This window comes from Sporosarcina sp. SAFN-010 (assembly GCF_059415065.1).
In genome coordinates this window covers 173,014-230,684 of the sequence record NZ_JBPFDS010000001.1, presented here as the reverse complement: position 1 = coordinate 230,684, position 57,671 = coordinate 173,014, and the positions used below count along the sequence as shown (strand labels likewise).

Annotated in this window: 62 protein-coding genes and 1 pseudogene (1 of these 63 running past the window's edge); 42 read left to right on the top strand and 21 right to left on the bottom strand. The window is 42.0% G+C overall.

Annotation, left to right across the window (positions count from 1 at the left end; translation table 11 throughout):
- Together ACR65F_RS01170 and ACR65F_RS01165 are read left to right on the top strand one after the other, a co-directional pair.
- Positions 1–1,133, top strand: partial view of a VWA domain-containing protein gene (locus tag ACR65F_RS01170; RefSeq protein ID WP_440502838.1) — the end only. The gene continues 1,453 nt to the left of window position 1, outside the view; 1,133 of the gene's 2,586 nt are visible here — the last part of the coding sequence; its start codon lies off the left edge, out of view; the stop codon is at positions 1,131–1,133.
- Positions 1,134–1,397: 264 nt separating this feature from the next.
- Positions 1,398–1,589: pseudogene (locus ACR65F_RS01165) on the top strand (transposase); the annotation flags it as partial.
- A gap of 539 nt (positions 1,590–2,128) precedes the next feature.
- Here ACR65F_RS01165 and ACR65F_RS01160 read toward each other — a convergent pair.
- From ACR65F_RS01160 to ACR65F_RS01135, 6 genes are all read right to left on the bottom strand, one after another.
- Entirely contained in the window at positions 2,129–3,325 is a 1,197-nt protein-coding gene (locus ACR65F_RS01160) for an MFS transporter (RefSeq protein WP_440502837.1), read from the bottom strand.
- Positions 3,326–3,780: 455 nt separating this feature from the next.
- Positions 3,781–4,854 (bottom strand): ABC transporter substrate-binding protein, encoded by a 1,074-nt coding sequence (locus tag ACR65F_RS01155; RefSeq protein WP_039044084.1) that lies wholly within the window; start codon positions 4,852–4,854, stop codon positions 3,781–3,783.
- Positions 4,851–5,651 (bottom strand): ABC transporter permease, encoded by an 801-nt coding sequence (locus ACR65F_RS01150; RefSeq protein ID WP_039044085.1) that lies wholly within the window; start codon positions 5,649–5,651, stop codon positions 4,851–4,853. The genes ACR65F_RS01155 and ACR65F_RS01150 overlap by 4 nt, the downstream gene beginning before the upstream one ends.
- A complete protein-coding gene (locus tag ACR65F_RS01145) occupies positions 5,635–6,462 on the bottom strand; it encodes an ABC transporter permease (protein WP_082003433.1) in 828 nt (275 codons plus the stop codon). The genes ACR65F_RS01150 and ACR65F_RS01145 overlap by 17 nt, the downstream gene beginning before the upstream one ends.
- A complete protein-coding gene (locus ACR65F_RS01140; RefSeq protein WP_039044086.1) occupies positions 6,452–7,555 on the bottom strand; it encodes an ABC transporter ATP-binding protein in 1,104 nt (367 codons plus the stop codon). The genes ACR65F_RS01145 and ACR65F_RS01140 overlap by 11 nt, the downstream gene beginning before the upstream one ends.
- Before the next feature lie 15 nt (positions 7,556–7,570).
- Positions 7,571–8,113 (bottom strand): helix-turn-helix domain-containing protein, encoded by a 543-nt coding sequence (locus ACR65F_RS01135; RefSeq protein WP_039044087.1) that lies wholly within the window; start codon positions 8,111–8,113, stop codon positions 7,571–7,573.
- A 238-nt stretch (positions 8,114–8,351) separates the two neighbouring features.
- Here ACR65F_RS01135 and ACR65F_RS01130 point away from each other — a divergent pair, with 238 nt between their 5' ends.
- The 4 genes from ACR65F_RS01130 (at position 8,352) to ACR65F_RS01115 (ending at position 10,674) form a co-directional block, all read left to right on the top strand.
- The gene (locus ACR65F_RS01130; protein ID WP_052245990.1) at positions 8,352–8,681 is read left to right on the top strand and encodes a hypothetical protein; all 330 of its coding nucleotides are present in this window, start codon (positions 8,352–8,354) and stop codon (positions 8,679–8,681) included.
- A 148-nt stretch (positions 8,682–8,829) separates the two neighbouring features.
- Positions 8,830–9,372 (top strand): peroxiredoxin, encoded by a 543-nt coding sequence (locus ACR65F_RS01125; protein WP_440502835.1) that lies wholly within the window; start codon positions 8,830–8,832, stop codon positions 9,370–9,372.
- Positions 9,373–9,451: 79 nt separating this feature from the next.
- Positions 9,452–9,901, top strand: coding sequence for a TlpA family protein disulfide reductase (locus tag ACR65F_RS01120; RefSeq protein WP_039044089.1), 450 nt, complete (start codon positions 9,452–9,454; stop codon positions 9,899–9,901).
- Between the two features lie 113 nt (positions 9,902–10,014).
- A complete protein-coding gene (locus ACR65F_RS01115) occupies positions 10,015–10,674 on the top strand; it encodes a potassium channel family protein (protein ID WP_039044090.1) in 660 nt (219 codons plus the stop codon).
- Positions 10,675–10,722: 48 nt separating this feature from the next.
- Here the strand turns inward: ACR65F_RS01115 and rnjA are convergent, their stop codons facing one another.
- The 3 genes from rnjA to def form a co-directional block, all read right to left on the bottom strand.
- Entirely contained in the window at positions 10,723–12,390 is a 1,668-nt protein-coding gene (rnjA, locus tag ACR65F_RS01110) for a ribonuclease J1 (RefSeq protein ID WP_025785218.1), read from the bottom strand.
- 5 nt (positions 12,391–12,395) lie between these two features.
- A complete protein-coding gene (locus ACR65F_RS01105) occupies positions 12,396–12,605 on the bottom strand; it encodes a DNA-dependent RNA polymerase subunit epsilon (protein ID WP_039044092.1) in 210 nt (69 codons plus the stop codon).
- 247 nt (positions 12,606–12,852) lie between these two features.
- Positions 12,853–13,410 (bottom strand): peptide deformylase, encoded by a 558-nt coding sequence (gene def, locus ACR65F_RS01100; RefSeq protein ID WP_039044093.1) that lies wholly within the window; start codon positions 13,408–13,410, stop codon positions 12,853–12,855.
- 102 nt (positions 13,411–13,512) lie between these two features.
- Here def and ACR65F_RS01095 point away from each other — a divergent pair, with 102 nt between their 5' ends.
- The 6 genes from ACR65F_RS01095 to ACR65F_RS01070 all read left to right on the top strand — a co-directional run bounded on the left by ACR65F_RS01095 (position 13,513) and on the right by ACR65F_RS01070 (position 19,657).
- Positions 13,513–14,151: a YkyA family protein gene (locus ACR65F_RS01095; RefSeq protein ID WP_039044094.1), complete on the top strand. Its 639-nt coding sequence runs from the start codon at positions 13,513–13,515 to the stop codon at positions 14,149–14,151.
- Between the two features lie 213 nt (positions 14,152–14,364).
- Positions 14,365–15,480, top strand: coding sequence for a pyruvate dehydrogenase (acetyl-transferring) E1 component subunit alpha (gene pdhA, locus ACR65F_RS01090; protein ID WP_039044095.1), 1,116 nt, complete (start codon positions 14,365–14,367; stop codon positions 15,478–15,480).
- Positions 15,481–15,483: 3 nt separating this feature from the next.
- Positions 15,484–16,461 carry an alpha-ketoacid dehydrogenase subunit beta gene (locus ACR65F_RS01085; RefSeq protein WP_039044096.1) on the top strand — a complete coding sequence of 326 codons (978 nt, stop codon included), beginning with the start codon at positions 15,484–15,486 and terminating at the stop codon, positions 16,459–16,461.
- 36 nt (positions 16,462–16,497) lie between these two features.
- Positions 16,498–17,889, top strand: a complete 1,392-nt coding sequence (locus tag ACR65F_RS01080; protein ID WP_440502833.1) for a dihydrolipoamide acetyltransferase family protein — start codon at positions 16,498–16,500, stop codon at positions 17,887–17,889.
- Positions 17,890–17,892: 3 nt separating this feature from the next.
- A complete protein-coding gene (lpdA, locus tag ACR65F_RS01075) occupies positions 17,893–19,305 on the top strand; it encodes a dihydrolipoyl dehydrogenase (protein ID WP_440502832.1) in 1,413 nt (470 codons plus the stop codon).
- An 82-nt stretch (positions 19,306–19,387) separates the two neighbouring features.
- Entirely contained in the window at positions 19,388–19,657 is a 270-nt protein-coding gene (locus ACR65F_RS01070) for a UPF0223 family protein (RefSeq protein WP_125101982.1), read from the top strand.
- A gap of 183 nt (positions 19,658–19,840) precedes the next feature.
- Here ACR65F_RS01070 and ACR65F_RS01065 read toward each other — a convergent pair whose 3' ends face one another.
- Entirely contained in the window at positions 19,841–20,464 is a 624-nt protein-coding gene (locus ACR65F_RS01065) for a YktB family protein (protein ID WP_440502831.1), read from the bottom strand.
- Positions 20,465–20,616: 152 nt separating this feature from the next.
- Between ACR65F_RS01065 and ACR65F_RS01060 the strand changes: the two genes are divergently transcribed.
- On the top strand, positions 20,617–20,811 hold the full coding sequence (locus tag ACR65F_RS01060) for a YkzI domain-containing protein (RefSeq protein WP_039044101.1): 195 nt from the start codon (positions 20,617–20,619) through the stop codon (positions 20,809–20,811).
- Positions 20,812–20,949: 138 nt separating this feature from the next.
- Positions 20,950–21,744: an inositol monophosphatase family protein gene (locus ACR65F_RS01055; protein ID WP_440503205.1), complete on the top strand. Its 795-nt coding sequence runs from the start codon at positions 20,950–20,952 to the stop codon at positions 21,742–21,744.
- 38 nt (positions 21,745–21,782) lie between these two features.
- On the opposite strand, the gene ACR65F_RS01050 is transcribed toward ACR65F_RS01055, so the two are convergent.
- Positions 21,783–21,968, bottom strand: coding sequence for a YlaF family protein (locus ACR65F_RS01050; protein ID WP_039044102.1), 186 nt, complete (start codon positions 21,966–21,968; stop codon positions 21,783–21,785).
- Between the two features lie 100 nt (positions 21,969–22,068).
- On the opposite strand from ACR65F_RS01050, the gene typA reads away from it, so the two are divergent.
- Together typA and ACR65F_RS01040 are read left to right on the top strand one after the other, a co-directional pair.
- Positions 22,069–23,901, top strand: coding sequence for a translational GTPase TypA (gene typA / locus ACR65F_RS01045; RefSeq protein ID WP_039044103.1), 1,833 nt, complete (start codon positions 22,069–22,071; stop codon positions 23,899–23,901).
- Between the two features lie 24 nt (positions 23,902–23,925).
- On the top strand, positions 23,926–24,258 hold the full coding sequence (locus ACR65F_RS01040; RefSeq protein ID WP_231567284.1) for a YlaH-like family protein: 333 nt from the start codon (positions 23,926–23,928) through the stop codon (positions 24,256–24,258).
- 17 nt (positions 24,259–24,275) lie between these two features.
- Here ACR65F_RS01040 and ACR65F_RS01035 read toward each other — a convergent pair whose 3' ends face one another.
- Both ACR65F_RS01035 and ACR65F_RS01030 read right to left on the bottom strand, forming a co-directional pair.
- Positions 24,276–24,479 carry a YlaI family protein gene (locus ACR65F_RS01035; protein WP_039044104.1) on the bottom strand — a complete coding sequence of 68 codons (204 nt, stop codon included), beginning with the start codon at positions 24,477–24,479 and terminating at the stop codon, positions 24,276–24,278.
- Between the two features lie 14 nt (positions 24,480–24,493).
- Entirely contained in the window at positions 24,494–24,991 is a 498-nt protein-coding gene (locus ACR65F_RS01030) for a hypothetical protein (protein ID WP_039044105.1), read from the bottom strand.
- Positions 24,992–25,170: 179 nt separating this feature from the next.
- Between ACR65F_RS01030 and ACR65F_RS01025 the strand changes: the two genes are divergently transcribed.
- Genes ACR65F_RS01025 through pyc form a run of 3 tightly spaced genes read left to right on the top strand, consistent with a single transcriptional unit; the run spans position 25,171 to position 30,137 of the window.
- A complete protein-coding gene (locus ACR65F_RS01025; protein ID WP_039044106.1) occupies positions 25,171–25,452 on the top strand; it encodes an Fpa/YlaN family protein in 282 nt (93 codons plus the stop codon).
- Between the two features lie 60 nt (positions 25,453–25,512).
- Positions 25,513–26,676 (top strand): FtsW/RodA/SpoVE family cell cycle protein, encoded by a 1,164-nt coding sequence (locus ACR65F_RS01020; protein WP_039044107.1) that lies wholly within the window; start codon positions 25,513–25,515, stop codon positions 26,674–26,676.
- A 23-nt stretch (positions 26,677–26,699) separates the two neighbouring features.
- Positions 26,700–30,137, top strand: a complete 3,438-nt coding sequence (gene pyc, locus ACR65F_RS01015; RefSeq protein WP_440503204.1) for a pyruvate carboxylase — start codon at positions 26,700–26,702, stop codon at positions 30,135–30,137.
- Positions 30,138–30,734: 597 nt separating this feature from the next.
- Here pyc and ACR65F_RS01010 read toward each other — a convergent pair.
- On the bottom strand, positions 30,735–31,646 hold the full coding sequence (locus ACR65F_RS01010) for a COX15/CtaA family protein (protein WP_039044108.1): 912 nt from the start codon (positions 31,644–31,646) through the stop codon (positions 30,735–30,737).
- 321 nt (positions 31,647–31,967) lie between these two features.
- Here ACR65F_RS01010 and cyoE point away from each other — a divergent pair, with 321 nt between their 5' ends.
- The 7 genes from cyoE to ACR65F_RS00975 all read left to right on the top strand — a co-directional run bounded on the left by cyoE (position 31,968) and on the right by ACR65F_RS00975 (position 38,495).
- On the top strand, positions 31,968–32,888 hold the full coding sequence (gene cyoE, locus ACR65F_RS01005; protein ID WP_125101985.1) for a heme o synthase: 921 nt from the start codon (positions 31,968–31,970) through the stop codon (positions 32,886–32,888).
- A gap of 97 nt (positions 32,889–32,985) precedes the next feature.
- Positions 32,986–34,056 carry a cytochrome c oxidase subunit II gene (coxB, locus tag ACR65F_RS01000; protein WP_440502827.1) on the top strand — a complete coding sequence of 357 codons (1,071 nt, stop codon included), beginning with the start codon at positions 32,986–32,988 and terminating at the stop codon, positions 34,054–34,056.
- Positions 34,057–34,091: 35 nt separating this feature from the next.
- Positions 34,092–35,972: a cytochrome c oxidase subunit I gene (locus tag ACR65F_RS00995; RefSeq protein ID WP_039044111.1), complete on the top strand. Its 1,881-nt coding sequence runs from the start codon at positions 34,092–34,094 to the stop codon at positions 35,970–35,972.
- Complete coding sequence (locus tag ACR65F_RS00990; protein ID WP_039044112.1) at positions 35,972–36,598, top strand: cytochrome c oxidase subunit 3; 627 nt, start codon at positions 35,972–35,974, stop codon at positions 36,596–36,598. The genes ACR65F_RS00995 and ACR65F_RS00990 overlap by 1 nt, the downstream gene beginning before the upstream one ends.
- A 1-nt stretch (position 36,599) precedes the next feature.
- Positions 36,600–36,947, top strand: coding sequence for a cytochrome C oxidase subunit IV family protein (locus ACR65F_RS00985; protein WP_039044113.1), 348 nt, complete (start codon positions 36,600–36,602; stop codon positions 36,945–36,947).
- Positions 36,948–37,086: 139 nt separating this feature from the next.
- Positions 37,087–38,001, top strand: a complete 915-nt coding sequence (gene ctaG, locus ACR65F_RS00980) for a cytochrome c oxidase assembly factor CtaG (RefSeq protein ID WP_125101986.1) — start codon at positions 37,087–37,089, stop codon at positions 37,999–38,001.
- A 32-nt stretch (positions 38,002–38,033) separates the two neighbouring features.
- Entirely contained in the window at positions 38,034–38,495 is a 462-nt protein-coding gene (locus tag ACR65F_RS00975) for a DUF420 domain-containing protein (protein ID WP_025785192.1), read from the top strand.
- Positions 38,496–38,557: 62 nt separating this feature from the next.
- Here the strand turns inward: ACR65F_RS00975 and ytvI are convergent, their stop codons facing one another.
- Positions 38,558–39,616, bottom strand: coding sequence for a sporulation integral membrane protein YtvI (gene ytvI, locus ACR65F_RS00970; RefSeq protein ID WP_039044115.1), 1,059 nt, complete (start codon positions 39,614–39,616; stop codon positions 38,558–38,560).
- Between the two features lie 97 nt (positions 39,617–39,713).
- Positions 39,714–40,079, bottom strand: coding sequence for a YugN family protein (locus ACR65F_RS00965; RefSeq protein WP_039044116.1), 366 nt, complete (start codon positions 40,077–40,079; stop codon positions 39,714–39,716).
- Positions 40,080–40,283: 204 nt separating this feature from the next.
- Here ACR65F_RS00965 and ACR65F_RS00960 point away from each other — a divergent pair, with 204 nt between their 5' ends.
- Positions 40,284–41,351 carry a CAP domain-containing protein gene (locus tag ACR65F_RS00960; RefSeq protein ID WP_440502824.1) on the top strand — a complete coding sequence of 356 codons (1,068 nt, stop codon included), beginning with the start codon at positions 40,284–40,286 and terminating at the stop codon, positions 41,349–41,351.
- 5 nt (positions 41,352–41,356) lie between these two features.
- Here ACR65F_RS00960 and ACR65F_RS00955 read toward each other — a convergent pair whose 3' ends face one another.
- Positions 41,357–42,097, bottom strand: coding sequence for an amino acid kinase family protein (locus ACR65F_RS00955; protein ID WP_039044118.1), 741 nt, complete (start codon positions 42,095–42,097; stop codon positions 41,357–41,359).
- Positions 42,098–42,209: 112 nt separating this feature from the next.
- On the opposite strand from ACR65F_RS00955, the gene ACR65F_RS00950 reads away from it, so the two are divergent.
- Positions 42,210–43,634, top strand: a complete 1,425-nt coding sequence (locus ACR65F_RS00950) for a Mur ligase family protein (protein WP_440502822.1) — start codon at positions 42,210–42,212, stop codon at positions 43,632–43,634.
- 67 nt (positions 43,635–43,701) lie between these two features.
- The gene (locus ACR65F_RS00945; RefSeq protein WP_125101994.1) at positions 43,702–44,145 is read left to right on the top strand and encodes a YlbF/YmcA family competence regulator; all 444 of its coding nucleotides are present in this window, start codon (positions 43,702–43,704) and stop codon (positions 44,143–44,145) included.
- A gap of 44 nt (positions 44,146–44,189) precedes the next feature.
- On the opposite strand, the gene ACR65F_RS00940 is transcribed toward ACR65F_RS00945, so the two are convergent.
- Entirely contained in the window at positions 44,190–44,969 is a 780-nt protein-coding gene (locus tag ACR65F_RS00940) for a PI-PLC domain-containing protein (protein WP_440502820.1), read from the bottom strand.
- Between the two features lie 128 nt (positions 44,970–45,097).
- On the opposite strand from ACR65F_RS00940, the gene ACR65F_RS00935 reads away from it, so the two are divergent.
- Positions 45,098–45,370 carry a YlbG family protein gene (locus ACR65F_RS00935; protein WP_025785176.1) on the top strand — a complete coding sequence of 91 codons (273 nt, stop codon included), beginning with the start codon at positions 45,098–45,100 and terminating at the stop codon, positions 45,368–45,370.
- A 2-nt stretch (positions 45,371–45,372) separates the two neighbouring features.
- Here ACR65F_RS00935 and ACR65F_RS00930 read toward each other — a convergent pair whose 3' ends face one another.
- On the bottom strand, positions 45,373–45,768 hold the full coding sequence (locus tag ACR65F_RS00930) for a DUF7147 family protein (RefSeq protein ID WP_039041840.1): 396 nt from the start codon (positions 45,766–45,768) through the stop codon (positions 45,373–45,375).
- Positions 45,769–45,868: 100 nt separating this feature from the next.
- Between ACR65F_RS00930 and rsmD the strand changes: the two genes are divergently transcribed.
- Positions 45,869–46,417, top strand: a complete 549-nt coding sequence (gene rsmD, locus ACR65F_RS00925; protein ID WP_440502819.1) for a 16S rRNA (guanine(966)-N(2))-methyltransferase RsmD — start codon at positions 45,869–45,871, stop codon at positions 46,415–46,417.
- A gap of 9 nt (positions 46,418–46,426) precedes the next feature.
- Positions 46,427–46,906 (top strand): pantetheine-phosphate adenylyltransferase, encoded by a 480-nt coding sequence (gene coaD, locus ACR65F_RS00920; RefSeq protein ID WP_039041842.1) that lies wholly within the window; start codon positions 46,427–46,429, stop codon positions 46,904–46,906.
- A gap of 138 nt (positions 46,907–47,044) precedes the next feature.
- Here coaD and ACR65F_RS00915 read toward each other — a convergent pair whose 3' ends face one another.
- Positions 47,045–47,935 carry a hypothetical protein gene (locus ACR65F_RS00915; RefSeq protein ID WP_052245735.1) on the bottom strand — a complete coding sequence of 297 codons (891 nt, stop codon included), beginning with the start codon at positions 47,933–47,935 and terminating at the stop codon, positions 47,045–47,047.
- Positions 47,936–48,094: 159 nt separating this feature from the next.
- On the opposite strand from ACR65F_RS00915, the gene ACR65F_RS00910 reads away from it, so the two are divergent.
- Complete coding sequence (locus ACR65F_RS00910) at positions 48,095–49,144, top strand: SepM family pheromone-processing serine protease (RefSeq protein ID WP_440503203.1); 1,050 nt, start codon at positions 48,095–48,097, stop codon at positions 49,142–49,144.
- A gap of 1 nt (position 49,145) precedes the next feature.
- Here ACR65F_RS00910 and ACR65F_RS00905 read toward each other — a convergent pair whose 3' ends face one another.
- The gene (locus tag ACR65F_RS00905) at positions 49,146–50,360 is read right to left on the bottom strand and encodes a nucleotidyltransferase (protein WP_440502816.1); all 1,215 of its coding nucleotides are present in this window, start codon (positions 50,358–50,360) and stop codon (positions 49,146–49,148) included.
- Positions 50,361–50,491: 131 nt separating this feature from the next.
- On the opposite strand from ACR65F_RS00905, the gene ACR65F_RS00900 reads away from it, so the two are divergent.
- The 9 genes from ACR65F_RS00900 (at position 50,492) to mraZ (ending at position 57,662) form a co-directional block, all read left to right on the top strand.
- Positions 50,492–51,028 carry a YceD family protein gene (locus ACR65F_RS00900; protein WP_039041845.1) on the top strand — a complete coding sequence of 179 codons (537 nt, stop codon included), beginning with the start codon at positions 50,492–50,494 and terminating at the stop codon, positions 51,026–51,028.
- 24 nt (positions 51,029–51,052) lie between these two features.
- A complete protein-coding gene (rpmF, locus tag ACR65F_RS00895) occupies positions 51,053–51,226 on the top strand; it encodes a 50S ribosomal protein L32 (protein ID WP_025785164.1) in 174 nt (57 codons plus the stop codon).
- A 105-nt stretch (positions 51,227–51,331) separates the two neighbouring features.
- Positions 51,332–52,087, top strand: a complete 756-nt coding sequence (locus ACR65F_RS00890) for an enoyl-CoA hydratase/isomerase family protein (RefSeq protein WP_440502814.1) — start codon at positions 51,332–51,334, stop codon at positions 52,085–52,087.
- 133 nt (positions 52,088–52,220) lie between these two features.
- Entirely contained in the window at positions 52,221–52,436 is a 216-nt protein-coding gene (locus ACR65F_RS00885; RefSeq protein WP_039041847.1) for a biotin/lipoyl-binding carrier protein, read from the top strand.
- 25 nt (positions 52,437–52,461) lie between these two features.
- A complete protein-coding gene (locus tag ACR65F_RS00880; protein ID WP_039041848.1) occupies positions 52,462–54,015 on the top strand; it encodes an acyl-CoA carboxylase subunit beta in 1,554 nt (517 codons plus the stop codon).
- Between the two features lie 58 nt (positions 54,016–54,073).
- Positions 54,074–54,964 carry a 2-dehydropantoate 2-reductase gene (locus ACR65F_RS00875; protein ID WP_440502811.1) on the top strand — a complete coding sequence of 297 codons (891 nt, stop codon included), beginning with the start codon at positions 54,074–54,076 and terminating at the stop codon, positions 54,962–54,964.
- A complete protein-coding gene (locus ACR65F_RS00870) occupies positions 54,961–55,353 on the top strand; it encodes a DUF3397 family protein (RefSeq protein WP_440502810.1) in 393 nt (130 codons plus the stop codon). The genes ACR65F_RS00875 and ACR65F_RS00870 overlap by 4 nt, the downstream gene beginning before the upstream one ends.
- Positions 55,354–55,440: 87 nt before the next feature.
- Positions 55,441–57,048 carry a bacillithiol biosynthesis cysteine-adding enzyme BshC gene (gene bshC, locus ACR65F_RS00865; RefSeq protein ID WP_440502809.1) on the top strand — a complete coding sequence of 536 codons (1,608 nt, stop codon included), beginning with the start codon at positions 55,441–55,443 and terminating at the stop codon, positions 57,046–57,048.
- A gap of 182 nt (positions 57,049–57,230) precedes the next feature.
- Complete coding sequence (gene mraZ, locus ACR65F_RS00860) at positions 57,231–57,662, top strand: division/cell wall cluster transcriptional repressor MraZ (RefSeq protein WP_125102006.1); 432 nt, start codon at positions 57,231–57,233, stop codon at positions 57,660–57,662.
- The last annotated feature ends 9 nt before the right edge of the window (positions 57,663–57,671 follow it).

Genomic DNA, 57,671 nt, shown 5'->3' with positions numbered 1-57,671 from the left:
CGGTAGCAAAAGCATATGAGGATCTAGCAGACCTGTCACTCCAACGGAAACATGTCATTCTCTTAACAGATGGACAATCTTCGATGCCTGCTGGATATCTCGACATTATTGAAGAAGCTAAAAATAACAATACGACGTTATCCACAGTGGGAATCGGTACTGATGCGGACGAATCCTTATTAGAGGAGATGGCAGAAGCAGGTGGTGGACGTTATTATGGTGTTTCTGATGAATCCACCGTTCCTGCAATTTTGTCTCGCGAAACCATAACGATGACCCGGACTTATATCGAAGATGATCCCTTCTATATGAAGCTTGGAAACGTGCCGGAGTGGAATGAGTTATTTGCTGTCGGAGTTCCTCAGATGAATGCCTACATCGCAACGACTGCTAAACCAACAGCTGACGTTGCTGCGATTAGTCCTAAAGAGGATCCAATCATTGCTGAATGGAAATACGGGCTTGGTCGAACTGTTGCATTCACTTCGGATTCATCAGGTAAATGGTCTGGGGAATTAGCTGCGTGGGAAGAATATCCCGAGTTTTGGAATACGGCAATGAGAAGAATTTTACCTTCTTATAGTTCAGCACCTTACGTACTGACACAAGGCGCTGGTGGGGAATTCACCATTACAGATACGAGTGGAGAAGCGGCATTTCTTGAAGTGACTGCGGTGACAGAGGCAGGCGAGGAAATAGAAGTAATTGAAGATCAGACGGCACCTGGTAAAGTAAGTATCTCACTCAATTCGACACCTGGTCTTGTTTATCTCAGTGTAACAGACGATCAAAATCGATTATTTGAGACAGGTGTGACGATTCCTTACAGTGAAGAGTATAGACCGAAAGCACCGAACGAAGACTTGTTAGCGGCAATCACTAAAGAAACAGGTGGACGTGTTTTGGAAAATCCTAGTGAGGCATTTCGGTCACTTCCTTATCGTGGTGAAGAGCGCAAATCCATTACAACTTGGCTCTTATTAGGATCTTTACTCCTATTCTTTGCAGATATCACATTGCGCCGTTTCAGTAGATTTGTGCCCGTGTTGAGAAAGAAATCTCCCATTGAAGAAATAGACTCAACAGGTCAGACGAGTGTTACTGAACTGCTTAAACAAAAGCGGAAGCGATAGATTCATACAAAAAACCCAAAGCCCTTTAGACTGCAGACAAACTCCAGTAATCACAGGGTTTGCCTACAGTCTTTTTCTTTTACAATAGTATTAACTAGAAAAAGTTGATTTCCGCTGCGAGCGGACGCTTTCCGAGGGGCTTGCTCTCAGCCGCTTCCCTCGCATTGCTCAGTCCAGGGTCTTCGAGCTTCGCTGATCCCTCCGGAGTCGCCGCTCTCCGCTACAATCAACAGGATCTACCAACTATCAAATGAGGTAAAGGAAATGATGATGAAGAATCAAATCAAAGAACGAGAACAGATGAAGATGCTTACAATCTAACAGTTAGTTCCGCAAGACCATCGGGTCCGTAAATAAGAGGCAGCAATTGATTTTTCCTTCATTAATCACTTAGTTGCAGATTTATATTCACTACTCGGGAGACCATGCATAGATTCTACTGTATTCCACAATATGTAATTTATTCAATACCCTAAATCCTTTTATGGTTGTCTATCGCATACCATGCTTCTCCTTGGCATCGGCAAAAACGCGTTCAACGGTCTCTTTACATTTCCATAGACTTCTTTGTTTTCATATCGGTGTCTCAAGTCTTCTGCTGCATCTGGTTATTATTACCAGATAGACAAGAAGCACTTCGATTGCATTCTTGGATTGAATGATGTGAATGTCTAATGAGAAATTCAGTTGATTGAAGTGCAGGGCGGCGACTCCTGGGGGATCAGCGCAGCGCGAAGACCCCGCAAGAAAAGCCGTAACGAAGAACGGGTTTTGCGAGCATAAGCACAGCGTTGGGAGCACATCTTTGCTTTCAGAGCGACGAGGAGGGTGAGGGCAAGCCCCCTGGAAAGCGTCCGACCGGAACGGAGATCAGCGGCTCTTGACCAGTTGCAGATTTATACGAACAAAAATCAAAAGGGTTGGAAATCACTTCGATTTCCAACCCTTTTGTCTACAGTCTGGCCCTTTTTAAGTGGCTTTGGTTTTTTTAAAGTTCAAGAACGTGTTGCAGCTAATGTATCTGTGTTTCTCTTTGCCCATGTAGCGGCTAGTAGGAAGCATGAGAGGAGTATTGCAGTCCCGAGAAAGTACGGCGCTGTCATTTTCCAGTCGAAAACGAAGCCAGCTAATGCGGGTCCAACCATGTTACCTAAGCTCATGTAGGCATTCATCATTCCAGCTGCATAGCCTTGTTCGTTGCCTGCAAGTTTTGAGACTAACGTGTTTACTGCAGGTCTCAATAATGCAGTTGCGGTTGAGAAAATCGTTGCAACTAGCAAGATGGACCAGAACATATTCACAAATGTAATGCTGAGCATCGCCACTGCTGCAATGACTAAGTTGATGAGGATGACACGCATTTCACCGAACCGCTTGAACAAGCGATTGATGACAAATGTTTGGATGATGACGCCAACGAATCCACCCACTGTAATGATGACTGCAATCATAAGAGGCGTGTAATTGTATTTAATGCCAACGTATAGAGAGATGGTCGATTGGAAGTTTGCTAGTCCAAAAGAGAAGACGAACATGACAAGTAAGACGACGAAGTAGGGAGTCTTAGTTGAGCGCGCAATTTGTTGAAACAAATTTTCCGTTCGTCGAGGTCCATTTTCAGCTGAGGGGCTCGGAGCGGGATTTGGTAAAATATAAAACGACATGACTGCAGCGAATAATGCAGCTCCTGCAGCAAAGTAGAAGGGGAACTGTAACCCGAATTTAGATAGAAAACCTCCAACCCCAGGTCCGATCATGAATCCTAGAGACATGGAGGCGCCAAGTAAACCCATACCGCGACCACGTTCTTCAAATGTTGTAATATCCGCAACGAAAGCCATCATCGGAGGAATTAAGAATGCCGAGCCGAAACCAGAGAAGAATCGTGCTACAAAGAGCATCCAAAGTTCTGTGGAGAGGCCAAAAGCAAGCTGGGAAACCCCATAAAGAATGAGTCCGAAAATGATGATGTTTTTTCTTCCATGCTTATCCGAAAGGGATCCGGAAACGGGGGAAAATATGAATTGGGCGAATGAGAACACGGCAATGAGCGAGCCAAGGGCAGCACCAGCCACGCCGAACGTTCCTAAGTATTCAGGCATGATTGGAATGATAAGTCCAATTCCTGACATAGTGATGAACATATTAAACATTAGTATATAAATAGCGAATGTTGTAGATTTAGCGGCCACGTGTGTTCCTCCTTCATATTCAGTTGTATCCTCGCTTTAGTTTAGCATACAGCTAGTCTATACTGTGTCGGGACAGCTCGGACAATTCTAATAATACACACTTCCCTATATTTTCAACTAAGATTGGTAGATAAAGTTTTAATCTTGTCCCAAGGATTGTCAAGGTGCTCATAAAACGGGCATTGTGCTCATAAATCGCAAAAGGTGATCATAAACTCCTGAAAGTGATCATAAATCGTAGAAAGCGCTCTTAAACTCGAAAAAGTGCTCATATCTCAAGAATAGTGATCATAAATTCAAAAAAATGATCATAAGCCAATGAAACCTCTAGTCCTCCATTCTCAAACTCCCGCGGTACATAACTTTCGCACCATCTATCTCCACCTCGCGACAAATCAATCTCTTCAAATAAAAAAAGCAGAAGCGACAATCCGCTTCTGCTGTAACATCTCGAATTACTTCATATTCATCTTGAATTCCAAGAAAAACTCATTATACGTACCTAGCATTTCCAACCCTAAATCTTTATACACTTCCAAGTGATCACGAGCTTCTTCGTCCGGATAATACCGTTCATCAGAAACGACCTCTGGATCTAGGAGGGACAATGCTTCTTTATTAGGTGTGGAATAGCCTACGTAATCCGCATTTTGAGCAGCGACTTCAGGACGTAACATGAAGTTGATGAACTCGTAAGCCCCATCGATGTTTTTCACAGTCTTTGGGATTACGATGTTGTCGAACCATAAGTTCGAACCTTCTTCCGGGACCACATATGTGATATCTTCGTTCTCAGACATCATATCCGCTGCTTGCCCAGACCAGATGAGTGAAACGGCTGCTTCGTTATTCATCATCATCTGGGTCACTTCATCCCCGATGACTGCTTTAATATTCGGGCTTAGCGTTTTCAGCTTATCCGTCGCTTCACGAAGTTCGTCAACGTTTGTTGAGTTCAAGGAATAGCCAAGGGAATTCAAGCTCATTCCAATGACTTCGCGTGCACTGTCTACAAGGACAGCTTCTTGTTTGAGGGAAGGATCCCACAAATTATCCCAACTCTCAAACGTTTGGCCATCTAACAAAGATGGATTATAAGCAATCCCAAGAGTCCCCCAGAAATAGGGGATGGAGTACGTACTATTAGGGTCAAACGGAAGATCCCTGAAATAGGGATCGATATTTTTGATGTTCGGAATCTTGTCGTAATCGAGTGGAATGAGCAAGTCTTTTTCACGCATCATCTCCACCATATACTCAGATGGGACTGTAATGTCATAAGACGTTCCGCCTTGCTCGATTTTTCCCATCATTCCTTCATTGGAATCGAAGGTTTCATAGATGACATTGATGCCTGTTTCTTTTTCAAACTGCTTTATGAGGTCAGGGTCAATATATTCACCCCAGTTATAAACGGTCAGCGTATTTCCACCGGATTGTGCACCGCTTTTAGCAAGTTGTGCATTGATGATCATCAGAATGGCTGCTGTTGCCGCAATAAGAATGGCTCCACGTACTAACGCTTTCATCGTTTGACCCCCCTAGCAGGTGTTTTAGGTCGATTTGTTATGAAATAATAGCCTAAAATCAGACCAGCTGTTATCACAAAGATGAGACCCGAGAGTGCATTGATCGTTAACGTGACTCCTGTTCTAGCCATAGAGTATATTTCAACGGAAAGTGTCGAGAATCCATTTCCGGTTACAAAGAACGTTACCGCAAAGTCATCCAAAGAATATGTCAGTGCCAAGAAGAAGCCCGCGAATATCCCGGGTTTAATAAATGGCAAAATGACACGCGACATGATTTCTTTTCGAGTAGCTCCAAGGTCGAGTGCAGCATCTATCAGTGTCGGACTCATTTCCTGCAATTTCGGTAACACCATAATGACGACAATCGGAATACTGAACGCAATATGGGAAAGCAGTACAGAGGCAAATCCGAGTTTGATGCCGACTAGTGTAAACAAAATAAGGAACGAAGCACCGATGATGACGTCAGGACTTACCATAAGAATACTATTCATGGAAAGCATTGCGTTTCGCATCGCTTTGTTCTTCATGTAATGGATTGTGATCGCTCCCATCACTCCGATTGCCGTTGAAATCAAAGCAGAGAGTAAGGCAACGACTACTGTATTGAGCAAGATGATGATGAGCCGTTTATCTTCAAATACAGCAGCGTAATGTTCCCATGTGAAGGACTCGAAATGGGACATCGTGCCACCAGAGTTAAATGAGTAAAAAATCAAATAGAAAATTGGTGCATATAAAACAAGAAAGACAGCTGTCAAATAGATTTTTGGGAGTTTACCGTTTCTTTCCACTTCCAGCCATCCCCCTTTCGTTCGCAGTCGTTAGAAGCAAGATGACTACCATGAATAGAATTAAGAACACTGCAATCGTTGAGCCCATTCCCCAGTTTTGAGTAACGAGGAATTGCTGCTCAATTGCTGTACCGAGCGTGATGACTTTGTTTCCTGCAATAAGTCGGGTGATCATGAATAACGAAAGTGCAGGAATGAATACAACTTGAACACCAGACTTCACACCGTTTAGTGTAAGAGGCCAGATGACACGTCTGAAAGTTGTCCAAGCATTCGCACCTAGATCTCGAGAGGCGTCTATCAGTGCAGGATTCAATTTATCCAGAGCATTGAAAATCGGTAATATCATAAATGGAATGAAGATATAAACAGAAACGAAAACAAAACTGAAGTCTGTGAACAATATCTGTTGTTTCCCAATACCAACAGTTTCAAGTAACGCATTTACCGGTCCATATAACCCCATTAAGCCGATGAACGCATATGTCTTCAACAGTAGATTAATCCACGAAGGGATAATGATCAGTAACAGCCACAGCTGTTTATGCTTCAATTTCGTTAAAAAATAAGCTGTTGGGTATGAGATTAGCAACGAGAAGAACGTAATGAGAAAAGCATACCAAAATGAGCTCACTGTCAGTTTGAGATAGACAGAAGTGAAAAAGTTCTTATAGTTATCAAATGTGAAATTGCCACTTAAATCGAAAAATGAGTAATACACGATCAGTCCGATCGGTGCAATGACAAAAAGTATAATCCAAAGAGAGTATGGAACCATGGACAAACGAAGGCTAGCGCGATTAGTTTTCATCCGCCGCACCATACGCTTCAAGTCGCGCATCATAGTCTTCTTCGGACTCGTTAAGACGCATGACGTGAATGTTTTCTGGGATGAAGTCTAGACCGATTTGCATGCCAACTTCAGCTTTTTTCGTTGAATGGACGAGCCATTCATTGCCATCTTGATCGTAAGTTGAAATTTCATAGTGCACACCACGGAAAAGGGAAGTGTCTACTGTCACTGTCAGTTTGCCTGCATCTACTGGCGTAATTTCAATATCTTCGGGTCGAAGCACGATGTCTACTTTCTCATTGGGCTGGAGTCCAGCATCAGCGCATTCAAATCGTTTCCCGTTAAATTCAACAAGATAGTCTTCGATCATGACGCCAGATACAATATTCGATTCACCGATGAAATCAGCAACGAAACGGTTGATAGGCTCATCGTAAATATCGATTGGTGTCCCTGATTGCTGAATTTGCCCCGAGTTCATGACGAAGATTTCGTCGGACATGGCAAGTGCTTCCTCTTGGTCATGAGTGACAAAAATGAAAGTTTTCCCAAGGCGTTGCTGTAGCTCTCGCAGCTCATACTGCATTGCTGAACGTAGTTTCAAATCCAGTGCAGAAAGGGGTTCATCCAACAATATGACCTCTGGATCGTTGATGATCGCACGTGCAATTGCAACACGTTGTCGTTGACCACCCGACATCTCAGTAATCTCCCGGTTTTCATAGCCCGCAAGGTTGACGAACTTGAGTGCTTCTTTCACACGTCGATCTACTTCGGATTTTTTTACTTTTTTGATGCGTAACCCGAACGCGACGTTTTCATAGACATTCAAATGAGGGAACAGGGCGTAATCTTGGAAAACGGTGTTCACTTGTCGTTCGTTGGCAGGTGTTTGGTTGACAGATTTCCCGTTAAAGTAAATCGTCCCTTCAGAAGGCTCTGAAAATCCAGCAATAAGTCGTAGGATTGTCGTTTTCCCGCAGCCGGAAGGGCCGAGAAGTGTGTAGAACTTTCCGCGTTCCATTTCAAATGAAACACCATCTAATACAGTTGTGTCTTCGCCGAAGCGTTTGCTGACATTCTCAAAGCGAATGATTGGTTGTGTGGACAATGAGGGTCCCCCTTTTTATAAGTAAGATTCTGTAGCGACGAGTAAGAGCTCGCTGATTCCGTCGTGTGCATTTGAAATGCGGTGCTGGTCTTCTGCAGAATAGTACACTGCATCGCCCTCACTTGCTGAATATATACGAGTTCCAATCTCTATTTCAACGTTCCCTACAAGTACATAGATAAACGTTTCAGAAAGGGAAGGGGCAAACTGTTTCAGCTCTCCTTTATGTGAGAACGTAATATGTACGGGTTCCATTTCGTTTTCATTGGATCTAGGAATGAGCCAGCGTATTTTGTAATGCAACTCATCGTTTATATACGTTGTCTGATGTTCAGGTGAGTATACGACGGGATCACTCTTCTTTGTTTCGTCAAAAAAGTCTTTTGGAGTTGTACCGAGAACTTCGAGCAAGGAGAAAAGCGTTTCAATAGAAGGGGAATTCAAATCCCGTTCTAATTGAGAAATGTAGCCTTTCGTCAAATCAGTGCGTTCACCAAGCTCTTCTTGTGTGAGCCCGCTTTGTAATCGCAACCGTTTGATTTTGCTGCCGATCTGCATGTGTCATCCTACTTTCATGAAAGTTTAGTATAACTGAACTTCAAGTTTACTTTTAGCATCTTTCATTATACAAAATCATGACAGGAAATCAAGAGTAGTTTTAAGCAATAATAGTAGTCATTGCTCAATGCAACGATATCTAGTCCGCTGGCGTCATTAACAGAGTGTGATAACGGGCTTTCGTTGTGTTATTACTAGAGGCGTAGTAGAATAATACCAAAGAAATGGGGGACTCCGATTGGGCGAGAAAATGCTGTTTTATTTTGACCCGGAAGACCGGCACTGGAATAATCTGATGAAGACTGCACTTAATAGTGACATGCAAGCGGTACCGGATGGTAGTTCCCGAGTGTTTTTATATAATAATGAAACGATGATCGAATGGTCGGAAATGGCGGATCACTGTGTTCGTTGTATGCATTCACTCGTTTATAATGAAGAATTCGATTCTGTGTACTGTGCGTCGTGTGACGAATGGCGGGAAGCATCATGTGAAGATCCATCTTGCGACTTTTGTGGAGACAGACCCGCAAAGCCTTCGATGTGTACGGATAGTGAAGAGTCATAACTGATCTTCTTCTCAATTACATGACATTATTCGATAATGATTCTTATGTATGATTCATTCTAATTGATATTCTGACAAGCATTTGATAAGCTATAGAAGAATTGAGCGGATGAGAATTCTGCCCAGAAGATAATTGGAGGGATTTTGAATGGTAGAACGCATGGTTGGTAAGCAAGCGCCAAGATTCGAAATGGAAGCTGTAATGGCGGACAAGTCATTCGGTAAAGTAAGCCTTGAAGAAAACATGAAAAATGATAAGTGGACTGTATTGTTCTTCTATCCAATGGACTTTACATTTGTCTGCCCGACAGAGATTACTGCAATGTCTGATCGTTATGACGAGTTTGAAGACCTTGATGCAGAAGTTATCGGTGTTTCTACAGACACTATTCACACACATAAAGCTTGGATCAACACAGACCGTAAAGACAATGGTCTTGGGGATTTGAATTACCCACTTGCTGCGGATACAAACCACGAAGTAGCTCGTAACTATGGTGTTTTGATTGAAGAAGAAGGAATTGCTTTGCGTGGTCTTTTCATCGTCAACCCAGAAGGTGAAATGCAATACCAAACAGTATTCCACAATAACATTGGTCGCGATGTAGACGAAACACTTCGTGTACTTCAAGCACTTCAAACTGGCGGTCTTTGCCCAGCAAACTGGCGTCCTGGTCAAGAAACTCTATAATCTCATACACTAAAATTTGATTGAAGTTCCCCGCTTACTTTTGTAGCGGGGATTTTTATCCAAGAGGAGGAACTAACGCATGAAATTACGTGAACAATTGCCAGAACTAGCTGGCGCAACAGCATGGTTGAACGGTGAAGTTACTAAATCTGAACTTGTAGGCGAAAAACCGACACTCATTCACTTTTGGTCAGTGAGCTGTCATATGTGTAAAGAAGCGATGCCAGACGTTAATGCATTTCGTGATAAGTACAAAGACGAATTGAATGTTGTCGCTGTCCACATGCCGCGTTCTGAGGACGATGTGGACTTGGAGAACATTAAAGCAGTTGCTGCTGAACACGACATTACACAATCGATTTATGTAGACAGCGAACTTAAATTGAACGATGCATTCGAAAATCAGTATGTTCCCGCGTATTACGTATTTGACAAAGATGGTCAACTTCGTCACTTCCAAGCTGGCGGTAGTGGCATGAAAATGCTAGAAAAGCGCGTAAATCGTGTACTTGATGAAATGAAGAAGTAAGTTTACAAACCCGACAGTCCATTAAACGGACTGTCGGGTTTTCTGGATATTTGAGAGAGTAGCGTAGCTATGGTAAACTTAACGCATTCTTACGTGAATCGGAGAGATGAGATATGAAAAAGGAATTTGTCGTCATCGGCCTTGGCCGCTTTGGTGGGAGTATCGTCAACGAATTGATCGAACTGGATGCTTCAGTTATGGCGATTGACAAATCTCAAGAGCGAGTGGATGAATTTGCTCAAATTGCGACACAAGCAGTCGCAGCGGATACTACCGATGAATCGTCTTTACGATCACTTGGAATTCGTAATTTTGAACATGTTGTCGTTGCAATTGGGGAGAATATTCAAGCCAGTATTTTAACAACGCTGATTCTAAAAGAACTTGGTGTGCAAATGATTACGGTGAAAGCACAAAATGATTATCATGAAAAAGTATTACGTAAAATTGGGGCAGACCACGTCATTCATCCTGAGCGTGATATGGGACGACGCATTGCTAATCGAATGGTATCAAACGATATTCTCGATTACTTAGAACTATCCGATGAGTATTCAATTGTGGAAATCCGTGCAAATGAAAAACTATCAGGTGCAACATTAATAGACTTGGATATCCGTGCAAAATACGGTGTCAATATTGTCGCGATTAAACGGGAAGATCACATTTTAGTTTCACCTCAAGCGATAGAAGAGATTCGATTGAACGATGTTTTAATTGTAATTGGATCAGATGTGGACATACATCGATTTGAGAAAAAAGTACTGCACTAAAAAACCGCCTTACCTGATTGGTTCATCAATCGGGTAAGGCGGTTTTTATTATACTTCTAGAATCACAGGTAGAATCATAGGTCTGCGTTTTGTCTTGTCATATAGGTAAGAGCTGAGTGAATCGATGATATCACTTTTCAGTACTCCGATATCAGCTGGTCCAGTTGACAATTTGCGGTGCATTTGACGCGTTAGCATATATTGGGCTTCATTGATCATCGCGCCAGATTCACGCATGTAAACGAATCCACGTGAAATTAGGTCTGGACCTGAAACAACGCGGTTTCGTTTCTTATCAATCGTTGCGACGACAATAACAAGACCGTCTTCGGAAAGGTTTTTACGATCGCGAAGAACGACATTTCCGATATCTCCAATCCCACTACCGTCAATGTAGATGTCACCTGATGGTACGCGCCCAGCAGGTCGTGCAGTATCCTCTGTAAGTGCGAGGACATCTCCATTAGACATGATGAAGATATTATCTGGTTCCACATCACATGCAATTGCAAGTTCTTCATGCATTTTCAGCATTCGGTATTCACCATGGATTGGCATGAAGAATTTAGGCTGAATAAGACGTAGCATCAGTTTTTGTTCTTCTTGGGAACCGTGACCCGATGTATGGATATTGTTCAGTGCACCATGAATGACTTCAGCACCAGCGCGGAACAAAGCGTTGATCGTCTTATTAACACTTAATGTATTACCTGGAATAGGTGAAGACGAGAAGATGACCGTATCACCGGGTTGAATCTGAACTTGACGGTGTGTACCGTTAGCAATTCGAGACAATGCAGCCATCGGTTCGCCTTGACTGCCTGTACATAAAATCATCACTTCGTTTGCAGGTAAGCGATTAATGCTTTGCGCATCTACAAAGAGATCTTTTGGTGCATCGATGTAGCCAAGTTCCCGGCCGATTGTTATCGCGTTATCCATGCTGCGTCCGAAGACAGCAACTTTCCGTCCGTGAATTTGTGCAGCTTCAATTACTTGTTGCAAACGGTGGATATTCGACGCAAACGTTGCGAAAATAACACGTCCGTCTACTTTTCTAAAGATATCATTCAAGCTATCCCCAACTTTACGTTCCGACATTGTAAAGTTTGGAACTTCAGCATTGGTACTATCAGAGAGAAGGCAAAGAACACCCTCGCTACCGATTTTAGCCATTTTTGCGAGGTTAGCAGGTTCTCCGACAGGGGTGAAGTCGAATTTAAAATCACCTGTGTGCACGATATTGCCTGAAGGAGTTTTTACAACGACACCATACGCATCCGGAATACTGTGTGTCGTGCGGAAGAATGATACAGCAGTTTTTCGGAATTTGAAAACATCTTCTTCACCAAACTCGATGAGCTTCGTTGAACGAACGAGACCATGTTCTTCAAGCTTGTTGCGTAATAAGCCAAGCGCCAATTTACCACCGTAAACAGGCATATTCACTTGTTTCAATAAGTATGGGATTCCTCCGATATGGTCCTCGTGACCATGGGTGATGAAGAGTCCTTTGATTTTATCGGCATTGCGTTTTAAATACGTGTAATCAGGAATGACGTAGTCAATTCCGAGTAGATCGTCTTCTGGGAATTTAATACCCGCATCAATCAAGATGATTTCATCTTGAAATTGCACGGCATATGTGTTCTTACCGATTTCACCTAGTCCGCCTAAGGCAAAAACGGCAGTTTCATTGTTTTTAATAGACTTCATGTGCATTACACCTGCTCAAGCTCGAAGTGTTCAGAAGCTTGCTCATATGCGAGGTGCTCCCCTTCAAGATGTTGAATAATTTCAATGTTATAATTACGACTTTGTAACTTTTTGCGTACATCGCGTGCGGATTCAGCTTCCACATACAATGATTGTGTGTTTTCGCGGACTGGTACTTGTACCTTGGTTTCTTGGTAGTAAACTTTAAAGATCATGTTGTGCTCTCCTTTTTCTTAACGTTCGATTTTTGGACTGATACTTTTAATAGTACCACGTCATTCATGGAAAATAAAGAAAAGCCCACCTTTATGAAGGGTGGGCATATCAACGTTATGCGATTGACTTTTTACCGAGGATGCCATTCAGCCGTTTCAACAGTTTGCGTTTCAGGCGCCTATACATGGCAATATCACTCCTTGTTAAAGAAGTATATCATATTTTGAACTTTCTGTCAAGTTTAAATTACTCTCCTTCGTAAGGGAGTGCATCTGAAATCTCTTTATAAGGAGCCTTTGGATCGATATGATCGTAAAACATTATTCCGTTCAAGTGATCAAGCTCGTGCTGGAATGCAATTGCGGGTAGACCTTTCAAGCGTTTTTTGAATTCATTTCCTTCCGCATCGAAAGCTTTTATCGTAATCCGTGAGTATCTTGGCACGTAACCTTCTACTTCGCGATCGACAGATAGACAACCTTCTCCTGTGGATAAATACGTTTTTTCTACAGAATGACTGACTATTCTTGGGTTGATCGCCACTAGACTGATATCTTTGTCTTTCTCTTGTTCAATATGCAAAGCGAACATTCTTTTGGGGTGATTCACTTGAGGTGCTGCTAGTCCGATTCCGGCACGTAGCTCATATTTTTCAGCGATGTCATCGTCTTGACTATTCATAACATATTCTAGTAAATCGGATGCTAGCTGTTTGTCTTCAGCGGTTAGAGGGAATGTTACCTCTTCAGAGCGCATCCGTAGTGTCGGATGCCCTTCTCGTATAATATCTTCCATTAAAATCATGTTGGTGTCTCCTTTTCGATATAGTGCCTCTTCTTAGTATAATGGAATTAGGAAACGTGGGAAAGGATTTACTGTTGAACTTTAAAAAGTAGGGGGATTACAGTGAGAAAATTATTAATGATCATCCCGATGAGTTTGATGCTTTTTGTTGGTGGATGCACAGAAGAGCAAGATCAAACACAAAAAGAGTTAGCGGGGATTTTAAAAGATATTCAGGAGTATGAGACTAAAGTTGTGGAGTATGAAAATCAGTTGGCAATGCTAGAGAAAAAAGAACAGATTTTGTTTAATAAAACAGTGGAATTCACTATGGAAGAAAGAGAACTCATTGAGAGTGGAGTTTCTAGAATGGAAACCTCCCTAAAAGAGAGAAAAAAACTTATAACGGAAGAACTGGGCGTAATTAATGATGCAGAGGAAGCAGCTAAACGTCTTGAATCGCTCCCAACGGAAACTAGTGACGAAGCAACAGGGGCGATTGCTAAGTTAAAAACCGCCTTATCGAAGAGGTTTGAACTTCACTATGAAATCGTGAATTTGTACAGTGAACTAACGGAAAGACAAAGCTCTCTGTATGAATTATTGATTGAGGAAAATGTAAAACGGGTAGAATTAGAAGGGGCAACAGTTGCGGTCAATAAACAACGAGAAAAACTAGAAGATGCCACTCTAGTTTTCAATCAGTCAACAATGGAAGTGAATAAGGCTTTAAAAGAAACGCAACAAGTTGAATCTGAATGATAACTTTCAGTCTATTCTATTATAATACAGAATGATGGTTGTACTAATACAGATGCGATGAGTAGATCGAAGGTTTTTGGTGACGCATACAATCTATATGCTCCATACATTGACCGTTCCTTTACCTTTCAGTATACTGAGTGTGGAAGATTGATTGTATCAATAGAATGTCGTGATTTACCTAATACAGTTAAGAGAAGGAGAGTTGCCGAAATGGCTGCAGAAAAGAACAAACAGTTCGATCCAACAGTTGTTTTACATGAGATCGAAGAAAAGTTTGAAATGTTCCAGATCCTAAATGAGGACGGAAAGATTGTAAATAAAGAATCAGACCCTAACCTGTCGGATGAAGAATTAACAAAACTAATGGAGCGCATGGTGTATACGCGTATTCTCGATCAGCGCTCGATTGCACTGAATCGTCAAGGACGCCTTGGCTTTTACGCACCAACAGCAGGTCAAGAGGCATCTCAGCTTGCGTCTCACTTTGCTTTAGAAAAAGATGATTTCATATTACCGGGGTACCGTGATGTTCCTCAACTGATTTTCCACGGCTTGCCGTTACATATGGCGTTCCTTTGGTCTCGTGGGCATTTCTTAGGAAGTGAAATTCCTGAAGGACTTAATATTTTCCCACCACAAATTATTATTGGTGCACAATACGTCCAAGCGGCGGGAGTGGCACTTGGTTTCCAGAAGCGCGGCACTAAATCTGTTGTGATGACTTACACAGGTGATGGTGGTACATCACAAGGTGATTTCTACGAAGGTCTCAACTTCGCAGGCGCGTTCCGTTCACCTGCTATTTTCGTTGTGCAAAATAACCAATTTGCAATTTCAACACCACGTGAAGTTCAGACAGCAGCGAAAACCCTTGCGCAAAAAGGTATTGCAGCGGGAATTCCAAGTATTCTTGTAGACGGAATGGATCCACTTGCGGTTTATGCAGCTACGAAAGACGCACGAGAACGCGCAGTGAATGGAGAAGGTCCTACTTTGATAGAAACGATGTGTTACCGATACGGTCCACATACAATGGCAGGCGATGATCCAACTCGTTACCGTACTTCTGATATTGATAACGAATGGGAAAAGCGTGATCCAATCGTTCGTTTCCGTACGTACTTGGAAGGGAAGAAACTATGGAACGAAGAAAAAGAAAATGAAGTGATTGAACGTGCCAAACAAGAAATAAAGGACGCGATCAAACAAGCGGACCAAGCACCAAAGCAAAAGGTAACTGATTTCCTTAAAATTATGTATGCAGGCGATATGCCATACAATCTACAAGAACAGTTTGACATCTACACGGAAAAGGAGTCGAAATAACCGATGGCACAATTGACGATGATCCAAGCAATTACCGATGCAATGCGCACGGAATTGAAAAATGATGAAAACGTGCTCGTGTTTGGTGAGGACGTCGGTAAAAACGGCGGGGTTTTCCGAGCAACCGAAGGTCTTCAAAAAGAATTCGGAGAAGAACGAGTATTTGACACACCACTTGCAGAATCAGGTATTGGTGGTCTTGCAATTGGTCTTGCATTGACAGGCTATCGCCCTGTAATGGAACTGCAATTTTTCGGTTTCCTATTTGAAGTAATGGACTCAGTAAGCGGACAAGCTGCACGTATGTCTTTCCGTAGTGCAGGTAAATTAAACGCACCAATTACTATCCGCTCACCATTTGGCGGGGGAGTGGCTACACCAGAAATGCACGCTGACAGTCTTGAGGGACTTGTTGCCGCTCAGCCTGGGTTGAAAGTAGTTATCCCATCAACACCATATGACGCAAAAGGTTTACTAATCTCTGCAATCAAAGATGAGAACCCTGTCATTTTCTTAGAGCATATGAAACTGTATCGCTCGTTCCGTCAAGAAGTACCTGAAGAAGAATACACAATTCCTTTAGGCAAAGCAGACGTGAAGCGTGAGGGAACTGATTTGTCCATCATCACTTACGGTGCAATGGTACAAGAAAGCCTAAAAGCAGCGGAAGCACTTGAAAAAGATGGTCACTCCGTTGAAGTTATCGACTTGCGTACAATTCAGCCATTAGACGTTGAGACGATTATTGCATCTGTTGAAAAGACAAACCGTGCAATTGTTGTGCAAGAGGCTCAGCGCCAAGCCGGAATTGCTGCAAATGTCGTTTCTGAAATTATGGAACGTGCAGTCTTAAGTCTTGAGGCACCAGTACTTCGCGTAACTGCACCGGATACAATTTATCCATTTGCACAAGGTGAAAACACTTGGCTTCCAAAAGCAGATGACATTGTTGCAACAGCGAAAAAAGTACTTGAATTTTAATAGCCAGTCTATTGGACTGAGGAGAGGGTGGATCACGTGGCATATCACTTCCGTTTACCAGATATCGGAGAAGGAATTCATGAAGGTGAAATCGTAAAGTGGTTCGTATCTAAAGGCGACACCATTAACGAGGATGATACACTTCTTGAAGTACAAAACGACAAATCTGTCGTGGAAATCCCTTCACCTGTGTCAGGAACTATAGAAGAAATACTTGTAAGTGAAGGAACAGTAGCAATTGTGGGAGATAAATTGATTCGAATTGACTCTCCAGATCACGAAGATGAGGAAGAAGAGGTAGAAGAGGCAGAAGAGGCGCCTGCGGAAGAAAAACAGGAAGCTAAATCAGAATCTCAAGTTCAAGCTACTGCGGAAAAAGGACAACCTATTGATAAAAAAGAAGCACCCAAAGATGAAACAGGTGCTGCAACAGATGCAACGCCTGAGTCACCAGGAGAAGCAACAAGTCAAGAAGTTGACCCGAACCGTCGTGTCATCGCAATGCCTTCAGTTCGTAAATTCGCTCGTGAAGAAGGCGTGGATATTCGACAAGTTGTAGGTTCAGGAAAGAATGGTCGGGTCGTCAAAGATGATATCGAATCATTCAAAGCAGGTGGTAACAAATCTGCTGAAGCTCAAGCTCAAACTCAAGAAGATAGTGTTCAAGCTGGTGGTCAGGATGAACAACAAGCTCAATCTAAAGCAGTTACAGTTCCTGAAGGAGACTTCCCAGAGACACGCGAGAAGCTATCACCTATCCGTAAGATGATTGCGAAGGCGATGGTTAACTCTAAGCATACTGCTCCACACGTAACACTTCTAGACGAGGTAGATGTAACTGAATTGGTTGCACACCGCAAGAAGTTCAAAGAAATCGCGGCTGAACAAGATATTAAACTGACGTACTTGCCATATGTCGTGAAAGCGCTCGTTTCAACATTACGTAAATTCCCGGAATTGAATACGTCGTTAGACGATGCGACTGAAGAATTGATACAGAAGCATTACTTCAATATCGGAATTGCAGCGGATACAGATCGTGGTCTTTTGGTGCCAGTCATTAAGCATGCTGATCGTAAATCGATGTTTGCGATTTCAAAAGAAATTGCTGATCTTGGTGGTAAAGCCCGTGATGGGAAACTTGCTGCTTCAGAAATGAAGGGTGCTTCCTGCTCAATTACAAACATTGGTTCTGCAGGTGGTCAGTGGTTCACACCAATTATTAATCATCCGGAAGTTGCAATACTAGGAATTGGTCGTATTTCAGAAAAACCAGTGGTTAAAAATGGTGAAATCGTTGCTGCACCTATGTTAGCATTGTCATTAGTGTTTGATCATCGAGTAATCGATGGAGCAACGGGGCAACAAGCGTTGAATCACCTTAAACACTTGCTAGGAAATCCAGAACTTTTATTAATGGAGGCGTAAACCATGGTAGTAGGAGATTTTCCAATTGAAACAGATACGCTCGTAGTCGGTTCAGGTCCTGGAGGATATGTAGCGGCAATCCGTGCTGCACAACTCGGACAAAAAGTAACGATTGTAGAAAGAAATACGATCGGTGGTGTTTGTCTGAACGTAGGTTGTATTCCATCTAAAGCTATGATTTCTGTCGGACATCGTTTTGTAAGTGCACAAAATGCTGACGATATGGGGATTACTGCTTCAGACGTAAAGCTCGATTTTTCTAAAGCAATGGCATTCAAAGAAAGCGTTGTTAAGAAGCTTACAGGAGGTGTTGAAGGACTCCTTAAAGGGAACAAAGTCGAGATCGTCAAAGGTGAAGCATACTTTGTTGATGCCAATACAGCACGAGTGATGGATGACGCATCCGCTCAAACTTATAAGTTTAAAAATGTTATTCTTGCAACAGGTGCTCGTCCTGTAGAGATTCCTAACTTCAAATTCTCTAAACGTGTTATCAATTCCACAGGTGCTCTTGAATTGAAAGAGCTTCCTAAAAAGTTAGTGGTCATTGGTGGAGGATATATCGGCACTGAGCTTGGTTCTGCTTATGCAAATCTTGGTTCTGAAGTAACGATTATCGAAGGAGCAGATGATATTCTTACTGGCTTCGAGAAACAAATGACACAACTTGTGAAAAAAGGATTGAAGAAAAAAGGCGTTGAGGTTGTTGTGAAAGCAACAGCTAAAGGTGCTGAAGAAACAGATTCTGGCGTGAAAGTTACGTATGAAGTAAAAGGTGAAGAAAAAACCGTTGAAGCTGATTATGTACTTGTAACTGTTGGACGCCGTCCGAATACTGATGAAATGGGACTTGAAGAACTCGGCTTGAAATTTGAAGAGCGCGGAATTCTAAGTGTCGACAAACAATGTCGTACAAGCATCCCGAATATTTACGCGATCGGGGATATCGTTCCTGGTTTACAGCTTGCACATAAAGCATCTTACGAAGGTAAGATTGCTGCAGAAGCCATTGCTGGTGAAAAATCAGAAGTGGATTACTTGGCAATTCCTGCAGTATGCTTTACAGATCCAGAACTTGCAACAGTCGGTCTTAACGAGAAGCAAGCTAAGGATGAAGGCTATGAAGTGGCAGTAGGCAAATTCCCATTCGGTGCGAATGGTCGTGCGCTTGCTCTAAATGCACCAGATGGCTTTGTGAAGCTTGTTGCTCGTAAGGAAGATGGATTGTTACTAGGAGCTCAGATTGCTGGAGAAAATGCTTCTGACATGATTGCTGAAATGGCTGTTGCTATTGAAAGCGGAATGACGTTAGAAGATGTTTCTATGACAATTCACGCGCATCCAACATTGGGTGAAATCTCAATGGAAGCTGCTGAAGTAGCGCTTGGTAAACCGATTCATATTCTATCTAAATAAAATGTGGGGAATCCTATCTGGCATCCGTCGGATAGGTTTTTTCCTTTGTGTGTAAACTAATGAGGGATAGGAGGAGAAATAGATGGAATATAGTTATCCACTACGTGCAGATTGGTCCACAGAAGAAATTATGATTGTGACTGAGTTTTTCACTTGCATCGAAAAAGCTTATGAACAAGGAATTGGTCGTGAAAAATTACTTGGTTCATATAATTCATTTAAAAAGGTGGTTCCTTCAATGGCGGAAGAAAAAACGCTGTTCAAGGAGTTTAAGGAAGCTAGTAGTTATGAATGCTACAAAGTAGTGAAGCGAGCAAAAGAAGGCGGTAATGGAGATATTATTAAAGGATAATCTGTTGGGGATAAGTATCAAAGACTTTCCTTTAAGCGCAAGTCATTCCCTATAAGTTTGGTCCACTGACTTCAATTAGATGTACTGTTGTTGAGTGTATTTTCAGTCAGTAAGATATAAAAACGATTCGAGAGGTTTGCGTAAGTGGCAAACAACGAATCGTTTTTTAGGTTAACCGTCTTTTTATCCAATTACTCGATCATACACAGGTAAAAGTTGTTCAAACGTTTCTTCTGCGTACGATAAAAATTCTTGTTCAGTCATCGCAACCGCTTGTTTACGGTCAAGATGACGCCCGACAAGGAACTCGGCTTTCTTCACATCGTGTAGACGCTCAAGTAGTTCTACTACTCGCTCTTTACCGGATTCTTGAATCAATTGCGCTCCTGGCTTCATGTGATCTCCAGAGACGACATAATCCTTAGGGAGTGATGTCAAAATAGACAAATCGTTCTGAAGACGGTCAGAAATTCCTTTTTTATCGGGATTTTCGTAAATTATCGCAAGTACGATGAATAAATGTGAGCCCCAAAGACCAATCTGAAAGTGAGGAAGCGCTTTATATCCTCTTTTCGCAGGAGCAAACGCAACCCAGCTGTCTGATGGTGGATTTACTGTGCGTCTTGCATGCCTTGCTACGTGGGGATAGAACTCACCTTTACCATGAGCGGACAACAAAGGTGTGAATAGATCTCCTAATTTATTGAATTTAGGCTGGATTCGTTCTTGAAGTGCTATCATGCGTTCATCCAATCCTTCTACTTCGAAAACAGAAAAATCATTTTCCGTCCAAAATGTTTTTGTCAATTTTGTGACCCCTCTCTTTTTTCTACGTTTATAGGGAAGTACTTTGGGGAATAATTGAAGGCAAGAGGACAAACATCCAGCTGTCCAACCGATTCCCGCATATCTTATGGTAACAGGAAATTGCACATACTTTCAAAAAAGGGGTGTTTTCGATGAAACAAGTCGTCCATGTTATTCGTAAAGCCGATGTTGAAAAAGAATTTCTTAAAGTATTGAACCTAGAGTTGGACTATGAGTTAGCGACTCTTCATGATGCGCTAAATGAAGAGGACTTCAAGCAAATTGCAAAAAGCAAAAAGAGGTTGACTGAAATTCATACTGAATTGGAGAAGTTGAATGGTTTTTAATGTAATGACTATCTGTGACTGTTAAGAAAGGCTATTGGACATTGTTCTCTTCAGGGAGATCCATGCACAGGAGCCTTTTTTGTTTTGGCTCCGTATAGCTATGCTATACTTGGTGGAGAAGAACTGGAGGGGTTTGAGATGAACTGGGGAGCCATGGACCGTTACGCGAAATCATTGATTAAAGAAGCTGGTCATCATATAAAGCGTTCATTTTTCACGGAAATTGAAATTAGCTCGAAGTCATCAGCGAACGATCTAGTTACGAATATCGACCGTGAGATTGAACAATTTTTCATTACTAGGATCCGTCGTGATTTCCCGGATCATCGAATTATGGGGGAAGAAGGATTCGGGGATGATATCCAGTCATTGGATGGTGTCATTTGGTTTTTAGACCCGATTGATGGGACGATGAATTTTGTCCATCAAAAACGAAATTTCGCCATTTCTTTAGGCATTTATATAGATGGTATAGGAATGCTTGGCTATGTTTACGATGTCACGGCAGATGATTTGTATTCTGCTATGAAGGACGAAGGGGCTTTCCTTAATGATATTCGGTTACCGCAATTGACGGATACGACCATAGAAGAAGCAATTATTGGCGTGAATGCAAGTTGGATTGCCCCGAATCGATATGTCGATAATGAGCCAATGATTGAACTTGTCAAAACTTGTAGAGGGACACGCTCATATGGATCTGCAGCTCTTGAATTGACACATGTGGCTACTGGTAGGGTTGATGTGTACATGTCAATGAGACTGTCACCGTGGGATGTAGCCGGTGGGATGATCATTGCGAGAGAAGTTGGTGCAATATCCTCTACGTTGCAAGGGGAGCAATCAGGATTGCTTCAGCAAGAGACATTCATCGTTTCAAATGCGAGTATCCACTCACAACTACTAAAGGATTTCATCATATTAAAAAAGTGAAGAATCATTAGGTCACCTAACGATTCTTCACTCATCTATTAAAGAAGTCCTTGTTCACGAAACTTCTTTTTTGTTTTAAATCCATTTCCCATGATCAAAACGAGAGAAATGATGGCAGCTATTGCTAACAAATAACTTTTTACGCCAACCGCAATCCCTATCATAAACATGGATAGAATGGCTCCTAGAGCGTATAAAACGAACACCCATTTGACATTTTTCAAAAAAATGCGCCTCCTGATAAAGTAAACCTTTTTTTCTCGAAGTATCTTGTGCTATAATAACACAGTTAATCAACTGAATAAAGACAGATGGAGTGAAATAATGACAAACACACGAAATGATCTTAGAAATATAGCTATTATCGCCCACGTTGACCATGGTAAAACAACACTAGTCGACCAGTTATTGAAGCAATCCGGTATTTTCCGTTCAAATGAGCAAGTTGAAGAACGCGCAATGGACTCAAACGAAATTGAGCGCGAGCGTGGAATTACAATTCTTGCGAAGAACACTGCGATCGAATATAAAGACACGAAAATCAATATCTTGGACACACCAGGACACGCTGACTTCGGTGGAGAAGTTGAACGTATTCTTAAAATGGTTGACGGCGTAGTTCTAGTTGTTGATGCATTTGAAGGATGTATGCCACAAACACGTTTCGTATTGAAAAAAGCTCTTGAAATCAACTTGAAGCCAATTGTTGTCGTAAATAAAATTGACCGCGATTTTGCTCGTCCTGAAGAAGTGGTTGATGAAGTACTTGAACTCTTCATCGAATTAGATGCAAATGATGAACAGCTTGAATTCCCAGTAGTATTTGCTTCAGGATTTAATGGTACTGCAAGCCTTTCACCAGATCCTGCTGACCAAGAAGAGACACTTGAAGTACTTTATGATGCAATTTTGGATAAAATCCCTGCACCAATCGACAATCGTGAAGAGCCGCTACAATTCCAGGTATCTCTTTTAGATTACAGTGACTATGTTGGCCGTATTGGTATCGGACGCGTATTCCGCGGTACGATGAAAGTTGGACAACAAGTTAGTGTTATGAAACGTGACGGGGCTGTTAAAAACTTCCGCGTTACAAAAATGTATGGTTTCTTAGGTTTGAAACGTATTGAAATTGAAGAGGCATATGCTGGTGACTTGATCGCGATTTCTGGTATGGATGACATTGACGTAGGTGAAACAGTTTGCCCTACTGACCATCAAGAAGCGCTGCCATTGTTGCACGTAGATGAGCCTACATTGCAAATGAAGTTCCTCGTGAACAACAGTCCATTCGCTGGTCGTGAGGGTAAATGGGTTACTTCAAGAAAAATCGAAGAGCGTCTAGAGCAACAATTGCAAACAGACGTATCGTTACGTGTAGACCCTACGGAAACTCCTGATGCATGGATGGTTTCTGGCCGTGGTGAACTTCACTTGTCAATTTTGATTGAAAACATGAGACGTGAAGGATTTGAACTTCAAGTTTCAAAACCTGAAGTTATTGTTAAAACAATTGATGGTAAACGTTGTGAGCCAGTTGAAAATGTTCAAATTGACGTTCCTGAAGAATATACAGGCGCAGTAATCGAATCCATGGGTGAACGTAAAGGCGAAATGCTTGATATGGTCAACAATGGAAACGGACAAGTTCGTATGACGTTCTTAGTACCTGCCCGTGGATTGATTGGATATTCTACAGACTTCTTAACGTTGACTCGTGGATATGGAATCATCAACCACTCGTTCGATTCTTATAAGCCAATGACATCTGAAAAAGTCGGCGGACGTCGCAATGGTGTTCTGGTTTCTATGGAGAATGGTAAAGTAACTGCTTATAGTGTTATGCAACTTGAAGACCGCGGTATTATGTTTGTTGAAGCAGGTACGGATATCTATGCAGGTATGGTTGTTGGGGAGAACACGCGTGAAAGTGATATCACAATTAACTTAACACGTATTAAACACGCAACCAACGTACGTTCTGCTACAAAAGATCAGACAGTTTCAACTAAGAAGCCTAAGATTATGACTCTTGAAGAAGCTCTTCAATATGCGAGTGAAGATGAGTACTGTGAAGTAACACCAGTGTCGATTCGTATTCGCAAGAAGATTCTTGATAAAAACGAACGTGAAAAATCACAGAAAAAGAGCAAATAAGCAGTTATGAAAGGAATGTGTTGAATGAAGGTAGAGGATTCAGAGCTCGTAGCCACTAAGATGTCCGGTATCGCGAAGTTGATTTACGAAATGATGCCGAATTTCGATGCCGCGGGTTACGTACTGTTCGCCCTCGTGTTTTTACTGGCGGCGTTAGTGTACAAACTAGGGTTTGCTAGAAAAATCAAGCCATTGCAAAATCTTGTCATTTATACGTTTTTGTTTATCGGCTGCCTCGTGCTGACGTTCTTAGCATTTTTCCTTCCGATTGTGGAAGGGCTAATTGTAGCCGCGCTGATTCTGATTATTTATAGAGTCCGCAGATTAAATGAACATCAAAAAGATCCAGTCGCATAATGCGGCTGGATCTTTTTTTAAAATTCATTTTCAGCTGGATGGGAACTTCGGCGGAAAGTGAATTTCCCTGTTGCTATCCGCAATTTCGTCAACTCACCAATACGATCTCTGCAAGGTTCACACATATACGTATGAATGGGTCGATTGCGTAATTTCTTTGCGAGTGGATCTTCGTCGCTTAGTTTACCGATTTCATCACACATTACACATTTAACACGCATCGTTGCACCCCTCTTTAGCTAATGCGAATTGCCGTAACATTACGGATTGGATTCTTTCGAGTTGAGCCATCTTTTAGCAAGACATGAATCGGACCATCTTCTTTCAGCGGTTTACCTTCCAGACTGAACTGGAATAGCAGGTTCGCTGCATCTTCGATGGGGAAACTATGCTCTCCATCAGCTGTTTCAAAAGTGATCGTTGTTGCATCTTCTGCTGGAATTGCATTTTTCAAGAATGGCTCAAAAATGATTCCAAACGTACCTGTTAACATTTTTTGTTTCTCATATTTCTTTTCGGATTTCAATGTTGGAGGATAGGTAGCACCTTCCATGATTTCACGGGACCAATGCTTCCCCATTCGTTCTTTATAGTCTTCCATTTCATCGAACTCTTCAACCTCAGTAGTGAAGTAAGTTTCTAAATCGAGTCTTCTGTCATCGAAAATCCAGACAGTTGGATCTAGCGTAATCGTATGCTGCACATTCCCTTTAATCGGTACAATTGTTTCCACAATAAATCCTCCCAGCTCATTCGTTTCTGTATTACAGTATACCGCTATTTGTTCTCAATCGGAAGTTATCTGGCTATAAGTAGTTAGAACACTACGGGAAATACTTGCAATTTCAGCTTTCTACAGCTACAATTTACTCTATAGCAGCTTGCTGAAATAAGAGTAATGGGGGCGTCCTCATGGATATAGAAGTACAGGAAACCTATCAGGAAAAAGCCATAATGCAGCTGCAGGCGGATGCAGACAAAATCGCTCAGCTCATTAAAGTGCAGATGGATCATTTGACGATGCCGCAATGTCCTTTATATGAGGAAGTATTGGATACACAAATGTATGGGCTGTCCCGTGAAATTGACTTTGCTGTAAAGCTTGGTCTTATTGAGCGAGAGCGTGGAAAGAACATACTTTCTGTTTTAGAGAAGGAAATGAACATCTTACATGAACTTAGCATAAAAAAATAAACAAAAGACTCAAACTAACCTAAAGTTTGAGTTTTTTATTTACAGATACGAGGGGTTTTCTTGAAAAAATATGCAAAGCGGCTATTTCGCCATTTTGATTTTCCATTATTTTTTACATATTTAGTACTTTGTCTTTTTGGACTTGTCATGATTTACAGTTCCAGTATGGTATGGGCTGTGAATCGATATGGCTGGGAGCCTGATAAGTTTTTTAACCAGCAGCTTATTAGTGTGATTATCGCAATTCTGGCATTTTTCTTTACGGCTTTTCTACCATACAAACTATACCGTAAAAAGTATTTTATGGTAGTGACTGTTGCTGTCATGCTAGTGTTGCTGTTTCTCGTTCATTTCATAGGATTTGGTGGAGAAGTAGGATCTCAAAGTTGGATTAATCTACCGATAGGGAGTTTGCAGCCTTCTGAACTTGCAAAGATTGTGATGATCATATATTTTGCGGGTGTGTTTGCAAACAAGTACGAGGCTGGAACAATCAACAGTATTAATACAGCAATAGTACCACCGGTCATTATATTAGGCTTCGCTGTTGCGTCCGTTATGATGGAAACTGATATCGGGGCAACCTTTATCATTATTGCAACTTCCATATGCGTGATGGCGACAAGTGGTATCAACGTCAAGACATTTTGGAAGTTGAGTTTGTTTGTTGCTGGAATCCTGGTACTTGTAGGAATCATTTTATTTTTCTCTTGGGATTCTGTCATGACAGGAAGTCGTATGGGCCGTTTTACAGCCTATCGCGATCCATTCCAATATATCCAAGGTTCTGGACTCCAAATTGTAAATGGTTATATTGCCATCGGTGCAGGAGGTCTATTTGGACTTGGACTAGGAAACTCAGTTCAAAAAATGGGTTATTTGCCAGAACCGCATACTGATTTCATCATGGCGATTATCGCTGAAGAACTCGGTATCTTCGGAACGATCCTTGTAATCGGAGGATTAGGATTTTTAGTAGTGCGTGCTTTTTGGATTGCGTTAGCTACTAAAGATCCCCATGCTAGAATGCTTGCTTCAGGTGTTGGTGCCCTCATTGGTATTCAAACGTTCATCAATCTCGGTGGGGTGACAGGGCTCATTCCATTGACGGGTGTCACGCTTCCCTTTATTAGTTATGGCGGAACTTCGATTATTCTGTTATCTTTAGCTTTAGGAATATTGATGAATGTTTCAATGTTCACTAGATATGAGAAAAATAAATAGAAAAGGGCGTGCCTAGCTTGGAAATGAAATCCATTAAAAAGATTCTGGTTGCAAACCGTGGGGAAATTGCAATTCGTATTTTCAGAGCGTGTACTGAACTTCAAATTCCAACAGTAGGGATTTATTCGGCAGAAGACCGAGGATCGTTTCATCGTTATAAAGCAGATGAATCCTATCTGATTGGTGAAGGAAAGAAACCAATCGATGCGTATCTTGACATCGAGGGGATTATTGAAATCGCTAAACGTTCGGGTGCTAATGCCGTGCATCCAGGTTACGGTTTTTTAGCAGAAAACGAAGAGTTTGCTGCACGTCTTGAAAAAGAAGGAATCATTTTTATTGGACCAACCTCTCGTCATCTTGAGATGTTTGGCGATAAAGTGAAAGCGCGTTCACAAGCAATACAAGCAGGGATCCCTGTCATTCCAGGTACAGATGGACCCGTCCACTCCATTGAAGAAGTGGAGGCGTTTGGGACTTCTCATGGTTATCCGATTATCATCAAAGCCTCACTTGGCGGTGGCGGACGTGGGATGCGTATTGTGGAGCATGCCGATGAAGTTCAAGAATCTTATAATCGTGCGAAATCTGAAGCGAAGTCAGCATTCGGATCCGACGAAGTATACGTTGAAAAATTGATTAGAGAACCAAAACATATTGAAGTGCAGATCTTAGGTGACACTCACGGCAATATCGTGCATCTGTATGAACGGGATTGTTCAGTACAGCGTCGCCACCAAAAGTTGGTGGAAATTGCACCTTCGATTTCATTGTCTGATGATTTAAGACAAGCTATTTGTGATTCAGCAGTTAAACTCATGACAAATGTAAACTACATAAATGCGGGGACAGTTGAATTTTTAGTCGCAAATGATGAGTTTTACTTTATTGAAGTCAATCCGCGTATTCAAGTTGAACATACGATTTCGGAAATGGTAACTGGTATTGATATCGTCCATACACAAATCTTTATTGCAGACGGAGAGAATCTCCATACTGGACAATCAGCTGTTCCGGCACAAGAGGATATTCCTTTGTTTGGATATGCAATACAAGCACGAGTAACAACTGAAGATCCGTTGAACGATTTCATGCCCGATACAGGGAAATTATCAGTTTACCGATCAGGCGGTGGGTTTGGTGTCCGTCTCGATGCAGGTAATGGGTTCCAAGGGGCCGTTATTACGCCGTATTATGATTCGTTACTTGTAAAGGTTTCAACATGGGGAATGACGTTCCGAGAAGCTGCCTCCAAAATGGACCGCAACATGCAGGAATTCCGAATCCGTGGGATAAAAACAAATATCCCATTCCTAGCCAATGTTGTCCGTCATGAAAGCTTTTTAACAGGCGATTATACGACGAGTTTCATAGACGCAACTCCTGAATTATTTGAATTCCCAGTCAGAAAAGACAGGGGAACGAAGGTGTTGAATTATTTAGGGACCATTACTGTTAATGGATTCCCAGGAATCGGGCGTCAATCAAAACCTGTATTTGCGGTACCGCGCAAACCTGAAGTTGATTTTAGTATTCCTCCCAAGCAAGGAACTAAACAAATTCTGGATGAAAGAGGACCAGAAGGGTTAGCTAAGTGGGTCAAAGAACAGGAAGATGTGTTGCTGACAGACACCACATTCCGTGATGCGCACCAGTCATTACTTGCAACACGTGTCCGGACAGCGGATATGACGAATATAGCTGCAGAATCTGCTCGTCTGATGCCCGATCTATTTTCATTTGAAATGTGGGGCGGTGCGACGTTTGACGTTTCATACCGTTTCTTAAAAGAGGATCCATGGGAGCGTCTAGCAGTGCTTCGCAAGCAAATCCCGAACGTATTGTTCCAGATGCTATTCAGAGGGGCAAATGCAGTTGGCTACAAGAACTATCCGGATAATGTAATCCGGGAATTTGTTAAAGAGTCGGCAGCTGCCGGCATTGACGTATTCCGTATTTTCGATAGTTTGAACTGGATTAAGGGGATGGAAGTAGCGATCGATGCAGTACGTCAAGAAGGTAAAGTTGCAGAAGCTGCTCTATGTTACACAGGGGATGTATTAGATCCGATGAGGACTAAATATACGATTGCGTACTACAAAGAAATGGCGAAAGAGCTTGAAAATGCAGGAGCGCATATTTTGTCCTTGAAAGATATGGCAGGTTTGTTAAAGCCTGAAGCGGCATATCAACTTATTTCTGAATTGAAAGCAACCGTCGATATCCCGATTCACTTACATTCTCATGATACGAGTGGTAATGGAATCGCCATGTATACACGAGCTATTGAAGCAGGTGTCGATATTGTCGATACTGCACTTGGAGCGATGTCTGGACTCACATCCCAACCTTCAGCTAACTCACTTTACTATGCGTTGCAGTATGGTGGCCGTGGAGTCCGTACAGATGTTAAAGCACTTGAAGAGTTATCCTTCTACTGGGAGGACGTGCGTGAGTATTATGCCCACTTTGAAAGCGGTATGATCAGCCCTCATTCAGAAGTGTACGTCCATGAAATGCCGGGGGGTCAATACTCCAATTTACAGCAACAAGCGAAGGGTGTCGGACTCGGTAATCGTTGGAAAGAAGTTAAAGAAATGTTCTCCCGCGTCAATATGCTGTTCGGGGATATTGTAAAAGTGACACCATCGTCCAAAGTTGTTGGAGATATGGCACTGTTCATGGTTCAAAATGATTTGGATGAAGATGCGGTACTTGCTAGAGGAAACTCGATTGACTTCCCAGAGTCTGTTATTGAGTTTTTTGAAGGTTACATCGGTCAGCCTTATGGTGGATTCCCAGAGGAATTGCAAAAAGTCGTGTTAAAAGGTCGTAAACCGTTAACTGTGCGTCCAGGGGAATTATTAGAGCCGGTTAATTTTGAACAAGTCATTGAAAAACTCGATGGAGAACTAGAGAAACCAGCAACCATACATGACGCATTAGCGTATTCGTTGTATCCAAAAGTATTTGAAGAATATTTGGCGATGTATAAAGACTTTGGTAATCTATCTGTTATTCAGACTCCTGAATTCCTCTATGGTATGAGATTAGGTGAGGAGATAGAGGTCGAGATTGAAGTAGGGAAGACGCTTATAGTTAAGCTCGTTTCCATCGGTGAACCTCAAGCGGACGGAACCCGTGTCGTTTACTTTGAGATGAACGGACAGCCACGTGAAGTGGTCATTCAAGATGTTAGTGTTGAAACGGATTCTGTGAAGAAGCAAAAAGCGGATCCTGGAAATGACGCCCATATCGCTGCGACGATGCCTGGTACGGTTCTGCAACTTGCGGTTGAGAAAGGGGACCGTGTCCGCCGAGGTCAACATTTGTTGATCACTGAAGCGATGAAGATGGAGACAACGATTCAAACGCCATATGACGGTATCGTAAAAGAAATTCATGTAACCCCAGGTGAAGCGATTTCAACTGGAGATTTGCTAATTGAACTCGAGCATTGATTGGGGAAGCGTTTGTTTTGTGAGTGCTAATTGAATGTTGAGAATGAGCACATGAAGTGATTGGTGTGCTCATAAAACTTAAGGGATGCTCATAAACCATGGAAAGTGATCATAAAAGCTGGAAAGTGCTCATAAACCGTGGAAAGTGCTCATAAAACTGGAAAGTGCTCATAAACCGTGGAAAGTGATCATAAAAGCTGGGAAGTGCTCATACACCACGGAAAGTGCTCATAAAAGCTGAGAAGTGCTCATAAACCATGGAAAGTGATCATAAAACTGGAAAGTGCTCATAAACCGTGGAAAGTGATCATAAAAGCTGGGAAGTGCTCATAAACCATGGAAAGTGATCATAAAACCTGAGAAGTGCTCATAAACCGTGGAAAGTGATCATAAAAGCTGAAAAGTGCTCATAAACCGTGGAAAGTGATCATAAAACTGGAAAGTGCTCATAAACCGTGGAAAGTGATCATAAACCATGAAGAGTTATCATAACCAATCATAAAATATGCCTCTCATACGCGTTCAATCGTTCGTCCTTAATCAAATAGAAACCACAAAAAAACAGCCGCTCGCGAAACCCGAGTGGCTGTTTTTTCATTATTTTTGAATTCGTACTCTGGATAGTAACAAAATCATGTAAGTAAGCAATCCGAATAATAATGTCACGAATAAGGAATGGAGCAATGCGATTGTAAGGTTCAACCGGGTGAAGATGGACAGCATACCAGTCGTTGCTTGCGCAAGAACAAGTATCAATGCAATTGACCAGCCCCATACCAATACTTTTTGATCACGATAGTTACGCCAAACAAGGATTGCAATATACACAAGCCAGATGACAATTAGTGCAGCTGCAGTTCGATGTCCCATTTGTACCCATTCATTTAGATTGGAAGGAAGCTGGAACTGATCATTTCTACAAAGTGGCCAATCTGCACAGGCGAGACTGGATTCTGTATGTCGAACAAGAGCCCCTGTATAAATGACGATGTACGAGTAGACGGTAACCCCGATTGTATGGAATTTTAATTTGGATCCAACTTGAATCTTGTCGGCATCGAACTTTTTATCTACTTCAAATATGAGGAGTGTCAAAAGTAAAACGGCCGCAAAAGAAATCAATGATATTCCGAAATGTAGAGCGAGGATAAAATCCCCTTGTCCCCATTTAACCTGGGCTGCTCCAATGAGTGCTTGTAAAATGAGGAAAAATAAGGCCATAACCGAAAGGAATTTAGTTTCGCGAACATGTCCAATTGCTTTCCATGACCATACAGATAAAATCACTATTAAAATTCCGACAGCACCTGTAACGAGGCGATGAGAAAACTCAATCAGTACTTCTGCGGTAATCTCGTCCGGAATGAGTTGTCCATTACAGCCTGGCCAATGTCTTCCGCAGCCCATACCGCTGTCTGTTTTCGTAACGAGTGCACCGCCGAGCAGGATGAGTAGCATCCCGATAGTCGCAGCTACCGCAAACCATTTTAAGTAGTTGTATCGTTTCAAACAAAGACACCTTCTTTTATAAAATGTCGACCGTTGAAAAGGTCTCTAGTTTTTAATGATAGAGAATCGGACCATAAAACACAATGCCGGAAACAAAGAACACGCAATTAGGTTCCTTTTTTCACAAAATGTTCATAAAAACGACCTGATAACTTCACAAATGGGCAGATGGAATGATTTACTATAGAAGGTGCACTGTATAATTCCTCGAGAGATTGTGCAATTCTATACAAATTGCGATTTTGTATAGAAATTGTGAAGGATTTTCGATATAGTTAAGTACAGCGGTCATTTTTAATGGGCTTTGAAAGGGGGAGTAACATGTCAAATAGTCGTACGACTGCTGCAGAGAGGGTTCCGGAAACTGTAATTGCACCAACATTCATGAAGGACTTTTTAGCACTTATTAAAATTGGAATTGTAAATTCTAACCTGATTACTGCATTTACAGGTCTCTTCTTGGCGTTCCAGTTTGCGAACATCAGCTTTGTACATAGACTGGATCTTATGATTGCTACGCTATTCGGAACTGCCCTGATCATAGCCGGTTCAGCAGCGCTTAATAATTTGATTGATCGTGATATCGATCCGATTATGACGCGGACAAGAACTAGACCCACAGTAACTGGGCGATTTAAGGCCCCGGCAGTGCTCGCTATGGCGTTGGGCTTTATAGCTATAGGAGAAGTATTGCTGTTTTCTGCAAATGCTACTACAGGGCTACTGGGACTCGCTGGAGTATTCAGTTACGTCGTTCTCTATTCTATGTGGTCAAAACGCCGTCACGTATCCAATACGATTGTCGGAAGTTTGTCTGGTGCTATTCCGCCACTAATTGGTTGGGCAGCAGTGGAACCGTCGCTTGGACTTGGAGCTTGGGCACTGTTTCTAATTATGTTTGTCTGGCAGCCACCTCATTTTTACGCGCTTGCTATGAAGAAAACAGATGAATACGGAGCAGCAGGAATTCCGATGTTACCTGTCGTAAAAGGATTTGCCCGTACAAAAAAATCGATGCTTGCATGGGTTGTGCTGTTGTTTCCTTTGCCATTCATGTTAAGTGAACTAGGAACTGCATTTTTAGTTCTTGCTACATTGTTGAATGTAGGTTGGTTATTACTCGCGCTAAAAGGATTCCGTGTAAAAGATGATTTAAAGTGGGCAATGTCCATGTTCATCTACTCACTGAATTATATGACAATACTTTTTGTCTCGATGATTATCTTTTCGATTTTCATCTAAATGTATGGAATTCTTTCTTTGACAGGAATTCATTATAGAGAGGTCTTCACTCCTCGATGGAAGAAAACACTATTAGAAAGAGAGGGATTATGAAGCGATGATGAAAGGACTCAAAAAATGGCGTCTCTTTTCCTTGTTAGCGGTTCTGACTGTATTTTTAGCAGGATGTGGCCAAGAGGAATTATCCACGCTTCTACCAGCTGGTCAGGTAGGTAAAGATCAGTTTAAACTACTGATGCTTTCTTCAGGGATCATGCTGTTCGTCATTCTTGTTGTAGTCGCAATTTATGTAGTAGCACTGATTCGTTTTAGACGTTCGAAACTAGGTGAGGATTTCATACCTGAACAAGTTGAAGGTAGTCATAAATTGGAGCTAGTTTGGACAATCATTCCAATTATCCTCATTATCATTCTTGCAGTCCCTACTGTGTATTACACTTACAAACTTGGGGACGTAAAGGCAATGGAAGAAGTTAACGATGATGGGAAAGCGAAACACCTTGTAGTAGACGTAACCGCTAAGCTTTACTGGTGGGAATTCGAATACCCTGAACTTGGTATTGTGACAGCTCAAGAGCTCGTGGTACCAACAAAGGAAAAAATCTACTTTAACTTAAAAGCGGCAGACGTGAAGCACTCCTTCTGGATTCCTGCAATTGGTGGGAAGATGGATACGAACGTAGAAAACTTGAACAAATTCTATCTGACATTTGACAAAGAGTCAGAAGGTCTTAAAGATGGAGTATTCTATGGTAAATGTGCTGAGCTATGCGGACCGTCTCACTCACTGATGGATTTCAAAGTGAAAACTTTACCACGTGATGAGTTCAACGCATGGGCGAAAAATATGAAAGCAACTGAAGACGCTAAGTCAGTCGCAAACGCGAATGCAGATGGCGAAAAAGTATTCCAGGCTAGCTGTGCTACTTGTCACGCTGTTTCTGGTGCTGGCCAAGGTGGATCACCTGGTCCGAACCTAGCGTCTTTCGGTGACCGTAACCGCGTAGCTGGTTTCTTAGAACATAATGAAAAAGACTTGAAAGAATGGATTAAAAATCCACAAAAAGTTAAACCGGGCAACACAATGCCTTCTTTTGAAAATCAGCTTTCTGACCAAGAGTTAGATGACTTAGCTGAGTACTTGCTCGGCTTGTCTGTTGAGCAGTAATACGTAACGCGATATTGAAGAGGAGGTAAAATAACGTGAGTTCTGTTGCTCAAAAAAGAGGATTCGGCGCAGCCCTTTGGGATTGGATGACAACTGTCGACCATAAGAAGATCGGAATTCTTTACCTCATTGGCGGCGGTTTCTTCTTCGTCGTTGGTGGTATTGAAGCGATGATTATTCGTCTCCAGCTGTTAAAGCCGAACAATGACCTTGTAAGTGCAGGTCTTTTTAATGATTTAATCACAATGCATGGTACAACGATGATTTTCCTAGCCGCCATGCCGATACTATTTGGATTTATGAACTATATAATGCCACTTCAAATTGGAGCGCGTGACGTTGCGTTCCCGTTCATTAACTCACTTGGATTCTGGATGTTCTTCTTGGGAGGAGTATTCTTAAACGTTTCTTGGTTTTTTGGACAGGTTCCAGATGCTGGATGGACTTCATATGCATCACTTTCACTTGCATCTCCAGGACATGGCATTGACTTTTATGCGATAGGTCTTCAAATCGCTGGTGGAGGTACGCTGATGGGCGGGATTAACTTCCTTGTTACTATCATTAATATGCGTGCACCGGGTATGACGTATATGAGGATGCCATTGTTCACTTGGACGACGTTTGTCGCTTCAGCAATGATCCTATTCGCATTCCCACCACTTACTGTCGGATTGTTCTTCTTGACATTCGATCGAATGTTCGATGCGAACTTCTTTGATCATCAGATGGGTGGAAACACAATTATCTGGGAGCATATTTTCTGGATTTTCGGTCACCCTGAAGTATATATCCTGATCTTGCCGGCATTCGGTATTTTCTCTGAAATCTTTTCGATTTTCTCTCGTAAGCGCCTCTTCGGCTATCCGGCGATGGTATTTGCGACAGTATTGATTGGTTTCTTAGGATTCATGGTTTGGGCCCACCATATGTTTACAGTAGGTCTTGGGCCAACTGCAAACGCAATCTTCGCAGTTGCGACGATGGCGATTGCTGTACCAACTGGTGTTAAAATCTTTAACTGGTTGCTTACAATTTGGGGCGGAAGCATTGTCATGACAACTCCAATGTTGTATGCACTTGGATTCATCCCATCGTTCGTAATGGGTGGGGTTACAGGGGTTATGCAAGGTGCTGCACCTCTTGACTATCAGTTACACGATAGTTACTTCATTGTTGCTCACTTCCACTATGTAATTGTCGGTGGAGTTGTACTTGCGATCTTAGCTGGAGTACACCTTTACTGGCCTAAGATGTTTGGAACAATGCTCAGTGAAACACTTGGTAAAATCACATTTGTATTCTTCTTTGTCGGGTTCCACTGTACATTCCTAATCCAGCACTGGCTTGGATTCTGGGGAATGCCACGTCGTGTTTGGACATATATGGACGGACAAGGCTGGAATACAGCGAACTTAATCAGTTCGATTGGTGCGCTTCTTATGGCAATCGGTGTAATTGTAATGGTGATTAATATCATCATGACAACTGTTAAAAACGTGCGTGTTGGAAATGATCCATGGGGCGATGGACGTACGCTTGAATGGGCAATTCCTTCACCACCACCGTTCTACAACTTTACTCAAACTCCACTCGTACGTGGACTTGATACTGTTTGGATTGAAAAGCAGGAAGGGAACGCAACTGGACTAACATTTGCTGAACCAATAACTGATATCCACATGCCGCATGGTTCAATCATTCCATTCTTCATGACAGTCGGTTTGTTCATCGCTGGATTTGGTGCTATGTATCACCAAGAAACTTCTTGGGGACTTCCATTGCTCATCTTCGGTCTTGCTTGGACGTTCGTATCAATGGCAATGCGTTCATTGAAAGATGATCTAGGCTACCATGTAACGAAGGAAGAAATTCAGGCTGATATTAACAATGCTAGCAAAGGGGGTCAAAACTGATGGATTTGAATAAAAAATTCACTCCGGAAACTTGGCCGGAACACCCTGAGCGTGCAACGCTTGAAGGAAAAAATAAGTTTGTTGGATTCTGGCTCTTCCTTGGTGGAGAAACAATTCTATTCGCTACTTTGTTTGCTACCTATATGGCGTTAAAAAACAAGGGACCAAGCGGTTTTGGATTTTCAACACAAGAGCTGTACCAGCTTCCATTAGTGTTTGTCATGACCTTGTTGCTTTTAACTTCTTCACTTACAAGTGTGTATGCTATGCACCATATGAAGAACTACAACTTCAAGAAAATGCAACTTTGGTTAGCTATTACTGCGCTCCTAGGACTTTGTTTCCTTGGACTAGAAGTATATGAGTTCACTCACTACGTACATGAAGGATTTACGTTTGGAAACAGTGCATTCAGTTCATCGTTCTTTACACTTGTAGGAACACACGGTTTCCACGTTGCTGTCGGACTTGTATGGATAACACTTTTGCTCTTCCGAAATGCAAAGCGTGGATTGAACCTGTATAATGCATCTAAGTACTACACATTCTCACTTTACTGGCACTTCATTGACGTCGTATGGGTATTCATCTTTACGGTAGTTTACTTGATGGGAGTGATCGGATAACATGGCAGAAGTAGAAATGTACAAGAGAACCCCTATTGAACAGGATCTATTTGTCCGTCGTTCAAAGGAAACTATGCGTGGTCAAGTTATGATGTTCTCACTCATGATCTTCATGACACTTGTCTCGTTTACATTCGTCGTGGCTTATCAGCAAGGAGTAGAAGGATTTACGAAGTATTTAGTGATTCCAGTGCTTTTCCTCTTTGCTGCGGTTCAAGTTGGACTACAGCTTTACTATTTCATGCACATGAAAGACAAAGGACACGGAATTCCTCAAATGTTCATGTTCACTGGAGTAGTGTTTGCTTTCCTAATTCCACTTACTTTCGTTACGATTGTTTGGTGGTAATCTTCACAAAACCTCTGTCTTTGGCCAATTGCCAAGGCCAGAGGTTTTCTTGTTTTTATGGATGTCAAAGAACGTTCATTGTTTTACATAAAAGAACAGCCTATAATGAGAACAGAACTTATAAAAGGAGCTGGGACACTTGTCGTTAAGTATTTTTGGCTTCCGCGCTTTATGGAGTCCGTATTTTTTCTTATTTCTCGTCCTTGTGACGGTCTTGTACTTTTTGCTGACAAAAAAGTGGAGATCTCGATTCGAGGGAAATGAGTCTGTCACGAAAAGGCAGATTACAATTTTCTTATCTGCGATTGTACTGTTGTATATTGTAAAAGGTTCACCAATGGATTTAATGGGACATATATTGTTTTCTGTCCATATGGCACAAATGGCACTGTTACTCCTGGTCATTGCACCGTTATTTATCATCGGGATTCCGAACTTCCTATGGAAAAAAGTTTTTAGTTACCCGATAATTGCGGCCGTAATCCGCTTCTTCACAAAGCCAGTTATTAGCTTGATTGCCTTTACGATTATGTTTTCTTTGAATCATTACCCATTAGTTTTAGATACAATAAAACTTAGCTTACCCTTGCATACTGCATTTACATTGACACTTTTCTTATCTGCTTTGTTCTTGTGGTGGCCGATATTCAATACTTTACCGGGCGAGCCTCAATTACATGGTTTGAAAAAGATAGGTTATGTCATATTGAGTGCGATTCTGTTAACACCGGCCTGTTCTTTGATTATCTTTGCGGATGTTCCCGTGTACGAGACGTATAGTAGTGGAGAAGCGTGGCTAAAAGCGATGGCTTTATGTGTACCTGCTGGGACGCTATCTGGTTTGACGATCTCAGGTCCCGAGTTATTTACGAGTATGCCTACGCTTTATGATCAGCAACTTGGCGGCATAATTATGAAGGTTATTCAAGAATTATTGTATGTGTTCATCATAGGAAAGATCTTTATTACATGGTATCGTGATGAACAAGAGAATGCTGATGAAATTACACGGCAAGATTTGATCAACCGAAAGAAATTATCGGTTCATGGCTGATTGTTAGATCTGAATAGAAATGGAGAAACCTTATGAACTTGCCTTTTCTACCGACATTGAGCACGTTGCTCATTATAATTTCTGGTGTTTTAGTGGTGATCGGATGGATGCTGATCCGCAAGAAGCGGAAGCAAGCACACAAAAATGTGATGATTGCAGCATCTATTTCAGCACTTCTGTTTTTAGTGATTTACTTATCCCGTACAATTATCATTGGGAACACGTCTTTTGGTGGCCCAGATAACATTAAAATCTATTACACCGTGTTTTTAATATTCCATATTTGTTTGGCTACGACTGGAGCTGTTCTAGGCGTCCTGTCGCTCATCTCAGGATTTAAGAACAACTTACCAAAGCATCGTCGTCTTGGCCCTGTAACAAGCACTGTGTGGGTTTTTGCAGCCCTTACAGGTGTAGCTGTCTATCTGCTCCTCTATGTGTTTTACAAAGGTGGAGAAACGACTTCAATGATTAAAGCCATTCTTGGATTTTAACGTAAAACACGCATGCCCCTTTAATTGGGACATGCGTGTTTTTGTGTGGTTTTGCATTTCAGCTATATTCTAAAATTCAGCTTAATAATTCCTGCTTCGATTGCAGTAGTAAAAAGAATTACGACCATCGGGCCGATAAAGAATCCGAGTACCCCAAACAATTTCAAGCCGATGAACATCCCGATCAACGTAGGAAGGGGGGATAAACCGATTTGAGAACCCATCACTTTTGGTTCCACAGTTCTGCGTATGATTAGTAGTACTGCAGCTAATATTGCGAGTTTTGTTCCCATCGCAACGTCTCCACTTACAAATTCATAAAGCGACCAGGGCGCAAGAATGATAATGGAACCTAAAATAGGGATGACGTCGATAATCCAGATGATGATCGCCATGACGACTGCATATTTCGGAACGATCAACAACAATCCGACGAATGCAACAGCTAAAATAATGAAACTGACGAGCAATTGTGCTTTCATAAATCCAATGACTGTTGCATTTAGTTTAGTAGTCATATACCGTACTTTTTCTGCCGTACGATCCGTTAGTAGGTTAAACGCGCTTTGTTTTAGTTGAGGTAGTTCTAGCATAAATAAGAACAAGGCAATCAAGAAGACGATGAAACTCACGAGGAAATTTGGGATTTCAGAAGCGAGTGCAATGATCTTTTCATAGCTCAACAGTTCAAGAAGGGAATCTTTGAAGGAAGTGAGCGCAGCTGTCAATTGTTCTTGTGTGGCTTTGACGATGTCTGAAGGCATTCCTGAAGTATATCTAAATACTTTCTCCTGCATATCAATCCAGACTCCGGATAGCGAGTTTAAATAATCCGGTGCATCTTTTGTGAATTGAATAATTCTACCGATTAACGATGTTACGGAATAATAGATCCCTACCGCAACAAGCAAAACGACAAAGATAAATACGGAAATAACCGATAACTTTCGTTTCCATTTGAATTTACGCTCTACTAACTTGACAAGCGGATCTATCATCAGCGCTGTCAGTAGGGCTAATATTAGTGGTATGGAAACCGGGAGTATAAAGAAAAGAGCAGCAGCTGCAACAATTGCAGTTACTATAATAAGCAAAGTTCGTTTTGTTAACCGTTTCGACACCCGGCATTCCTCCAAATCGTGTATTATTTCTATTATAGCCAAAAAAAATGAAAATGGATATGAAAAACCGGAGAACAAATTATTCTCCGGTGGATAATCATTTTTTTAAGTTAAATGCTTGCAAATCTTTAACCATGCCTGCCAATGTTTTTTTGCAATCATTTACAACGAATGATGGATAGAACTCGTCATCTCCGTATTCAACGCCATGTGGATAATAGTGTTTACCGAGTTGAGGAGTGATGAATTCAATAACCGCCTCATTCTTGCCAACGTCACCATTCGGAGTGAGTCCATAGACACGTAAATAATATACTCCTTCGCTCACTGTATACTTTTTGTCGAATGTGACACGTTCGTAGTCCCATTGTCCAGCGAGAACTAGGTCATATCTTTTAGCAATTTCTTCAAGATCGATTAGGCTAACAGCCAGCTCTTCAATACCTGTGTTTACAAAATCCATTGATTAGCTTCCTCCTTATGCAACAGTCAATCGATTGCTATTCGTCTATAATCATAGAACAAAAGGAAGTTGGTTGCAATGGCAACATTGTGTCTTGAAGCGTATTTTAGGAGACAGGTGAGAAATGGATGACTTATTCATCTAATGTTGATTACAATAAGGTAGTGAGTTATGTGTGTGGTAGCTGTAAGAAGGGGTGGGGAATTGAAACGATTATGGAAAGTGCTTGTGTTATTCCTGATTGCACTTCTGGTATTTTACTTTTGGGATGATGGAATTAGGGAGAATGAGCCATTGGAGTCACCTGTTCAGCCTGGAACTGCTATTAGCGGCGAGAGCTCTTTCGAACAGCAAGGCGATAGTAATGCAAAACGACCCGAAAAAGGAATTTCGACAGTGGTCGGGCAATCTTCAGAAGAATTGACGAAACTGTTTGGAGAACCAGATCGAAAGGATCTTTCTGTTTTTGGATTTGAATGGTGGATTTATAATGCAAATCCAATGATTATGGCAGGAGTCGCAGACGGTAAAGTGAATCAGATATATAGTGCAGATCGAGAAGCAGATGTCTATCCTTATGTAAATGGACAAAATAGTCAAGATATCTATCGAAGCACAATTATTGAGTCAGAACTGGAAGTGGTGGTTGGGGACAATCAGTACACATTTGTGCTAAATGGGGATGACATTAAAAACAAAATGCTCATTCAATCAGAAGGTCTTTTCACTCAACTATATATAGATGAAACAGGGGAAGAGCTGGAAGGTGTACGGTTCATTGACCCGATGACTCTTGTCATGCAGCAACCTTATGATCTTTTCTATAAAGGGGAGCTCATGGAAGTGAAGAAGCCTTCGTCTGAAGATCAGATGGCTGTAGATAGGGCTCTTGAACGTCAAATTCTCGATATCACTAACATTTATCGGGAGAATCATGGTGTCGACAAATTGAAGCGTGACTACCAACTTCAACTGGTTGCGCGCGAACATAGTAAAGAAATGGCATTACAAAATTATTTTTCCCAAGATTCACCGACATCGGGTACACTTGCCAATCGGCTGAAACTTGCTGAGATAGACGTTAAAAAAGCAGGAGAAAATATTGCGTTAAATTATACGGATGCAATTGAAGCGGTTCATGGTTGGTTGAATTCTCCTGCCCACCAAGAAGTCTTGTTGGATAAAAACTTTACACATATTGGTACTGGAGTGTATGGAAATTATTATACGCAAAATTTAATACAAGAAGTTGAAAAACCAACTAGAGAATAGGGTTTTTAAGATGAGTGGGGAACTATCCAAGTACCCTCTTCAGCCACAGCGATTCCTCTTACGCAGAGAGGGATTGCTGTTTTTTTTGCATGAAGTGCTGCTCGTTTTTGAATAATCGGTCTCGCGCAGTCTAATAGGGGAAGGAATTCATCGATTGTCAGCGAATCGAATTTTTTAGCATCTGGATAGATATGAGGGTCTGCCGACATGACACCTGGGACATCCTTGAAAAACTCGACATGGCTGGCATCCAGACTGCTACCAAGAGCAATTGCAGTCAAATCACTGCCTCCTCGACCTAATGTCATATAATCTCCAGCTGCATTCATCCCTTGAAATCCAGGGATGATTAAACAATTATGATCCTGAAAGGTTTGTTCGATATAGCTTGTCTCGATTGTCTCGATTGTTGCGTTACCAAAGGAGCCAATGGTTCTTATGCCTGAGTTCACACTGTGCATAATCCTGTTAGGAGTACCTGCTTCCTCTAATTCTGCGCTTAAGACAGCAGATGCTAGCAGCTCCCCGCACGCAGCAGCTAGGTCCCAGGGAGCTGTAGAGGACTTTAAGGACGGTGTAATGCTCAGGAGTCTGTCTGTTGAATACGGGCTTTCTTGTCGCCCAATCGCAGACACGACAACGATGACCTTGTCATTTAAATTTAGACCTTCCTGTATTCGATCAATACATAAACGGCGCATAGCACGATCTTTCATCGCTGCGCCACCAAACTTTTGGATGATCATCTCTTCTCCCAACTTTCTTCGTGACATTTACCCGAAACATTTCATACTCTGTGGTAGGTTCACTCTTACTATATTCCCTGAGAGTAAAAACGTTCGGGAAGGAGAAGCTGATTTGCATCTGATCGAATTATTAAAAGATTGGCCGTGTACGATCCGTGGGAACTGGAGGGACGTCACAATTGAGTCAGTTACAGAGCATCCGAAACGTATTAAGAAGAATTGTTTGTTCGTCGCTAGAAAAGGAGCTAAACATGATGGCATTGAGTCGATTGAAGAAGCACTTGAGAAAGGAGTCGCAGCGATTGTCATCGACCGGTCGGTATCGGAAAGTAAGTTTTCCGAATGGAATCAGCGAGGCGTAGCCGTTGTGACAGTACCAGACTGTAAGCAATTCCTATCTTATAGTAGTGCACAATTGTCTGGAGTTCCTGCAGATGATTTGACGATAATTGCAGTCACAGGTACAAATGGAAAAACTACTGTGACCCATTTCATCGGCCAGTTGCTCGCACAATTTGGTATTAAGACGGCTGTACTTGGAACAACTGGTTGTTATATAGATGGGGAAAAGATGGATGAAGAGATCCCCCCTCTTACAACGCCTACTGCAGAATACTTACATCCATTGTTAAGGAAATGCAGAGATCTAGGTGTTACTCATGTTGCACTAGAAGCTTCTTCCCTCGGATTAGAAAAGGAAAGGCTCGCTCATTGTCGAGTATCCATAGGTGTCTTTTTGAATATCGGAACAGATCATTTTGAAGAGCATGGGGGACGTGGGAATTATATCGCGGCGAAAAAAAAGCTGTGTTCGTTGTCTGAACAACTCGTCGTAAATTGTGAAGACAGTGAGTGTATGGAAATTGTTAGAGATGTCGAGTTACCAACACACTTGTTTGGAAGAAATGTCGCAGGGGGGTATATGCCCTCAGAAGAGTTAATCGGATCGTTGCCCCCGGGAGAGCATAATCGGTTAAATGCGATGGCAGCAGCATCTGTTGTGAAGTTATTAGGGTTTCCAGAGAGGGAGATTTTTTCATCTTTTCGTCTCTTAAAATTACCTGAAGGTCGTATGCAACTTGTGGAGCATGAAGGGAGGCGGGTGTTCATCGATTATGCACATACCCCGGATGCGCTATCTGCTGCCTTGCAAGCAGTAGCAAGTTTGGAACCAAAAAAACTCATTTGTGTATTCGGTTGTGGGGGAGACCGAGACAAAGAGAAGAGACCTATCATGGGTAAAATCGCTGAAAATTGTTGTGACACCATAGTACTCACATCTGATAATCCTCGAAGTGAGCATCCATTGGAGATTGTGCAAAATATTTTAGCAGGAACAGAAAATCCTTCATTAATCCAAGTGGTAATGGATAGAAAACGTGCAATCCACCAAGCAATCGCTGCAAGTGAGCCAAATGATATTGTGCTTATTGCTGGAAAAGGTCATGAAACTTCGCAATACATTGCTGGTAAGGAAATTATGATGTCTGATTTCGCAGAAGCGATGACAGCCCTTCATCAGTTGGAAACACTTTAGGAATGAACAAGTGATGCGTTTGCTCCCTCTATTTGGTATAATGGGGAGGAATGGAGGGAATTCACTTATGATGATGACCGACGAATGGCTTGCCATCATCGAACAGACAGACGAATTGGCCGAGATGATTTTGACATCCGACGTACTTTTCGAATACCGCGCCGCTCATCAAGCGGTTTACAGTGATCCGGATTTAGTCAAGCAAATCCGTGACTTTTCTGAGATGAAAGACCGTTATGAAGAGGTGCAGCGCTTCGGAAGATACCATCCGGATTATAATAGAGTTATGAAATCGATACGACTTGATAAACGAGCATTAGATATGAATGAAAAAGTTGCAGCTTTGCGACTTGCGGAGAATGACGTCCAATATATGTTGGATGAAATTAGTGCAGCTATTGCACATTCTGTATCAGAATCCGTAAAATTGCCAAGTGACAATACGTTTGTAACCGAATCATCATGCGGAGGCAGTTGTGGTACCGGTGGAGGTTGCTCGTGCTCTGCTTAAGGATAGAACAGTAAAAAGCGGATGGCTAATCAGCCATCCGCTTTTTACTGTTCAAGTAACGTATCTAATTGCGCCATTGTGGCCTCAGAAGAATTCGTGATAAATCCTGAAATGCCTGATTGCGCCAACTTAATGACGTCATCGGTCTCGTAATTTTCCACATATACAGTGATGTTCAGTTTGTTTAGAAATTGGATGAATCCCTCACTTGCGGGCTGAAATGGACCAATCTTGCCCGCTAAAACGAAAAGGTCAGTCCGAGGACGATATAGATGACCGAAACGACTAGTATATGCTGCATATGCTTGCTTCTGTTCGGCCACGCCTGCTCCTACAGCGGCCATATGTTGTGTGTACAAGTTGAAACGATCCACTTGTTCATCATATTGACTGATGACAGCGACTTGTTCTTGAGCTTCACATTCTTCAAGCAGTTTCCATAACTTAGAAGGCATCAGACTCCCTTCATAGGTATCTGGGGAATCAGCGATACGAATGATGAAAAGAAGATGTGGGTAAAGGGCGAGCATATCTTTAAGTGAGCAATGGGGGGATTCTGGATGCTCATTGTTTACAAGAACGATTTCTTCATTGGCTGTTAGTTTTACATCCATAGCAAATCCGTGAACTCCTAGGGAAGCAGCGTCAGCAGCTTGTTGCTCACTATTGGTGATGTCAGTTAATTGTTGAATAACAATAGGTCCTTCAAAGTGAAGCGCTTTTTTCCCTGGTCTCGCGTTTGGACGGATGATTGCTTTTGAAGCGGCCCAGGCTGCTGCGCCCGCTGCACCGACGGAAAGGGCAACTTTTGTTTTTCTTCCCATGTCAAATTCCTCCTTGTTTTGAAACTGTTACGTTCATTATAAAACAAATCGGACGAACTGTCAGTAAAGTCTGGTTGCGGCTTTTTTCAAACCTATGGTATTGTAAGGGGAAGAAAAGAGGGATACTATTGGTTGATCGTCAAGGAGTTATCATTTATCTCCATCATCTGAAACAGGCGAAATCGTTCCGTAAATACGGACACGTTCACTATATATCACGACGCATGAAGTACGTTGTCCTCTATTGCAGTCAAGACGACGTCGAGGACGTCATTCGTAAAGTCGAGAAGCTCTCGTCGGTAAAGAAAGCAATTCCTTCCTATCGACCGTTTGTGAGCACGGAATACGAGAATGTACGTCCTGACAAAGCCAAGGAATACGATTACAAAACAGGTCTATAAGGTTAGTCGAGTGGCGGTAATAAGTGATTGAGCCGTAAAACTCCAGTTACGTATTGGTAGAACAACTTTGTTTCTGGAAACTCAGAGGAATGTTTAAGTTCTACTGGAATCGGCTTGCTGCCGACAGTTGCAGCGGCTTCTTCAAACATGAGTTGTCGTTTAGAAACACTTCCTTCTTTTGATGGGATTCCTTCCCGGCAAATATAGATCGGGTAAAATCCACCTTCACCAGCAGGAGAGAAAGAAGCTGCTAAAGAAATGGAAGGTTTGCCATCTTTTGTGGTAGTTTTGAATAGGAAGGTTCTTTCAAGTCTGTTTGAGTTTGTAGTAATTAGTTCGCACAATTCAAAAATATCCGAGTACCCTTCACCTAGTTCGATGAATCGTTGTTGTCGCATTTGTGATGCACACACCTTTCAAAAAGAATCTTTTCCATCATAGCATGCTAAAGGATTCTTTGCAGATTGGTACGTAAGGGATAAATAAGGGAGTTACAAAATGAGAGTGATCGCTGGAACGAGAAGGGGAATCCCTTTAAAATCGATTACAGGAACGGATACAAGACCGACATCTGACAAAGTAAAAGAAGCGTTGTTTAGTAAAATTGGTCCTTTTTTCAACGGAGGCATTGCAGTCGAGTTATTCGGTGGAAGTGGCTCGCTTACTTTGGAAGCGCTCTCGCGTGGATCGGACAGCGCTTGGATTTTTGAGAAGAATCCTAAAGCATGTGCGATTATTAAAGCGAATGCTGAGAAATGTAAGTTTCAGGAGGAACTTCACATAGTTCGAGGGGATGCCAGATCGGCAGCTAGTATTTTTGCTAAAGCAGACGTTCAAGCTGATTTATTATTTTTAGATCCACCCTATGCAAAAGAAGAATTTTACAATCTTGCTTTACAGTTTGTAGAACAGAATTTGTTGTCAAATCATGCAATTATTGTTTGTGAACACGAAAAACAACTCACTCTTCCAACTTCATATGGTGCGTTTGCAACAGTAGGGACTACAGTGTATGGCGGAAGTGCAATCACTATTTACAAGAAATGAGGGTCTATCATGTCTAGAGTGGCAGTGGTGCCAGGAAGTTTTGATCCGCTGACGAATGGTCATCTTGATATTATTAAGCGGGCGGTAAAAATTTTCGATGAAGTTCACGTTGTGGTCATGAATAATTCATCTAAAAATCCGCTTTTCACGGTTGAGGAACGCCAACAGCTAATTGCACAGGCGACAGCAGAGTATCCGTCTGTGAAGATTGACTCCTCTTCAGGTTTGCTAATTGACTATGCTAAAAGTATTAAGGCGATTGCGATTGTTAGAGGATTACGTGCGGTATCTGATTTTGAGTATGAAATGCAAATTACATCGATGAACCGCTTTTTGGATGAGGACATTGAGACATTCTTTGTTATGACAAAGAATCAGTACTCTTTCCTCAGTTCGAGTATTGTGAAGGAAGTGGCGAAGTATGGCGGAGATGTCTCGGCATTGGTTCCGGAGACAGTCAATCGGGCATTAAAGAAAGTGTATACATAGCAGAGCGAACAATGGGTATGGCAGTTGCCGTACCCATTGTTTTTGTTTAGCTCATTTTGTGAATTTGCTTTTAATTATAGGTTAACTGCGTTGATTGGATCTGAAGTGAATTTAACACTGGATCGCAAAAGCATTAAGTCAAAGAAGTATATAAAGAATCACTGGGACTGCTAGGACACTCCAGATACGACCAATTACATAAGGTTTGAGTGACAGTTCGGCAGAGCGCGCAATAACGAATACTTGCATGTGAATACTTAAGCCATTGATCGAGAGAATGGCGGCAATTAAATACGGAAAGATGGGGGAATTATAAAAATGCTGCGTAGCGGATTGCACGCCAGATGTCATTTCGAAGAACGAAAGGACAACTGTTTTCACAATCCCCATCTCCACTGATGCAGCGGCTTGTATAACAGTGGTCAGTACGTTGCCGAGAGAAGAAAAGAACACGACAGTTGTTGCAACTAAAATGATAATGGATGAGCTTTCTTTAAAGGCATCCAATAGAGGCGCTGAACTTGGAGCTGAGGTGGGAACATTTTTTGGCATCTCGAGTTGAGAATTTCGTGATGCCATTAACAAAAGAACGAATAGGAAAAACAGAATGTTAGCCACGTGTATTGCAATGAGTAGTTTCCATCCTGACATCGAATTTCCAAACAATTCGAGCCCCACATATCCCACAATGAACATTGGACCAGGTGCATGACAAGCTGCTAGTAGAAGGCTGCTTTCGTAAGCTGAAAGCTGCCCGTTTCGTTTCATTTCACTTACTGTAACCGCCCCGACTGGAAATCCACCAAATGAGCCCAGAGTGTACGCTTTCAAGTAGCGCATCCAAGGAGGAGAAGAATTTTTGGAAACGGGTAATTTTAAGAGCCATTGGGTTAGAATAATGTAAGGCAGTAAATAGGGGAGCAATGCCTGCACAAATAATTTCACGCCTGTCTCTGCGCCGTCATGTGCAATCCCTGGTTGTAAAATGAATAAGGCGATGAGCGCCCAAATCATAATGACGTTAATCATGCTTCTCTTGCAAGTATAGGTAGCTTTGTTTGCACGCTTGCGGCTCCTTTCTCTAATGTGTGAGAAGCTCAAACAAAAAACATTGTGCCGCTCTTTTTTCGGATGGTACACTTAACCATATGTAAAATAGGTACAGGCTATTAATGGAGGTGCAGGAAAATTACATTTAAACGAATTGGCATAACCGCAATGCTTACAATTTTGATTGCATTGTTCATGCTCTATCCACTTGACAGTTACATATCCCAACCTGGTGGCGCCTATGAATTATCACCACTCGTCAAAGTGGAAGACGGCGACGAAGACGATTCAGGAACGTTTAGTCTCATGACAATTTCTGTTGGGAAAGCAACACCTGCAACCTATTTTTGGTCTAAGGTTTCAGACAAAATGCAGTTACTTCCAGCGAACAAAGTAAGACGCCATGGCGAGAGTGATCAGGAATACAATGTGCGGCAGTTGCGGTTGATGAGTGATTCACAATTCAACGCTATTACAGTTGCCTTTGAAAAGGCCGGGAAACCGGTGGACATTGATTTTGCTGGCATTTACATTCAACACGTCGTAGAGGGGAGTGCATCAGACGGAAAACTAAAAGCGGGTGATCGAGTTGTTGGAGTAGACGGAAAGCCGCTGATTGAGCCTGATCAGTTCGCTACTTATATTGCAGATCAGCGTAAAGGAGACACAATTCAAGTTGAAGCAGAGCGAGACAAGAAAAAATTCCAAACAGACATTACATTAAAAGAAATTCCGGAAGCAAAAGGAAAAGTAGGACTAGGGATTCAATTTTTAGAAGATCGCTCACTGAAAACGATTCCGAAAGTGAATTTCAATACATCTGAAATCGGAGGTCCTTCTGCGGGATTAATGTTTACTTTGGAAATTATTAACCAATTAAAATTGGGAGATATCTCAAAAGGATATACCATTGCGGGAACCGGTGAAATGATGCCAGGTGGAACTATTGGGCGAATCGGTGGGATAGACTTTAAAGTCATGGCAGCTGATCGTGATGGGATGGAAATCTTCTTCGCTCCAGATGACGATTTACCTGAAGAAGTGAAAGCTGCGAACCCAGGCATTAAGACCAATTATGAAGAAGCCGCAGAAACCGCAAAAAAAATAGGTACGAAAATGAAAATCGTACCCGTTAAAACCGTGGATGATGCATTGAGCTATCTAGAGAAGTTAGAACCGAAAAAATGAGTTAGTCTTTCCGGATCGGAGGGATCCTATAGTCAAGCCCGAGCTGTGGCTGGGTTGAATCAATGCCAAAAGCGTACAAATCCGAAATAGTCGCAGAGAAGATAGCAGACGCACTTTCGGAATTGGCTAGGCGGCTAACTACAGGCAGTTTCATCTCCTCTTTCATTTCTTTCAAATAGGATTGGCCGGTGGATGTCATTCCTAGGAGTCGCAAGTGATCTGGATTCTGCATGGATTCTCGATCATTGTATGTGAAACCTGTGAAGATATGAGTAAGCATGCGTTGGATCCGTGTCCAGGTGTATCGCTTCGATTTTACGATTGCCATGAATTGCTGAAACGTATCAGCTTTTTTTGCTGCTTTGTACAAAAGGTTTTCAAGTCCTTCTGAAACATCTGCAATGGTTGCAAGCCACAGGGGACCTTCACGCAGGATTTGGAATCGAAGAAGTGGATAAAAGCTATCCCAGCTACCAAAACGTCCGCGCTGCACAAGCCAATCGTTGAGTGATTGAACAACTGAATGGGGTACAAACTGCTGAATGTTCTCTGTGCTCTTGCTTTCGAAAAACGCTTTTCGGATACCTGTTGCACTTGCAATTGCCGTGTCATGCGTAACATCATCATGATATCCGGCACCAAGTCGTGGGAGGGTTGTGGGAACCATTGCAGACCCCATTTTTCTAGCTGATTCCATATAGTGAAAACCTAAAATGTTATTAGGTAGCGATAAATCCACAGTCTCATGTTCGGTATTAGTAGAACGAATGAGTGTTGAGTAGGCTCTGTTCAATGCTTTTGGATAGCTTATGCCTTCTTGAACTGCATCCCGGATAGTGTCGTCATACTGAGTTTGAACCGATTCTATTCGGTTCAGCGTTTCAATAAAGGGGGCGATTGAACCGTTTTCACTTCCGAAACAATAACTGGAGCACCCAGCAGCATCTAAAAGTTGGATAGCACCGGATGCAAACGAAGGTGCGTTTGAGGTTGCACGTTCGTAAGGTAATTCGAAAACTAGGTCGACTCCATTGTCAATGGCCATTTTTGTACGTGTCCATTTGTCGATTAGTGCAGGTTCACCACGCTGCAGAAAGTTTCCACTCATTACTGCGATAACTAAATCTGATTCGGTTTGAGCTTTCGCAGAGATTGCGTGGTGCAAGTGTCCGTTGTGAAAAGGATTATATTCTACAACAATGCCAACAGCTTTCATGGAAAATCACTCCTGTTTGAAGAATTCTATTCGTTTAGTATAATGAACTAAGCGTTCAAGTGACAAGAAAATATCTTGACATCTTTTTTTATCCGCTATATAATCAAAAGTGTTGTCTTGAGGTGATAGGCATGAAATGGTCAATTCATCAATTGCGTAAGTTCAGGCAGGGAGCAGCAATGCCGCTTGACGAAGTGGTTGATCTTGGATCTGTAAGGGAAAGAAACCCGGAAATCCGGGCAATTTCACCTGTTCAGTTAAAAGGAAGTTGTACAGTTGGTTCGAAAAAGATATCGTTTCATTTCCATTTGGAAGGTTCGTTGACATTACCATGTGCTCGCACATGGGAAGATGTTCATTTTCCGTTCTCTATTGAGTCGGACGAGCAATACAGCTGGGATGAAGACGTGTTAGCACAAGACGATGAAATCCACCCGATTACGGGAGATGTAGTCGATCCAATGCCAATCTTTGAAGAACTCATTCTTTTGGAAATACCATTACAGGTCTACTGTGATGATGCGGAAACCATGACGGAAGCCTCCGGCACGGGTTGGTCGTATGCGACTGACGAAGAGTACAATCTACAATTGACAGAAGAACAGGATAAGAAAACGGATCCTAGACTTGCAGGCTTAGCAAGATTTTTTGAATCCGATAACGACTAGTCGAAATAAAGGAGGTGCCCTCTAATGGCAGTACCAAAGAGAAGAACATCTAAAACCAAAAAGAACATGCGCCGTACACATTACAAGTTACAAGTTCCAGGTATGACAACTTGTGAAAACTGTGGTGAAATGAAATTGGCACACCGCATCTGTAAGTCTTGCGGTCAATACAAAGGGAAAGTTGTTGTAGGCGAATAATTAGATTCTGCCGCAACTCCCGGATAGCATTTGCTATCTTAAGACTACCGTGAGACCATGGCTCACGGTAGTCTTTTTTTATACATATAATTAGGAGGCATCAGCATGTCAGTTAACATTACATCTGATCAGGGAATTGTCACGTTTACAATAACGCGCCCTGAAGTTCGCAATGCCGTAAATCAGGAAGTGATGGATGGTCTTGAACAATTCATTGACTTGGTTGAAAAAGATGATGATATAAAATGGGGTGTCGTCACGTCTGAAGGTGGAAAAGCTTTTTGTTCGGGAGGAGATCTCGGAGAGTTCCATTCGTTAGAAACGTCTGCACAAGCACTTCCTATGCTTTCTCGAATGACAGAGTTGTTATACAGACTTGCAACGTTACCAATCCCGGTCATTGCACTGATGGATGGTACAGCAGTCGGTGGTGGTTGTGAAATTGCATCGGCTTGTGATTATAGATTGATGAAATCAGGTGCTAAAGCAGGATTCATCCAAGGGACGCTTGCGATTACAACTGGCTGGGGTGGCGCATCGTTGCTATATGAAAAAGAACCGGGGCATAGTGCTATCCTTCAACTATTAACTGAAGCGCGTGTCCATACAGCTGAAGACTTAGCTGAACGGGGATGGATAACGGAATTGTATACAGGCGACAAACAAGTTGCACTTGACCGATTCACTTCGAAATTCGAACATATCCATTCTTCAGTGATGCGTGCTTATAAAGCGATTGCAATCCGTAAATGGGAACGGTCAGATTTGAAAAATAGAATGATTGAAGAGTGCAAGCAGTGTTCAATTCTCTGGGAATCTGAAGCGCATCATGCGGCTGTTCATCAATTTCGTAGCCGGTAAACACTTCTTCAATAGATTGAATATTCAAAAGATAAACGAATAGTTGAAAACGGTTTCATTGTTCAGATAAACTAGTAAATAGATAAATGAAAATCATCTATCTGCAGCAAACAAAGTTGAGGAGGAACACAATATGACACAAGTACTTTCTACAATGACAGGAACAGTATTCACAATTGAGGTTGAAGTAGGGCAAGAAGTGAAAAAAGGGGATGTCGTTGTAATCCTCGAATCGATGAAGATGGAAATTCCAGTAGAGGCTGAAATGGATGGGAAAGTAGCATCGATAGCTGTAAAAGAAGAGGATTTTGTTGACGAAGGAGACCTAATTCTGACGTTTGAAGGATAAGCGAATTAGTTAAGGGGGAGTTCACATGACAAACCACACAGAAGAACAAAAGGGGTATAATCATAAGCTTGAACAACAACTCGAGAAAATCTTTGCTGGCGGACAACCTAAATATCATGAAAAATCTGCACAACAAGGAAAGTTATTTGTACGCAAGCGTCTTGAGTTACTGTTTGACGATGGTGAGTATACAGAAGATGGACGTTTCGCGAATTGTGAAGCTGGAGACTTGCCAGCGGATGGTGTCGTCACCGCTATGGGGAAAGTCGGTGGCCAAACAGTTTGTGTCATGGCAAACGATTCAACGATTAAAGCTGGCTCATGGGGTTCTCGTACAGTAGAGAAGATTATTAGAATCCAAGAAACGGCTGAAATGCATCGTGTACCAATGCTGTATTTAGTCGATTCTGCAGGCGCTCGTATTACGGATCAGCTGGATATGTTTCCGAATCGGAGAGGCGCAGGTCGAATTTTCCATAACCAAGTGAGACTGTCAGGGTTTATCCCGCAAATTTGCGTTCTGTTCGGACCGTCAGCTGCTGGAGGTGCGTACATACCAGCTTTTTGCGATCTTGTCATCATGGTCAAGGGGAATGCATCGATGTATTTAGGTTCTCCGAGAATGGCAGAAAAGGTCATTGGTCAGAAAGTGTCATTAGAAGAAATGGGCGGTGCGGAAATGCATTGTTCAGTCAGTGGATGTGGAGATGTACTGGCGGAAGACGAAGAGGAAGCGATTGCTGAAGCAAAACGGTATCTTGCGTTCTTCCCTGCGAACTTTACGGAGTCTGCACCTGTAGCGGACGCGGTGGCAGCGAAAGTTGGCCGAACATTGGAAGAAATCATTCCTGAAAACCAGAACGCACCGTTCGATATGTATGAAGCGTTGGATGTGTTAATTGACGAGGGTAGTTTCTTTGAAGTGAAAAAGAAGTTTGCGGCTGAATTGATTACAGGACTCGCGCGTATTAACGGCAAGTCTGTAGGGATTATCGCAAACCAACCAAAGGCAAAGGGTGGCGTGTTGTTCGTGGACTCTGCGGACAAAGGTGCGAAATTCATCAACTTATGTGATGCCTTTTCAATTCCTCTGCTATTTCTAGCAGATGTCCCGGGGTTCATGATCGGGACAAAAGTGGAGAAAGAGGGGATCATACGTCATGGAGCCAAACTAATAATGGCGATGAGTTCTGCAACTGTACCGAAAATTTCAGTTGTTGTTCGAAAAGCATACGGCGCTGGACTTTACGCGATGGCGGGTCCTGCGTTTGAACCGGATGTATGTATCGCATTACCAACTGCACAAATCGCGGTGATGGGACCAGAAGCGGCCGTGAATGCTGTCTATTCGAACAAAATTGAAGCAATTGAAGATCCGAAAGAGCGCCGCGCGTATGTACAGGAAAAACAGCAGGAATACAAAGAAGAGATTGATATTTATCGATTAGCTTCTGAAATGATTATCGATGAAATCGTGAAACCTTCTGATTTGCGATCAGTCCTTACTGCACGTTTTGAGCTGTATAGTACGAAGAGTATTCCGCAGCCTCCACGGAAGCACCCGGTTTATCCAGTTTAATTGATAAGAGTTTCTGTCCGCCTAAAGGGCGGACTTTTCTTGTGAAAGGGGGGATAGAATGGAAGTTGTCATTGCAGGAGCAGGAGCGATGGGGCTCTTAATTGGTTCTTACTTGGCTGAAGCGGGGATGTCGGTGTCGTTTTTAACTAGACGTGAAGACCAAGCTATTGAACTTCGCGAATATGGTGTGACAAGAATACAAAATGACCGAGAAAGAACTTTTCAAGTTGCTGCATTTTCGGATTTGACACGTGCCCCTCGTAAAGCCATGTGGATTCTTGCTTTGAAGTCGATTGATCTTCATAATGTAGTGGAAAAGCTGGAGAACAATGTACATCCTGAACATCTAATGTTCATCCAAAACGGACTTCGTCATTATGAACTTGGACTCTCAACATCCATTCCATCTGTATCAGCTGCATCGTTGACACATGGCGCAGGGAAAAGGGATGACAGAACTGTGATCCATAACGGTGTCGGAGTAATGAGTATAGCTCCTATTAAAGGCGGTCAGAAATTATCTTTTCCGCTATTTGAAGCAGATTCACCTTCATTTCCTATTCTGCACGAAGAGGATGCATATCAGATGTTGCTACGAAAGGTGTTAGTGAATTGCTGCATTAACCCGTTGACGGCTATTTTAGAGTTGAAAAATGGTGAATTACTTACTAATAATTCCGCTCATCATCTTATGCAAGTAATCTATGGAGAACTTGCAGCTGAATATCCAGAGATAGCAAAGAAACTGTCTTTTTCAGATGTAGAAGAAGTGTGCAGAAGTACTGCAGATAACCGCTCTTCTATGTTTGTTGATAAAAGAAATAAGGTACCAATGGAAATCGACACGATTATTAGTGCAGTTCTCGAAGGACACGAAGAAAAAATGCCAACGCTTAAATTGTTTGAAACATTGCTGAAAGCAATTGATGAAAGGAAAGAAGACACATGAAAGAGATGTTACAGTTTTTGTTGTCACTCATCATCATTGTGCCATATTTTTTGACAATGGTATTGTTTGTAATTGTAAAAGTGAGTGGTTATTCTTCCGTAAGGTCATTTCGAATTGCGGCAGATGTAACAGTACCTTTTTTGTTCCTATCTGTGAGCGTGTTACTTAGAATGATCACAGGGATACAAGCCGGTGTCTTGCTAATTGTAGGGGTGCTTATCGTAGGGATTGGTTTTGCGATTGCAGAGAGAATTCGTAGTAAAGAGTTCCGAATGAAGTATATGTTCCGCAATCTTTGGAGAATGCTGTTTCTTATACTGTCATTGCTCTACATCGTCTTGTTGTTGTTAGGTGTCGTACAAACGGTTGCTGAATTTATAAGGGGTTAGCTGATCAGCAAGCGTATGTTTTTTAACAATGACAGTGGAGTGATATACTCAATCCATAAATAGATGGTGAAAAAAGGGGCTTGAACGATGGAAATTGCATCACAAAACGTACATAAAAGCGCCGTTATGGAGGCGTATGGACAAGACGCGCAGTTCAACAAAACATTCTATGATTATCCACTTAGCGATGAAAGTTACCCACAGCGACTAGCTGAATTGAACAGTCGCCTGTTTCAACGACAGGAGCTTGCGAGTACAATCCGCTCCTATATGGAGCCTTTCGGAATTTCGGATGCCGCTTCTGCGCATTTAAAAGAACTCTCAAATAATGGAGTTGTTATCGTTGGGGGACAGCAAGCTGGACTCTTGACGGGACCTCTCTATTCCATCCATAAAGCGATTACTGTTATTTTACTTGCGGCACAACAACGGAAAGAGTTGGATGTTCCCGTCATACCTGTATTTTGGGTAGCCGGAGAGGACCATGATTTAGAAGAGATCAATCATGTCTTTTCAGAACAAGATGGCAGACCGTTGAAACAGCAATATCCGGAAAGATTTGTCTTAAAGACAATGGCATCAGATACTGAGTATGATGCTGTACAAATGACTAGCTACATACGTCAAGTTTTCCGGGATTTCGAAGAAACCGCATATACTAAGGAATTATTGGAAGAAGTGCTTCAATCAGCAGAACAAGAACATACATTTACCGGTTTCTTTGTTCGATTGATGAATGGCCTATTCCAAAAACACGGACTGTTGTTCATAGACTCAGCAGAAAAGTCGTTGCGTAAGCTCGAATCCGACTATTTCAAAAAACTCATTAAAGAGTCTGAAACAATTGCTGAAATGATTGCAGGTAAGGAGCGACTGTTTGAAGAACAAGGCTTTGGAACACCTATTCAATCATCAAAAGATGCGGCTCATTTGTTTTTTATTCACGAAACAGGCAGAGTCTTATTGAGTAGAAATGGTGATTTGTTTATCAATGAATCAGCAGGTATTCAGTTTACAACTGCAGAAATGCTTGAAATCGCTGAACAAACTCCATGGCTACTAAGCAATAACGTTGCGACGAGACCTTTAATGCAAGATATGGTATTCCCTGTTCTTGCATTTGTCGGAGGACCTGGTGAAATTGCTTATTGGTCGCTGTTGAAAGATGCTTTTAATCATTTAGACATGAAGATGCCTATACTCGTACCTAGAATATCCATGACGTTAGTTACTCAACAAACCTTGCACGCATTGGAAAAGTCAAAACTGACAGTTGCTGAAGTGATGGCTGGAGCAGTCATTAGCAGAAGAGCAGATTTTCTAGACGAGCAACGAGACGTTGAACTCGAACGGTTACTACAAGAAACTGGGGACGTCATTCAGGAACAATACAACAAAATGGAGCAGCACATCTCTGATAAGGACTTGGCGAATCTTGCTGAAAAAAATCTTGCTTATCATTTACGTCAGCTTAACTATCTTCAAGATAAAGCGGAAGATGCCTTGCTTAGGAAATACGCGGCGGCAATCCGGAACTACAGTCTGATAGAAGGGGACTTGTATCCCGAAAGAAATCTTCAGGAACGTACGTATACTCCATACCCATATTTAAATGTGTATGGACCTAAGTTAATCGACGATTTACTGAATGCCTCGTTACCGATTAATGGTCAACATGTTGTTATCTACTTATAATTGATTTGTTAGAGCATCTCTTATGCAGAGCAACTGTGCATATAGGGGTGCTTTTCTTTGTAATAAATGTAACAAACTCAATAAATGAAGTACTATTGATACATTTTCATTGCAATATGGGAAATTGGTGGAGGAAAGTGGGGGGATGTGGTACATTAAATTTATATAGTGGGGTGAAGGGTATGTTCATGGGCGAATATCAGCATACTATCGATACAAAAGGCCGTTTGATAATCCCTTCAAAATTCAGGGAAGATCTTGCGGATGGATTTGTGTTGACTCGTGGCCTGGACAATTGCCTCTTTGGTTATCCAATGCATGAATGGAAAAAGCTCGAAGAGAAATTGAAAGCGCTGCCCGTGACCAAGAAAGACGCCCGAGCATTCACGCGATTTTTCTTTTCTGGTGCAACTGAAGTTGAACTGGACAAGCAAGGACGTGTAAATATTCCATCTTCACTACTTGGCTATGCCAAAATCTCTAAAGATTGCATGGTTATTGGTGTTTCCGGAAGATTTGAAATATGGTCTGAAGAAAATTGGCAGACTTATTACGAGGAGTCCGAGGAATCCTTTAACGATATCGCAGAGAATATTATGGACTTTGACTTTTGATGAGTTAGT

Excerpts from the sequence above, each read along its gene's own strand:
- ACR65F_RS01155 (WP_039044084.1), bottom strand. The coding sequence starts at position 4,854 with ATGAAAGCGTTAGTACGTGGAGCCATTCTTATTGCGGCAACAGCAGCC.
- ACR65F_RS01145 (WP_082003433.1), bottom strand. The coding sequence starts at position 6,462 with ATGAAAACTAATCGCGCTAGCCTTCGTTTGTCCATGGTTCCATACTCT.
- ACR65F_RS01135 (WP_039044087.1), bottom strand. The coding sequence starts at position 8,113 with ATGCAGATCGGCAGCAAAATCAAACGGTTGCGATTACAAAGCGGGCTC.
- ACR65F_RS01125 (WP_440502835.1), top strand. The coding sequence starts at position 8,830 with ATGGTAGAACGCATGGTTGGTAAGCAAGCGCCAAGATTCGAAATGGAA.
- ACR65F_RS01120 (WP_039044089.1), top strand. The coding sequence starts at position 9,452 with ATGAAATTACGTGAACAATTGCCAGAACTAGCTGGCGCAACAGCATGG.
- ACR65F_RS01115 (WP_039044090.1), top strand. The coding sequence starts at position 10,015 with ATGAAAAAGGAATTTGTCGTCATCGGCCTTGGCCGCTTTGGTGGGAGT.
- rnjA (WP_025785218.1), bottom strand. The coding sequence starts at position 12,390 with ATGAAGTCTATTAAAAACAATGAAACTGCCGTTTTTGCCTTAGGCGGA.
- ACR65F_RS01105 (WP_039044092.1), bottom strand. The coding sequence starts at position 12,605 with ATGATCTTTAAAGTTTACTACCAAGAAACCAAGGTACAAGTACCAGTC.
- def (WP_039044093.1), bottom strand. The coding sequence starts at position 13,410 with ATGATTTTAATGGAAGATATTATACGAGAAGGGCATCCGACACTACGG.
- pdhA (WP_039044095.1), top strand. The coding sequence starts at position 14,365 with ATGGCTGCAGAAAAGAACAAACAGTTCGATCCAACAGTTGTTTTACAT.
- ACR65F_RS01085 (WP_039044096.1), top strand. The coding sequence starts at position 15,484 with ATGGCACAATTGACGATGATCCAAGCAATTACCGATGCAATGCGCACG.
- lpdA (WP_440502832.1), top strand. The coding sequence starts at position 17,893 with ATGGTAGTAGGAGATTTTCCAATTGAAACAGATACGCTCGTAGTCGGT.
- ACR65F_RS01070 (WP_125101982.1), top strand. The coding sequence starts at position 19,388 with ATGGAATATAGTTATCCACTACGTGCAGATTGGTCCACAGAAGAAATT.
- ACR65F_RS01060 (WP_039044101.1), top strand. The coding sequence starts at position 20,617 with ATGAAACAAGTCGTCCATGTTATTCGTAAAGCCGATGTTGAAAAAGAA.
- ACR65F_RS01055 (WP_440503205.1), top strand. The coding sequence starts at position 20,950 with ATGAACTGGGGAGCCATGGACCGTTACGCGAAATCATTGATTAAAGAA.
- typA (WP_039044103.1), top strand. The coding sequence starts at position 22,069 with ATGACAAACACACGAAATGATCTTAGAAATATAGCTATTATCGCCCAC.
- ACR65F_RS01040 (WP_231567284.1), top strand. The coding sequence starts at position 23,926 with ATGAAGGTAGAGGATTCAGAGCTCGTAGCCACTAAGATGTCCGGTATC.
- ACR65F_RS01035 (WP_039044104.1), bottom strand. The coding sequence starts at position 24,479 with ATGCGTGTTAAATGTGTAATGTGTGATGAAATCGGTAAACTAAGCGAC.
- ACR65F_RS01025 (WP_039044106.1), top strand. The coding sequence starts at position 25,171 with ATGGATATAGAAGTACAGGAAACCTATCAGGAAAAAGCCATAATGCAG.
- pyc (WP_440503204.1), top strand. The coding sequence starts at position 26,700 with ATGAAATCCATTAAAAAGATTCTGGTTGCAAACCGTGGGGAAATTGCA.
- cyoE (WP_125101985.1), top strand. The coding sequence starts at position 31,968 with ATGTCAAATAGTCGTACGACTGCTGCAGAGAGGGTTCCGGAAACTGTA.
- coxB (WP_440502827.1), top strand. The coding sequence starts at position 32,986 with ATGATGAAAGGACTCAAAAAATGGCGTCTCTTTTCCTTGTTAGCGGTT.
- ACR65F_RS00990 (WP_039044112.1), top strand. The coding sequence starts at position 35,972 with ATGGATTTGAATAAAAAATTCACTCCGGAAACTTGGCCGGAACACCCT.
- ACR65F_RS00985 (WP_039044113.1), top strand. The coding sequence starts at position 36,600 with ATGGCAGAAGTAGAAATGTACAAGAGAACCCCTATTGAACAGGATCTA.
- ACR65F_RS00975 (WP_025785192.1), top strand. The coding sequence starts at position 38,034 with ATGAACTTGCCTTTTCTACCGACATTGAGCACGTTGCTCATTATAATT.
- ACR65F_RS00965 (WP_039044116.1), bottom strand. The coding sequence starts at position 40,079 with ATGGATTTTGTAAACACAGGTATTGAAGAGCTGGCTGTTAGCCTAATC.
- ACR65F_RS00955 (WP_039044118.1), bottom strand. The coding sequence starts at position 42,097 with ATGATCATCCAAAAGTTTGGTGGCGCAGCGATGAAAGATCGTGCTATG.
- ACR65F_RS00945 (WP_125101994.1), top strand. The coding sequence starts at position 43,702 with ATGATGATGACCGACGAATGGCTTGCCATCATCGAACAGACAGACGAA.
- ACR65F_RS00940 (WP_440502820.1), bottom strand. The coding sequence starts at position 44,969 with ATGGGAAGAAAAACAAAAGTTGCCCTTTCCGTCGGTGCAGCGGGCGCA.
- ACR65F_RS00930 (WP_039041840.1), bottom strand. The coding sequence starts at position 45,768 with ATGCGACAACAACGATTCATCGAACTAGGTGAAGGGTACTCGGATATT.
- rsmD (WP_440502819.1), top strand. The coding sequence starts at position 45,869 with ATGAGAGTGATCGCTGGAACGAGAAGGGGAATCCCTTTAAAATCGATT.
- coaD (WP_039041842.1), top strand. The coding sequence starts at position 46,427 with ATGTCTAGAGTGGCAGTGGTGCCAGGAAGTTTTGATCCGCTGACGAAT.
- ACR65F_RS00915 (WP_052245735.1), bottom strand. The coding sequence starts at position 47,935 with ATGATTAACGTCATTATGATTTGGGCGCTCATCGCCTTATTCATTTTA.
- ACR65F_RS00905 (WP_440502816.1), bottom strand. The coding sequence starts at position 50,360 with ATGAAAGCTGTTGGCATTGTTGTAGAATATAATCCTTTTCACAACGGA.
- ACR65F_RS00900 (WP_039041845.1), top strand. The coding sequence starts at position 50,492 with ATGAAATGGTCAATTCATCAATTGCGTAAGTTCAGGCAGGGAGCAGCA.
- rpmF (WP_025785164.1), top strand. The coding sequence starts at position 51,053 with ATGGCAGTACCAAAGAGAAGAACATCTAAAACCAAAAAGAACATGCGC.
- ACR65F_RS00890 (WP_440502814.1), top strand. The coding sequence starts at position 51,332 with ATGTCAGTTAACATTACATCTGATCAGGGAATTGTCACGTTTACAATA.
- ACR65F_RS00885 (WP_039041847.1), top strand. The coding sequence starts at position 52,221 with ATGACACAAGTACTTTCTACAATGACAGGAACAGTATTCACAATTGAG.
- ACR65F_RS00880 (WP_039041848.1), top strand. The coding sequence starts at position 52,462 with ATGACAAACCACACAGAAGAACAAAAGGGGTATAATCATAAGCTTGAA.
- ACR65F_RS00875 (WP_440502811.1), top strand. The coding sequence starts at position 54,074 with ATGGAAGTTGTCATTGCAGGAGCAGGAGCGATGGGGCTCTTAATTGGT.
- ACR65F_RS00870 (WP_440502810.1), top strand. The coding sequence starts at position 54,961 with ATGAAAGAGATGTTACAGTTTTTGTTGTCACTCATCATCATTGTGCCA.
- bshC (WP_440502809.1), top strand. The coding sequence starts at position 55,441 with ATGGAAATTGCATCACAAAACGTACATAAAAGCGCCGTTATGGAGGCG.
- mraZ (WP_125102006.1), top strand. The coding sequence starts at position 57,231 with ATGTTCATGGGCGAATATCAGCATACTATCGATACAAAAGGCCGTTTG.